Below are 42,175 nucleotides of genomic sequence, written 5' to 3'. Positions count from 1 at the left end.
GTGCCTTCTATTGGGAAATGAACGACTATGCCCCTGCTTTTGACTGGCATGAAATAACCACCACTGGTTGTTCCTGTGAAGCGGATACCTTAAACTAGAGACAACCACACATCTTTTACGATGGTAAACCTCTAAATATCCCAAAATAGTATAAGTGGAACATCGTTATAAGGATTCAAAGAGAATTTCAAATCAGTCTCTTTGGATCCTTTTCTTTTCCGCATATTTCCTCTGCAGACCTACCCCCTAGCTCACCAAGGCTAAAAAGCCTCTGCTTTTTTGTTATATTTACTAAGACCAATTTTCACGTGGGATTTTAAGCAGTACCATATCCCGTGATATTAATACTAATAAAGAATCGCCATCCTCTGACTATCTAGTTTAAACCAACCAAATAAATCTTCAATACAATGAGAAACGCAATGTTACTTTTCCTTCTGTTAATTGGACTCAGCAGTTGTAGAAACAATAAAGCCACTAAAGGGGCGCCACCAGAACTGGATTCCACAGAACTTAGCAGCAGTAATGAAGAAGGAGTTAGAATGATCCCCATAACTACCTCAGTGGGTGAATTTAAAGTCTGGACTAAAAAAATGGGCAACCACCCCACCATGAAAGTGCTGTTATTACATGGGGGACCTGGTGCCACCCATGAGTATTTTAAAATTTTTGACGAATACTTTCCAGAAGCAAACATTGAATATTACTACTACGACCAATTGGAGTCGGCCCACTCAGATCAGCCCAATAATAAGGCACTTTGGACCGTGGACAGGTATGTGGACGAAGTGGAGCAGGTACGGCAAGCCTTAGGGTTAAACAAGGACAATTTCTACCTTTTGGGTAGTTCCTGGGGAGGCCTCCTTGCAATGGAATACGCCCTAAAACATCAGGAAAACCTAAAGGGACTCATTGTTTCAAATATGATGGCTTCCATTCCTGCCTATATTACCTATGCCAATAAAGTACTTGCCCCTCAATTAGACCCAAGTATCTTGCAGGAAATAAGGGCCTTGGAGGCTGCGGAAGATTATGCCAATCCTCGGTATACAGAACTGATACATACCCATTATTATCCAAAACATGTGCTACGCCTACCTTTAGATGAATGGCCAGAGGATGTTAATAAATCCATGTCTAACATCAACCAGGATCTTTACGTCACCATGCAGGGACCTAGCGAATTTGGAGTTGTGGGCGATGCTAAGTTAAAGGATTGGGACATTACCTCGAAACTTTCCAAAATAACCGTCCCCACCCTTACAATTGGTGGTGAATACGACACTATGGATCCAACCCACATGGCCTGGATAGCTACGGAGGTTCAAAACGGACAATACCTCCATTGCCCCAATGGAAGTCATTTTGCGATGCACGACGATGCCGAAAATTATTTCAGGGGGGTCCTTGATTTTATTAAAAGGGTAGATCGGGGAAATAAAAAGGAATAGATTAGGGGCAATTTTGGGATTGATATGTAACCTTTGTAACAGAACAACTATCTAAAAAGGACCATATTTGCAGTCCTAAATAAAAGTAATATTAGTTATGGAATGGATTTTAGAACCTTGGCCGTGGTATGTAGGCGGCCCTTTGATTGCTGCTACCATGTTTACATTGTTATATGTAGGTAGAAACTTTGGTATGTCTGCTAACCTAAGAACTTTGTGTACGATTGGTGGCGCCGGGAAAACCAGCAACTTTTTTCGTTTCGACTGGAGAACTCAAAAATGGAACCTCTTGGTAATGATCGGGGCGGTTATTGGCGGATTTATAGGATCCCATTACCTATCTAACAATCAAGTACCGGACCTCAACCCAAAAACGATTGAACAACTACACAATTCAGGTTTTGAAAGTGCAGGTAGTGCCTACGTTCCTACTGAATTATTTGGTGAAGAAGCATTCTCTTCTCCAACTACCTTAGTGCTATTGCTCTTGGGCGGATTATTGGTTGGTTTTGGAGCACGTTACGCTGGAGGCTGTACTTCCGGTCATTCTATATCGGGCATTAGTAACTTACAATTACCGTCCCTTATTGCCACCGTTGGTTTCTTTATAGGCGGATTGATTATGGTACATCTTATATTCCCCATTTTATTTTAAGGGTAGTTAAACAAGACTTCAATCACCCTAGTGATCATTAAAACATGATACTATTCTAAAAAAAGCATAAGAACAATGAAAAATATAATTTATCCCATCATCGGCATATTCTTCGGAATCGTCCTTTTTAAGTCCGAAGCGGCATCTTGGTTCCGGATCTATGAAATGTTCAACTTTCAGTCGTTTCACATGTATGGTATAATGGGATCTGCCCTAGTATTGGGTATCATTATTGTACAATACATCAAGAGAAAAAATATAAAAGACGTAAATGGAAATCCTATCATTATAGCGGATAAGGATAAAAGTATCTCCCGGTATTTAATTGGAGGCATCTTATTTGGTTTAGGCTGGGCATTGGCAGGCGCTTGCCCAGGTCCCATGTATGTTTTAGCCGGAGCAGGTTACTTGCCCATCTTTATTGTTATACTAGGAGCTCTTTTAGGCACCTGGTTCTATGGCATGTTAAAGCATAAATTACCCCATTAATGGGTATTGCCGTCGCTGTTAATATGATTTAACTCAATTGAAATTGAGGATGAAAATCCGCTAAGAAGCAACACTTTCAGCTCCTTCCCCTACCCACGGGAAGGAGCTGTTTATTTTAAAGCTACTGCATTCTAAACTGGCCTGGTTAAAAAGGGGGAGGCACCCCTTTTTATATACCAATTATCTCCCCTGTTTCCATATAGAAACTTCCGATATTCCTTACAGACTCCATCCTACCACCTATAAATATCCCCCTCTGTAACCTATGTTACCCGGCAAAGAAACAAGGTGATATAACTTTGTCCTTATAAAATTAACGGATTAAGAATAATGGAAATTTCAAATTTAATTGGATATGCATTGGCTGTTTTGGTGGGCACCTCTTTAGGGCTAATAGGCAGTGGCGGATCTATACTCACCGTTCCTATTTTAGTATATATAATGGCTATAGAGCCCGTATTGGCAACAGCCTACTCTCTTTTTATTGTAGGTTCTACTTCACTTATTGGGGGCATACAGAATGCACTTCAAAAAAAGGTAGATTTTAAGACTGTGCTCATATTTGGAATACCTTCTATTATTGCAGTATACCTCACCAGAGCTTTTTTGATACCCTTTATTCCTGAGGTGTTATTTTCCATCGGAGACTTCCAGTTTACCAAATCCATTGCTTTAATGGTACTCTTCGCTATAGTGATGATTATGACCTCCATCTCCATGATTAGGCCCTGTCCAAAATGTAACGATTCGGAATCGGCGGAGATTCGGTATAACTACCCAATGATTCTCTTTGAAGGCACCGTGGTAGGCGTGCTTACTGGCCTGGTTGGGGCCGGAGGCGGATTCTTAATTATCCCCGCATTGGTATTGCTAGCCAAGATGCCCATGAAATTAGCTGTAGGCACCTCATTATTTATTATAGCAGCAAAATCTCTCATCGGATTTACAGGGGATCTGCAAGGAGGAGGAGCCATTGACTGGGGATTGCTGTCTACTTTTACCGGCCTATCTGTGGCTGGTATATTTATTGGCATCCTCATATCCAAAAAAATTGAAGGGAATAAACTCAAAACAGGCTTTGGCTGGTTTGTACTACTTATGGGTATCTATGTGCTTATTAAGGAGTTATTTCTATAGGAGGTAATTTTCACCTTTCTGCACCACTTACTATAAGCACTGTAACCTAAGTTACTTATTACCTTAAGATCTCTTCGTATTTTTACTATACAAGGGAGCGATGCTTGCAAAAGCAGAATCACATCCCCTTATGTTGCCAGCTACCACGGTATTATAAGTTTGCAAACTGAAAGTGAGCAGGCAGCAATGAGTATTAAAATTTTGATCAATCGATAAAAAATAACGAGATATGTTTTTTAAACACGTATATGATAAAAGTTTAGCGCAAGCCAGTTATGTGGTTGGATGTCAAGCAAAAGGAGTAGCCATCGTTATAGATCCGCAACGGGATGTAGATGTATACCTTCGTATAGCTGAAGAGAATAACTTAAAGATAACACATATTGCCGAAACCCATATTCATGCAGATTTCCTTAGTGGATCTAGGGAACTGGCAGCAGTGACAGGAGCCTCCTTATACCTATCCGATGAAGGTGGAGAGGATTGGCAATACGAGTTCCCCCATATAGGATTGAAGCATGGAGAGATCATTAAGCTGGGGAATTTAAGCCTAGAGGTATTGCATACCCCTGGACATACCCCAGAAAGCATCAGTTTTTTACTAACCGACCACCCAGCAACAGATGAACCGGTAATGGTTTTCACGGGCGATTTTGTTTTTGTGGGAGATATTGGCCGTCCAGATTTATTGGATAAGGCTGCTGGACTAAAAGGGACACAAGAACAGGGAGCCAAACAAATGTACGAATCTATCCAGCGATTTGCAGAACTGCCTGCCCACATTCAAGTTTGGCCAGGTCACGGAGCGGGATCAGCTTGCGGGAAAGCCTTAGGGGCCGTTCCAAGCTCTACCGTAGGATATGAAAAAATTCGCAATTGGGCCTTCCAATATGAGCGTGATGAAAAAGGTTTTACCGACTACCTCTTGGAAGGCCAACCAGAGCCTCCCAAGTATTTTGGCATGATGAAGCATCTGAACAAAGTTAATCGCCCTCTATTGGTAGCAGTCCCAAAACATCCTAAACTGAATAAAGAGGAGTTTTTAACTGCCTATAATCATGGATTAACCGTGATAGATACGCGGAATAAAACAGATTTTTCCACTGGATTTATTCCAGGCAGTATCAATATACAAGGGAACAACTCGTTTTCTACCTGGGCCGGTTGGGTATTAAACTACCAAGAACAGTTTATACTTGTTGCAGAGGACAATCAGATGGAAGACCTCACCAGAAAACTAATGCGTATCGGGTTAGATAATATCTACGGCTTTATTTCTGATGTAGATGATTTAGGATTGGAATTACAAACCGCCGATGTAATAGGCATCGAGGCCTTTAAATCTTACGTGGAAGAAGAGCAGGCACAGATTGTAGATGTGCGTGGAGTAAGCGAATACGAAACAGAGCATGTAAAAGGGGCCGATAATGTTTTTGTAGGGACTCTGCAAGACAACCTAGATAAAATAAATAAGGACAAACAAGTAGTAATTCACTGCCAAAGTGGAGATAGAGCTACCGTTGCCTACTCCTTACTGCGAAAAAATGGCTTCGACAAGGTGAAAAACTATTCGGGCGGAATGATGGAATGGAAGGAAGAAGGGAACAATGTAGTTTAATAAAAACCTGTGAAAACGGAGTTATTAGAAATGATATGCAATATACGTAATAATTGGAGTCTGTTTCGCCTCCTTAGATTGGCAATTGGCCTCTACCTCTTGGTAGACGGACTAAAGACAGGAATGTGGCTATTAATTGCAATAGGAGTTGCGTTTACTGTAATGCCCCTACTGAACATTGGCTGCAGTGCCATCGGAAACTGTGCCATTTCACCAACGAAGGAAAGTAGTTCCAATGCGGAAGAGGTTACCTATGAAGAAGTAAAAACAAAATGATGTAGATTGGATCAGTGACCTTATGGTCCTATAAATAAAATAGAGAAATGGCCTTCCTAACAAAGATACTGCTTACGACAAGCTATTAGGAAGGCCTTTTTGTATTATTTATGGATAATCCCGATTAGATGGTGCTCATTTCCGCTAGTTATTCTTTAGTGAGCATAAAAACGCCTCCAGCTTGTTTCAGGGTCATTTGATTGGTTGCAGGTTCAAATTCCATAACGATCCCTGCTTGATCGAATTTAAAGGTATCCTTATCGGTTGCGTCTAAGGGGAATGACGGCTGACCCGTAGCTTGTGCCACTAAAGTACCTTCCGATTTTGTTATCGTTACCTTCAAGGGGAAACCATCACTAGAGTACACCCCTAGATACTGGTCTAGATCTTCGGAGCTTAGTTCGTAGGTACTAAATGTGGGAACCTCAAAATTTTGATTAAAAAGAGCGCTTAATAAGGCTATAGCTATATCATTATTGTTAAAATTAGAACCATTGGAGGTTAAAGCAAAAGCACTTTTCTCTTCTGGAAAATACCCAAACATAGAACTAAACCCATCTATTCCCCCAGTATGACCAAAACTATATCGCTCATAAAAAGGCATTTTAAAAAGACCCAATCCATAGTTGTCTTTTAAGGTCTGCATTTTGGCCACATTTTTCTCAGAAATAATTTTGAAGGTAAATAGCGCTTCTGCAAAGACTAGGATATCGGTTGGGGTAGATACGATACCTCCCGCTCCCAAAGGAATGGACATATCTGTTTCCGTTTCCTTATTCCATTCCCCACTATAGGAGTTGGTTTCGTTATTACTGATATCGATCTTACCCCCGAGATAGGTGTTTTTTAGTCCCAAAGGGGCTGTTATTTTTTCGGATAAAATAGCTGCGAACGATTTATTGTACAGTTTTTCCAGAATAAAAGAGAGGAGTACATAATTTGAATTACTATACTCGGATCTGGTATTTGGCTCAAATACACTTTCATATTCTGAAATAATCGATAGCAATTCCGCTTCGCTTTTAGGCACGGTACGATAGCTTAAATAGGCTGGGTCATTGGTGAAATTATAGATTCCGCTTCTGTGGTTCAGCAGATCGGCAATCGTAATGACATTACTATTTTTTATTGTTGGAAAATAGGTTGCCAACCTTTGATCCAATGTTATCCTATCTTCTTCAATCGCTTTAAAAACAAGGGCAGCCGTAAACGTTTTTGAAATAGACCCAATTCTATACTTTGTATTATCATCTGGCTTTTTCATTGTTTCAATATCGGAGAAACCAATTTGTTTGGTGTAAATGATCTGCCCATCTTTCATAAGGGCTACGCTCCCCATAAACTTATTGTTAATCGCTAAGGCGCTGTAGTAATCATCCAACTTATCACGATCAATAGTTTGGGATATACTAGTCTCTATTGAAAACACTACTAGTAATAATAAAACGATTTTCTGATTCATAGAAAAGGGTTCTGAAATTAATAAGGTTCCATACGCCTATGGAAAACACTCTAGGTCTCTTAAAAGTATGAAAATAATCCCATATCCATCCTTCCCACGACACCACTATTGGAATCGCCCTCTAACTTTAAGGAGCACCCCTGTCTTTTAACAAAGCTTTAGCGTGCAAAACGCAGCCTTACACGCCCAAAAATAAGGCCCTTCCAATTGTTTGTGTATTTTTGCAGGCGACTTAAATGAAAGGGACAGGTTTGCATATTAAAAATCTACAACGGGTTATTTTCCTATTGGCCGTTTATGTGGCCTTAACCCCCTGTTCTATAAAAGAAACCATTTTTGGTTACTTGGATGTTGCTTTTGAGCGACCCCTTAACAAAACCAGAACAGTACAGGCTAGCAATACGGTTTGCGAGCTGAGTATCCTAAGTGCGCCTACCCTTTTGGAAAGCAATACCCCAGCAGCGGATATTCTAATTCCAAAAACCGCAATCACTTCCCCTATTATTTTAGCAGGCTGTAAAAAAGTAGCCCTAAAACAATATGCTAAAAGAACTACGGGCAACAGCCCACCCCTCTACATATTATATAAACGATTGAGATCTGACATAGCCTAAACACTTCTTTCGCTATTCAAATTTTTAATACAATCGTTTAAATAATATCTTTTTCATGAATCAGAATAAAAATGATCAGTCACAAAGTATGGCTGGTCTCTTTACATTGGCTATTCGCTTAGTTGTGGGTTGGACTTACTTTTCCGCGTTTTGGCGCAGATTGGTAATAGATAACAAACTAAACCCCGAAGAAGCAGGTTATATAGGGGAGAAATTCAACCACTTTTTGCCTAATGCACTAGGCATTGGCCCCCTAATAGAATACTTGGTGACAAATCCAGATACCCTTTGGTGGGCCATGGTGACCTTTACCATTATTGAAGGAATTGTAGGCTTATTTATTATGCTGGGCCTTTTTACTAGGTTAATGAGTATTGGCGTCTTTAAACTGGCAATGGGAATCTTATTAGGTGCTGGTTGGATTGGCACCACCTGTTTGGACGAATGGCAGATTGGAGTGCTCGGTATTGCCACCGGATTTACCCTATTCCTTAGTGGGAGTGGAGCTTACTCTCTAGACCAGTATTTTATAAACAGGAAAGCAAGGTTTACCCGACCTAAATGGTTTGCCTGGTTGGGATCTGGCAACTTACCCATTACTAATATTAAGCCTATTGTATTAACCGGGGCATTGGCCATATTTGCTTTGACCCTATTTACCAATCAATACTTCCACGGGGGCATTTTTGGGACGCTTCACAACAAATCGGTGAGGCCAAAGTTGGAAATCAGTAATTCCCACCTTTCTAAGGATTCCTTGCAATTTGAGGTATTCCGGGTAGAAGGAGCCGATGTGTACGGATCGTTCCTGATTGGCATACAACTGCTAGACCAAAATGGCAATATTCTCTTGCATAAGAACGGGTCCGATTTAGCCCTTTTCCCTACAGAGAATATCCGAAATCACTATGTGGCCAAGATAAAACCAGGTAAGCACAGCCTTGTCATCCCTCTGGGCGCAAAGGCCGACCTCTCTATGGACTTAGGAGAACCCCCCCTAAATAAAGGGGAATCCTACACCTTAAGGCTAATAGATATTAGTGGCCTGGAATGGGATCTTGAAATGGTTTATTAACGATAAACTGATTAAATGTAGCTACAAAATGGCTTCCGGGATTTCCCAGAAGCCATTTTTGTTTTTAAAGAATAAGCCCCCTAGACAGCTAGTCGCACCTTTTATAGAATCAATATAAAATGCAATGAGGACAAGATAAATGGTTGCCTTCTATTATTTTGTCCGTGCTATTTCAAAAAATATGCTAGCCCGATGATATTTATACCCTTCATATGACAGAAGACCGCAGCAAATTTAAACTAAAAGACATCCCATCCCTTATAGTAGATACATACAAGGCATGGATGGCCAATGACCCGTGGCGCTTAAGTGCAGTGGTAGCCTATTATGCCGTATTATCCCTCCCCGCACTCTTGGTAATCATTATCAATATTGTTGGATCTATTTGGGGGGTGGATATTGTTCAAGGTCGGCTAACAGATGAGTTTTCTTCTGCCCTGGGTAGGGAGGCGGCAACCGCTATTGAAGGTATCATTTCCGAAACTCAGCACGAGAAGAAAAATCTTATTTCCACCATCATAGGGATAGGAACCTTGCTTTTTGGAGCCACAGGAGTTTTCTATCAATTAAAAATATCCCTCAACCAAATTTGGCAAGTACGTCCAGACCCCAATGCCAGAGTATGGAAACTAATTACCGACCGTGCCCGAAGCTTTGCCTTTATTTTAGTTATTGGCTTTCTATTGTTGACCAGCTTTATTCTCACTGCGGCCATTAGTGCCCTTAACAGCTATATAAAAAAACTATTCCCAGATCTGGTCCTATATATAGCCTATCTGATGGACATCCTCATCTCTGTAGGTATCATTTCCGTATTGTTTGCGCTGATGTTTAAATACCTACCGGACGTAAAAATTAAATGGAAAACGGTTTGGAAGGGTGCCATTCTTACCTCCGTTCTTTTCGTGGTGGGCAAAACCTTATTAGGCCTCTATTTTGCCGAAGCAGCACCAGGATCTACCTATGGTGCGGCCGGTACCGTAGTGCTTATACTCTTATGGGTATCCTATTCTTGCCTCATCCTCTTCTTTGGGGCGCAGTTCACCTATATATACGCCAGACGTTACGGGCAAGGCATCACTCCCAGCAGTGTCGCAAAAAAAATAAAGTCCACCTCTTAAATGGCGAACCTGGCTAGCAGCATGATAGCTGCCCCTTAAAGACGGGATTATATAGAGCCTTATTTTTTTATTGGTACTGACACCCTACTAAAGACAGGAAAGCCATAGCAAATGCATTAATATATTGCTGATTTAAGACAACCCAACACTTTAATAGTTTATACTATTGCGATACCATAAGGTTGGTAGATTACAATGCACCAGTGGGAACAACTATAAAGAATAAAGCACCTTAATAACCATACCCAAAACTAGCATTCCCAATGCTCCCCACTAGGTAACTACCCAACATATTTTTCATCATGGGAACCAAAAGGTCTTCAAAAGTTTGACCTATGGGTTTTCCGTAAATCAAATAGCCTTTAATTTTATTTAAATCATAAAAAACATGACTACCACCGAGAAGATACAATTAGAGAAGATAGCAGATGTAGAACATGAGATATTTGCTTTACTTAAACAGCGTTATAGCCCAAGAATTTTTAAGGATAAAAAAATATCCAAAAACCAATTACAGCAACTTTTCGAAGCCGCACGATGGTCTGCGAGTTCTAATAACTTACAGCCATGGCGTTTTTTATACGCCGAAAAAAATACGGACACCTATAACGACATTCTGGATTGCTTAAGCGATTTTAATAAGCAATGGGCTTCCAATGCCCCCTTATTGATGTTGACCGCCTATAAGGAAAGAACAGACCAAGGGAAAGAAAATTTCCATGCCCTGCACGATTTAGGGCTTTGCTTGGGCGGAATGACAGTACAAGCCCAATACATGGGGATTGGTGTACACCATATGGCCGGAGTGGATTGGAAAAAGGCCCATAAAAAGTTCGATATCCCAGAGGGATTTCACGTGACCACCGCAGTTGCCATAGGACATTATGGGGGCGATTTGGACGATTTGCCTACCGACTTACGCGATAAGGAAGTAGCTACTAGAAAGCGCATCCCCCAAACCGAATTCGCTTTTGAAGGAAGCTGGGGCAGCACCAAATAGGCAGTTATTGGAAACGGTGAAGGGCAGATAAAGCCGCTACCATATCAACTATAAAACAACCCTACCTACCACACCCCCTTAAATTCAAGGAGCTGGTAAGGTAGGGTTGGAATATAAGGATATGGCTATAGACAGACTCGTTCCTTATACTAGAGACAGCATCATAAAGTAAACCTACTTCCCAATATACACGGTCTTTTTATTGACAAACTCCAATATACCTTCCAAGGACAATTCTCGGCCGTAACCAGAAGCTTTAGTCCCTCCAAAAGGAAGTCTTGGGTCTGATTTTACAAGTTCATTAATAAAAAAGGCCCCATCTGGAATGTCTCCAATAAGTTTACGGGCGTCATCTAAATCTTGGGTAAACAACATAGTCCCCAATCCAAATCTGGAATTAGTAGCCAGCGCGATGGAATCTGCCCTATCCTTGGCTTTGATAACTGCTGCCACAGGACCAAAAAGCTCCTCGTCAAAGGCGGGCATTCCAGGTCTCACTCCAGTAAGAACGGTTGGCTCGTAATAGGCTCCGTCCCTGGTATTTCCCAAGGCGATTTCTGCTCCCATTTCTATGGACTTTGATACTTGCCCTGCGAGCTCCTCTGCCAAATCTTCCCTGGCCAGAACGCCAATATCCGTCTTCTTATCCATGGGGTCGCCCGATTTTAAGGATTTGATTTTATCCATGAATCTGGATAAAAACTCCTCGTATATTTCTTCCACCACAATAAATCGCTTGGCCGCAATACAGCTCTGCCCGTTGTTTTGCATGCGGGCATTGACCATAGTTTCCAAATATTTATCCAGATTGGCATCCTCCCACACCACACAGGCATTGTTGCCGCCAAGTTCCATGACGGATTGTTTTAGGTTCTTTCCTGCGATTCCAGCGATAGATCTACCTGCTTTTTCGCTTCCTGTAAGACTTACCCCTTGTACAATATCGCTCTCCAACACCATCTCTAACTGTTTGTGGTTTGCCAAAACTACTTGAAAGCAGCCCGCTGGATAGCCTGCATCTTGGAACAATCCTTCTATGGCCATAGCACATCCGGGAACATTACTGGCATGCTTTAATATTAAGGTGTTCCCAGCGGTAAGGGTTGGGACCGCACAACGCAATACCTGCCAAAAGGGAAAATTCCAAGGCATTATAGCTAATACACTCCCAATGGGATCGTAACTAATAAAACTTTCCCCCGCTTCGGTCTCTATCAGATCATCCGATAGAAAGTCTTCCGCATTTTCTGCATAGAACTCGCATACCCATGCACATTTTTCAACCTCTGCTTTGGCCTGACTTACCGGTTTCCCCATCTCTTTGGCCATCAATTCACTATAACGATCCTTATTCTCTAATAACAGGTCTCCCAATTTATGAAGAAGCGCTACCCTGTTTTCCAAACTCTCCTTTTTCCACTTTTGGAAGGCAGCACTAGACTTTTTTAATACCGCCTCAATGTCGGAGTCAGAGAACTGCTTGTATTTCTCCAAAACTTGATTGTTATAAGGATTAACTGAATCTATATTCGCCATAATTTTAAATTTAAATTTGCTTTAACATGGTTTTAATATGAACATTTATCTAATGTAGGCCCTAGGTAGCGTCCATGTCTTGGAAAATCTTTAAAATTCGCTCCCGATCCAAGGCATTGTCAATAGAATCTTGCACATCCTTTTTTAAAGCTTGGATCTCCATTCTTATCCCTTCCCGGTTTTCTTGGGATATTTGTGTATCGCGCTCTAAAAGTCCCAATGCCCCAATAAGGGTAGAAACTACAGAATTATCTTTTTTGGCATACAACCGTATAGGTTGTATTAATACCTGCATCAATTCCGAGGCTGTAATATTATTTTTTATTAGGACTATTTTCCCCTCCTCCAAAGTTATGGAGGTGATCTTAGGCAGGCGTAAAGTCCGATGTAATAAAGGGGTAAGTTTTGTTATAGCATCTATGGCAGTTCCGGGATCGTTTATACCCGGAGACATAGCCTTCACCGCTATCTCCATTAATTTTACCATCCCCCCAACACCATCGTTATGGTCGTCCCTGTTCATAGACAGCAGGCAACAAAACAGCAGGTCATCCAACTCTTTACCCTCTACCTTTTCCTTAATCCTTAACATGGGCGTCCCTTCCCAGATATGGGCACCCAAATAAGGGATAACCTCTATTTGGTTTCCCTGGGATACAAAAGATGCAGGTAATAGGGAAGAGTCAAACCCCCTAAAATATCCTGTCTTAGGGGCGGGTATGGTTGTAAAATCATCTGTTTGGACCATTTGCAAGGCCACCTGAGCATCTTTGGCACGTGCTATCTCCTTATCGATTTGCCTATTGCTAGAATTATAAATATTCTCAATAATATTCTGAATTTGGATGGAAGTAGATATACTATGAATAAAGTACACAAATAATGCAACACAGGTAACACCCCAAATAGCGGCCAACATAGTGGAAAACCCCATGGAAGCGGAATCGATCCCTTGTGCCCCCAAAACAATTAAGAGAATTATACAATACAATAAGGTCCCAATATAGATCCCTAAAATAAACTGATGCTTTTTATTGGAAACCAAGCTAGGCAAAAGTCGTGGGGAAAAATTGGAGGAAGCCTGACTGAGCACTACCATCACCATAGTAAAGCTAAACACAGTAAGGGAAAGCACCCCTCCTACCAAGGTAGTTAAAATAGCACGGGCAGTCTCGTAGTCTGAAATAAAAAGATAGGGGATTTTTTCCTTTATGGAATGGGCCAGCTCCAAGTTTTCCACTTCTAAGACAGCTATGGCAAACACTAGAAATCCCAAACTGATAATCACCGGGTAAAATGCGATACTCTGCACCACCCTCCCATAGACTTCCTTGGTAAATTTTATAATAGACCGGAACATAGTATTGGCTGAATTAGATCTCTTAAAGATAGGGAATATAATAGGGTTTCGTGGCCCGTTTCAGCAAAATGCTAACACTAACAATAGGTTTCACCTATAGGTCTCTCTCCCTAATAGCGGTTACCGCCTTACTCATAAGAGGTAATATATAGTGGAATAAAGCACTTATAAAACCGATTTTACCTTTAATATTGAAATAGGAAAATTAGATTTACAACCATTAAGGTCGTATTGATTTTGCGAGTCTCTTTAAACCAAAAAGTTAAGCTACTAGGAGTAATTCACCGCACCTATTTTCATTGCGGATTAACATAAAAAATTGAATAATATTTTGGTTGGTTGTTTGAAAATGGTTCCGTTATCCAAAAATTTCGGAGCCATTTCTATTAAAAAATGCTTTACAATAATTATCTTATTCCTTCCAAACCTTAGAGAACTTATAAAACACCTATTACCGAAACCTATATTGTACATCAAATACTAATACTTTATGAAACTTAAATTGGGAGAAGCTTGGAGTGAAATGTTGAACAGACTGGAGTCTTGGGTAGATAGCCTCATCATTAATCTACCTAACTTTATTATAGCTATTGTTGTTTTTGTCATTGCTATATTCCTTTCCAAATACATTTCAAAACTCATCCTTAAACTGCTAGAAAGAAGCAGTATGCAAAAATCCATGAAGGCTGTCATCGCTAAAATAGTTTCCGTTTTAGTGATTTTAGGCGGGCTCTTCTTAATATTGGGCATCTTAGACCTCAGCAAAACCCTTAACACCATCTTAGCAGGTGCAGGGGTTGCAGGTTTGGCTGTTGGTCTTGCCTTACAAGGGGCTTTGGCCAATACGTATTCTGGAATAGTACTATCCTATATTGAGCAAATAAAATTTGGGGATTGGATAGAAACCAATGACTATGCGGGAGAGGTTACCAACATAGATTTACGAGCAGTAACCCTAAGACAGTCGGACAACAACGTTGTATTTATCCCCAATAAAATGGTCCTTGAAAACCCTATAAAGAACTATACCACCAACCCCCGATCCAAGGTAATCCTTAGCTGCGGGGTAGGTTATTCTTCGGATTTGGAATTTGTTCGCAGCCTGGTTAAAAAAACCCTTGGGGAGCATTTTAAATCCGTTGAACCGGAAGACGTTATCTTTCTCTACACGGAATTTGGGGATAGTTCCATAAACTTCGAAACCAGGTTTTGGATCGACTCTACCTCTGCCCTACAAACTAAAAAGGCAAAGACAGAGGCCATGATCGCCATTAAAAAGGCTTTTGACCAAAACGGTATCGAAATCCCATTCCCCATTAGAACCTTGGATTTCCCTAAGGACTTTAGAATGCCAAAACAGGATTCCTAGGCTTCCACAATTATTTACCCCAGCTAATTCCTTTATTGCCATGTACAATAAAATGCCAGCTGGGTTATCAGCCTAAGACACTACTTAAATAGCTTAATCCCCGGCTAACAGTCGGGGAGCTAAAGCAAATACTTTATAGGTCTAAGGTTAAAAAGATAAAGTTTCCTTTTACCATTATCCTCTACCTACCCCAATACCTTTGGAAGTATCTTTTCCGGTCTTTCAATGCATATTCAATGCTCTAGCACCACACTTACTTATAGATTGCAACTACCTTTAAATATAAAGCAACAGTACAGAAATGCAGGCGTTATACCTATTATTTTTTAAACATGGCAATGGGTCAAAAATTAATCCTATAGCGTTAAACTACTCTTGGTGAAGAACTTAACTTTAGGGTATGGATGCAAGGAAAAGAAGGGGCATCCAAGTTATTCAATACTAATTAAAATCGAAGATTATGAGTACATACACAGAGAAAGTAGGAGAAAAATTAAACGACCTATTGGAGAAAACCTATGATGCGGAAAAAGGGTATAGCAAGGCAGCCGAAAATACAGACCACGCCCTCTTAAAAGCTTTTTTTGAAAGAAAGAGCAAGGAAAGAAAGAATTTTGGCAACACCCTTAAGACTGAAATCCACGGCTTTGGACAGCAAGCTGAAAAAGGAGGAAGTATTACTGGAGCAGCACATAGAACATGGATGGATATAAAAGCATTCTTTTCTGCAGACAGTCCCGAAGCCATGATGGAAGAAGCCATTAGAGGTGAAAAAGCAGCGGTAGAGGAATATGAGGACGTACTTTCAGATACGAGTCTTCCTTCTAGCACCTCCAAAATTCTAACAGATCAAATGCACCAAATAAAAGCAGATTTAAATAGGATTAAGCGCTTGGAAGACCTGCGATAGAGTAGCTAAACCAATTCAGCATTCCTAATTCACTAACAGGGTGCTTGCCCCCTGTTAGTGAATTATTAAAAGAGCATGGAATAGGGTTATTAAACACCTTTTCTATGGTAATTAAGCAAAACCACAAGTGCTATCCCTCACCCAAAAGAACTATGTATTACAAGATATCCAATACAGCCAGCAGCACTACATTAAACGAAACCTTCCACACGCTATTTAAATACCCCCACCTCTATCAAAAACAATTAATGATAAACGGGATAGAGGAAGTAACCATTCCCATTATTGCGATGGAAGAAAGGAATTATATGGTTCCGGCAATGTGGGGCATGCTACCGGAAAATTATGAGGATGAGTGGAGTGTGTTTCAGGAAACATTTAATTCCCTCAATATTGCCGTCCCCTCCTTAGATAACCTCTCCTGGTGTACCGAGGCTTTAATTCAAAGAAGATGCCTAATCCCTGTTACCGGATTTTACACCTCCTATCTTATTGATGGGGAATTATATCCCTATTTTTTTCATAAAAAATCGAACCTCCCCTTTTGTCTCACTGGCATTTATAATAGAACCCTAGATGGTTTTTTAACCTGTACGGTACTTACAACTACCGCACGGGAAGAGTTGAAGCAAGTACACAACCTAAATGGCACGGTCCCTTTGATGCTCCCTAGGGACCAGCACCAAAGGTGGTTAGACCCCCACCTAAAGGATAATATCTTAGCCTCCTTATTAGAAGCTACGCCAGACTTTAATCTTGTGGGACACCCTATATCCAGAGAGCTGTTTAAAAACCAAATATCGTACACATCCATGCTTGCTCCAGTCTACTATAAAGCTGCTCCTACAACTATTATTCTTACGAAAAACAAGGAATTAATTCTTCCCTAGGCCCTCCCTCCATTCATTAAAAAACAGGCTACCTCCCTCTATCTGAGTTAATTATTAAAGCGATGGGATCAATAGAAATGTTAAATAATAATGAAATTTGTAAGGAAAGGGCGTGAGAATCGTGCTCGTAGTTATAAACCTAAAAACACATCATACTATGTTACGTTGGACAGTCACCTTTGTTATACTGGCAATAATTGCCGCAATTTTTGGATTTGGCGGAATAGCCGCAGGAGCGGCCAGCATCGCGAAAGTCTTATTCTTTATTTTTCTTATCCTCTTTGTGATTTCATTATTCACGGGAAGAAGAAAAGTTTAATCACATTTTAAACTTTTAGGTTGACCTAGAAATTGGAATTGGACCATTTGTAAAAATATAATTTAATTAATCTTAATTTTAATACGATGAGAAAATCAATCATTTACTTTCTGTTTGCACTATTTTTCGCTTCGTCCCTAGCTACTTTTACCGGATGCAGGGAAGAAAAGAAACCCGGAGAAAAAATTGAAGAAGGCATAGAAGAGGTTGGAGATGGCATAGAAGAAGGTGTGGATGAAATTGAAGATGAAATAGATTAATTTCTATCCACTAACGTCTAAAAAAATACCATTAACGGGCAACCTTCTATAAGAAATTTGTCCGTTTTTGTTTTAGTCCTCTACAATCACGATAAAACTAGCATTTAGTAATATTAATTATAAGAGGAGCCATTAGGACGGTTCCTCTTTCTTAAGTCCTATAAAAGTTATGAAAAACGAATTTGCCCAAAACGAAAAAGAAATAATTGACCGGTATGAAAAGAAGGGATACACTCAGAGTTACTCTTTAACAAACGGACAATTGATGGACTTGGAGTCCAAGAAAAAATATGCCCCCAAGGATGTACATATTATTGCCGAACACCGCTTTGAAGGTATGACCAATCCCTCGGACATGTCCATCCTCTACGTAGTGGAAACCAAGAATGAAGGCAAAGGAACTGTTTTGGTTAATTACAATCCCTCAAAAAGCACCGAGATGGCTTTATTTTTCAAGGAAATTCCTAAGGAAAATTATCGCGATCAAGCATAACTCCCATTCTCAATCTAACTACCTCCTACCGCTCTATTGTAATGCCAACAACCATCAACTAGGAAAAATTGCACCTTCCTACGATCAATAATTTCATTGGATGGGAAAATTTTTCCACATTCCTCCCTTCCTATTTCATCCTAAATAGCGTGCTTATTAATTTCAGCTATAAACTTTAACTGCAACTTAAATCCCCATCAATCTCAAAAAAGCGTTGTGAGCTCGCATCGCACGGATAATTACGGTAAAAAGAAGGTTACATTAAATAAAAAATAATCATCTTTGTTAGAATAGGTGTTATATTTGTTATGCATCCAACTAATCTATTATCTATTGGCCTATATGAGAGTCTATGTAAAGTTCGATTTCAACAAAATATGCAAAGTAGTTTTGCGAGAGCAACTAGATGCCATTGGAGTTGAATATGAGCTTCAAGGGGTTGGGGAAATCTCGTTTAAAAGCGCACCCACCCAAGTAGAGATGCAAAAGATTGCCGATACTTTGGATCCTTATGGTATAGAGGTCGTAAACGACCAACAAATTGCGCTAGTACAACGTATTAAAGACGCTATCACCGAATGGGTGTATGATGGGGAAAATCCGAAACGCTATAATTTCTCCACCTATCTTTCGGAGAAACTGGACTATTCCTATACCCACTTATCATCCCTATTTTCGGAAACAACCTATTCTTCTATAGAAAATTTTATTATCCTAAAGAAAATAGATTATGCCAAGAGTTTAATGATAAACTCTGAGCACACCTTAACAGAAATCGCCTATAAACTTAATTATAGCAGTGTGGCGCATCTATCCGCCCAATTTAAAAAGACTACGGGACTAACCCCTTCCTCCTTCCAAAAGATAATTCGGAAAAGGAAGGAACGGGCAATAATGCAATAAATCCAATAAACTATGCCTCTTAACACGCTAAATATTGCCCTCGCCGATGACGATCAGGACGATCGTATTTTGTTTAAGGAAGCCATCGAGGAAATAAAGATCAAAACAAAGCTTTCACTATTTAAGGATGGGAAGGAACTAATGGATTATTTAGTACTTCCCAACGTGATATTGCCCGAAATTGTTTTTTTAGATCTAAACATGCCTATAAAAAACGGGATGCAATGTCTTAGTGAGATAAGGAATCACGACAAGCTAAAAGATTTACTGGTTGCCATATACTCCACTTCCTCTTCGGAAGCGGATATTGAAGAGACTTTTGTAAAGGGAGCTAATATTTACATCAACAAACCCAATAGTTTTGCTGCCTTAAAAGATGCCATTGAAAAGGTCTTACAACTAAATTGGCAATACCACACTTCTGCTCTAAACAGGGATAATTTTTTACTGCGGATTTAATTAAAGGGGTATGGCGCTAAAAAGATTGGTCTCTTCACCCAAGTTTTATGTAATAATGCTTATCGTAGCTACCGCGCTTTTAATTTTTATAGGAGGTATTAGCTATAAGCAAATAGATAGGTTGAACAAATCTGCGGAAGCGGTCTCCCGGATTATTGAGGTAGAGATACATATTAACCAATTATTCACCGCTTACAGCCAGATGCAGGCTGCGGAATTAAAAAATCACCTTCTTCAAGATTCCACCCGCCTATCATCTTACAGAGTATATAGGGACAAGGCCATGGATGCTATTATAACCTTGGAAGAACTGACCAAGAATAGGCCTAATCAGCAAAAAATTCTTGAAAGCATCAGTGTTTGGCAAGACAGCCTCTTTCTAGCATTAAATCAATTATCAGTGCACCCTCTAAAGAATCCTGTAAACGATCCGCAAGAGAAGGAAAAGATTGGCAAGGTATCCGCTACCATGACCCAGTTAAATTTACTGAGAAATCAATTGCAAAGGGCAGAACAGTCCGAATTGGAAAAGCGAAAAGCCCAATATGCTACGCAAATAACTCTCACGCCGCTCACCACGCTATTTCTGAGCTTTTTCGCCTTATGTATTTTTGTGGTTTCCTTTATTCAAATAAATATTCTTAGAAAGAAAACCACTAGGGCAGAAGAATTCCTAAAAAGTATCCTAGCCGGATCGGATAATATCATCGGTTATTTACTGCCTATTTATAATAATACAGGGGACCGAATCACGGATTTTAAAATTGCTTTTACCAATGAAAAAATAGAGTCTGTTTTAGGAAAAAACCCAGAAGAATTAGCCAACACCAAAGTATCTGAAGTAGTGCCTGCCTATCTAAGGGATAAGGTTTTCCAAGAACTTGTGCACGTAATGAAAGAGGGTGCTCCCAGGAAATTTGAGTCTTTTCTGAAGCAAAATGGTAGTACGCGATGGTTTAAAACAACCGCCACTTTAATGGATGAGGGCGTGCTTACCACTACCACGGATAGCACCACCGAAAAAGTGTACACCAAAAACCTAAAGCATCTCAATAAAAGGCTGGAGGAACGCAACAAAGACCTGGGGCAAACCAAGGCCTTTCTTAACAATATCTTGGAGAGTGCCAGTAACACGGTAAGTCATTTAGAATCCGTAAAGGACGAATCTGGAAATATCATCGATTTTAAATATCTATTTTCCAATAAGGAGATTGAAAACCTTACCGGTATTTCCCCTAATTCGTTAATTGGAAAATCCATTTCAGAAGTTTTTCCCCTAATCCATAGCAACGGGTTATTTGATCTCATGGTAAAATGCGCTACGGAAGGCAGCGTGGAAACCTTGGAAACCCAATACCACCTCATGGGAAAGTGGAAGTGGATCCATACCACCATCAATAAATTAAATACTGGGATTACGGTCACCTCATACGATACCACAGCTATTGTTAAAGCCCAACAGGAACTTCTGGAACTCAACGAACAGTTAACCATACAAAACTCCATCCTTAAGGATGCCGAATCGGTGGCCAAAATTGGCAGCTACCGTTGGGATGTGGCAACCGGCGAAGCTAGCATGTCTGACAATTTTTACCGATTATTGGAATGTGAAATAGATGAGTTTGTACCCACATTTGATAATTATCGCCCCTATGTGCATCCCAAGGACCAACGTATGTTTGAGGAAAAACTACAATATACCTTGGACAAAAAGCACGACAATGTATTTGTCTATAGGATTGTAACCAAAACAGGGAAAATAAAGCACTTCCAACATTCCGGACATTTTGTACAAGACAAATTTGTAGGAGTGGTAAAGGATATCACCAAGGAACTCAAAGATGCTCAAAAACTACAAGAAAGAAATCTAGAACTTAAAAGGTCTAATAAGGAATTGGAATCCTTTAACCGGGTGGCAAGTCACGATTTACAAGAACCACTGAGAAAAATACAAATTTTTATATCCAGGATTACCGAGGGGAATTTAGAAAAAAACTCGGAAAGAAACTTAGAGTATTTGCACAAGATAAGCTCTTCTGCCAACCGTATGCAAAACCTTATTAAGCATCTCTTGGCTTATTCCAGACTGAAAAAAAACAAAAAGGATCGTACCCTAATAGATTTAAATGAATTGGTAGAAAAAATCCTAGAAGATTATGAAGCTCCAATCAATGAAAAGAAAATTAACATTCTTCTCCATCCCCTTCCAGATATAAATGGCATCCCATTTCAAATAGAACAATTATTTAGCAACCTCCTCTCCAATTCCATTAAATATACCAGCGTATTGGAACCGCCCAGGATAGAAATCGGCTGCCAAAAGATAAAGCGCAAAAATATTGAGGACCACTTTCAAAAAAAGGCGGCCAACTATTACTGTATTACAGTAAAGGACAATGGAATTGGTTTTGACCCTACAAACGCAGAGAAAATATTTGGGCTGTTTCAACGACTTCATCAAAAAAACGAATATTCCGGGACGGGAATAGGCCTTGCCATCTGCAAAAAAATTGTTGAGAACCACCGTGGTCATATTGTAGCGGATGGCACTTTAAACAAAGGCGCCATTTTCCGTATTTACCTCCCTGCTTAACTGAAAATCGGCTCAGCTAACAGTTTATTTACATCCCCCTAGTACTTTTCATAAAAATCGAAAAAACTACCTCATTTCATCTTTTTTATGCGCTTATAGGTGAAAAATAGGTGTTTTAGCATAATTATATAACAGAAGTCTATAATTCTATAACACCATCGCCTCCCCTTTTGTCGAACTTTGTGAATAGTTAATAGATACTAACCCTTTAAAACTATACGGACCATGAAGAAATCTAAAGAAAAGCCATCCTTAAATTCAAAAGTTGGAAAGCGTTGGACCCTCGCTTCCAGAGTAGAGAAAGATACTTTTATAACGGATAATTTTATTATGGGCATGACCAATCAAACCACAGATTATAATTCCAACTAGCATAATTGCTTTGACGAGGGCACCAAACTTGTACAAATAGAACAGCGTTCCAATTGTCCAGAATATTATTCCTAATAGCAGTTATAATGCTTGTCATTTGGGCAATAGGCTTATTTGTACTCCATATAGGCATGTTAATACATTTTTTCTTACTACTGGCCGTATTAGCGATGATAATAAAAGTGGTAAGGGATAAGTAAGATTAAGAACCTTTAAACATACAACTATGAACACTATACACATATCCACCAGCAATTTAAAAGATATTTTTGATCAGTTACAACAAACTTTAGGAGGCACCTTAAAAGTTCGCCCGCAGGAATATAATTTGGTTTTGGACAACGCCATGGCGCGGGGTGTAATAACAGGTGTCTGTTTTAAAAGTCGAATATGTTTTTTGGAGTACGATGTAACTTTCAAGGAAGACACCTTGATTAACAGCTATGCCCCAGACACCAATCCGATACACTTTATGTATTGTGCAAAAGGGAAAATAACCCTTAGGTTTGAAAATGAATCTGACAAACATAGGTTGAATCAATTTCAGACAGGAATTTTCTCCAGTGTTCCCGCTAAGAAATCCCTCCTCTTTTTTGAAAAGGATGAGCAGGTAAGAGTTGCCAATATTATGGTAGCAAGCAACCACCAAGACTCCAAGGATGAAAGCATGGATCAATTAAGGGATAATCTTTTGAAAACTTTTATGCCTAAAGATGGCAAGGAGACCTATACCTACACGGGATCCTATAATTTAAAAATTGCAGAGCAGATGCAGCAATTGGCCGCTATCACTCAAAAAGGGCTGGTACGCCATTTATTGATTCAAGGAACCATTCATTTAATATTAGCCCAAGAAATACAACAACACAAGGAAGATCAAAAAAATGCAAAAAACAACTTTGGTTCTTTAACCAAAGACGAAATGGACGATATAAGGGAGCTTTCTAAATTTATACGAAACTACCCGGAAATTCAGTATAACCTAAAATACTTAAGTTCCAAATCTGGCCTATCGCCCGCAAAGCTTCAGGAAGGGTTTAAGCTCCTCCACAATAGGACCGTTACAGATTATATTAGGAATGTACGAGTGGAAACTGCGGAGCATATGATAAAAACTACCGACTTAAATATTTCCGAAATAGTTTACAGTGTAGGACTTACCAGTAGAAGCTATTTCTCCAAAATATTTAAAGAGCGCTATAACTGTAGCCCCAAATTTTACCAGGACCATCAAAAATCCATGGCGGTAACCGCATAGGAACCACTTTGGTAATAAAAACTGAAAAAACCGATCTCAAAGAGATCGGTTTTTTTGTCCTTATATCACAGACGTTGGCACCTCCCTGCTCCAAATTCCATAGTAACACTAAGTTGATGCTTTTTAGCATTCATCATTCCTAGATTACAGAAAACCAATTTTGATGAAGCCTCACTATAATTGCAGCAATGTTTATTACCTTTTTCGCATTATGCTCCTAACTAACTTCTAGTAGGATAGGGTTAAAAAACAATTCCACAGATAGTTTTCTGTGGAATTGTAGGAAGAGGGTAATGGTATTCCCCTAATTTATTTTAAGGAAGCTCGTAACATCCAGGACATTTGTTCGTGTACCTGTAAAATTCCCGTAATAAAATCTGCAGTACCTTCATCATTATGCGCTTCCGCATTTTCCCCTATACTTTTTCTAATAAATTTTATAATAGTGGTATGATCCTCAAGGAGTGCAGCCATTAGGGTAACACTATCGGTTTTCTCGGGCCGCTCGTCCTTTAAATGCGATAGTTCTAGAAATTCTCCCAGGGTACCGGGAGAATAAAAGCCCAACATCCGTATCCTTTCGGCCACCTCATCTACAATAGTCTCTATTTTATTGTATTCTTCCTCAAAAAACACATGCTTGGTATGGAAGTCTATTCCTTCCACATTCCAATGTGCATTCCTTAATTTGGTATACAGTAAATATTCATCGGCCAGAAGTTTTCGCAACATATCTACCACCGATTTTCTATTATCCTTATTGATACCTATAGATGTTTGTGCTGAATCCATTTTTATTACTTTTTAATTTTGTTTTAGTTATAACGGCAAGGTAAATCCAAGACAAAGAGTCCTTTGATCTGGAAAAATAAAATATTGCCCCAAACCCTAGTTGATAAAAAGTACCCCTATAGCATACTTTAGTCGGACTCCTTAATACCAGCTGCCCCTTCCCCACTTTGGATTCCCGAACTATCCCCACTTAGATAATTCACAAATTCTGTAGGGGTTTTAATCATTTTATAGGAACCTCCATTAATTACAATGGGATATGCTAATACAATTGGATTTTTATCAAGGATTTTTAAGCAATCCTCCCAATCCAGATCGCGTTTATCGCGCCCATAAAGTGCAACAAAATCTGGATGATCCATATCGATAAGCTCACACACTGTTATTCCTAAGTTATCGGCCATTTCTGCCCACTGTGTACCGGTTACTTTATTCTTTGCAATGTCTATTGCCAAGAGCTTTTTCTCGGAAGAAGTCACATACGCATAGGTCTGTTTTCCCAGGGAAGTCCCAGAATGATAGTAGAGTGTTATTTGTCGGTCGTCCTTCATTAGTACCCCCATTTTTATTTTTACCGAAAAGGTAAGTTAGCCTTAGGGATCACGGGATCTTTTTCCATTTTAATATTGACGCAATTAGTAGTTGCCTTGTTAATCTTTTTCACCATTTCCCGTAAGCGTACTTATCACCCCTTCCTTAACATTTTGCCATAAATAATTAAAGAAGGATTTGGTAGGATCTCGCCGGGCATAGATGGTCCCGTACCGGTAACCTTTTGGGTCTGCATTAGAACCGTCGTTGGTAAATATATTGCCTATGGCGGTGAGCAACTTATTTACCCCCGTTCTATCTTTCTGCAAGATCACAAATTTAAAATCCCGGTACTTCATTTTCATATCCCCGCTAGCACTCACTTCATCCCCACTAAAAGTAAAGTATAGCTCTTCTACCGCCCCCTTGGCCTCTGCCCTAAGGTTGGGACTTAGAAAAGGGTTAATACTATTGGCCTTCATATTGAGCAACCTACCAGAAACCAAAAAGGCATCGCTCTCATTCTGCGGCTCAAAACTCCAATCCAACTGCAGATCGGCCTCCCTCATCAGTTTAGCGCGAACCTGAACTTTCACCTTACCAGCATTCTTTTCAATGTTGGACACCTGGCTTATATCGGCATTTAAATCAGAAAAAATTATCTCACCAACTGCCACTCCTTCTGTTACTTTTTCTGCGTAAGAAACCAACCCTTCATTAATCACCAGCTGATCTATATGAAGCTGCAGTGGCAATTCACGCAGCATTTGGCTATACAATCGCTTATGTTTTAAGTCGTCACCAATCAATTTATCACGGTATAATTCCAAATTTGGGGCCTTCATGCTTGCACTCCCAATATGTAGATATAGTTGCTTCTTATTAAATCCGAAATCCAGATCGGAAAATTGCAGCTCTGGAATTAGTAGGTTGATATAGTCCCGTTCCACGGTTAAAACACGGGACAATTCTTTTTTGCCATACTTAGATTTTATTGCAAAATCCAATACCCCCATCCCGCTACTCCCATATGCCACCTTAGCTACATGGAGTGTTTCATAAGTACTGAGATCCATAGATAGTTGTTGAGCTACAAACTTGGGTTCTTGGTAGGAGAATGGGATGCTTTGCGCTAAACTCTCCCTACTAAGCTCCAAGCTCCTTAGGGAAAGATTAAAAGCATCTATCGCTAATTTTGGCCTATCGGAATCTTGCTGCAACTGGGTATACTTCCCCGCTTTAATGCTGAGGTTTTCCAAAATAATTTTATACTCCAAATCTACTACTTCCACATTCTTGGAGGCTTTTTTGGAGGTATGGTGATGGGGTGTATATGCTATCTCTGGTTGTTGTAACTCTAACTCTCGGATCACCACTTCCTTATTTATAAGCAAGTTAAAGTACCCCAGGCCTTTTAAATGCATAGCCTCTAGGTCTATACTGGTATGCACCAACCCACTATCTGGATCCAACAACGCTATGGCAACCTTATGTAAGTCTACGGATCCAGACAACACGTTCACCTTTAATTCGTCATAACTCAAATTAATATGCGTAGGAAGTTTACTATTCAGCGCCTTGGCTATTTTCGATTTCATCAGAAAATTTGCCCCCACCAATATTCCCAACAAAATGAAAATTGAAATTAAAATTGCTATATATATTTTTCTTCTGGGCATGGCAAATTGGTTTTTAAAGCTCCGTATAAGCCGCATGCTGATAAAGAGCCTATTGCATAAAAAAACAGGAGAATTTATTTAATTGCGCTGGTTTTTGCATCAGTTTTTAATTGGATAAGGTACAATAATCATGCAGGTTTTTATTAATTTTGGCTCTTAATCAATAAGGCAATTTAACAAGCCACAATACAGTATTAAACTAAATCTATTAAAACATTTAGAGATGAAAAAATTAATTGGTTTTCTTACAATCGCACTTTTAATGACCCTAAGTGCCCAGTCTCAATCAATTTCAGAAAATGCCCTGGGATTACGCCTTGGTGACAATAACGGATTTGGGGGAGAGATTTCTTACCAACGCTATTTAAAGGAAAGTAACAGGTTAGAATTTGATCTTGGATGGAGAAGTTCGGACAACGTTGATGCCTTTAAATTGGTAGGGTTATACCAGTGGGTAATGCCATTGGATGGTGATTTCCATTGGTACGTAGGTGCTGGAGCAGGTTTAGGAAGTTTTGATTCCGATGTATCTGACGGTACCTTTGCCCTTGTTGCAGGTAATATTGGTATAGAATATGATTTTGATATTCCGCTATTACTATCCTTGGATATTAGGCCAGAATTGGGCTTCAACAGCAAGTACTCAGATGATTTGGATATGGATATCGCATTAGGTATTAGATACCAGTTCTAATTCACTGCAGACATAAACTATTTTAAAAAGGTATTGGGAAACAATTTTCCAATACCTTTTTTCATTATTAGCACTTTTTATTGCACCAGCGCTTCTAAAGTTAACCATGCCATTAGCCCACCTCCTGTTTCCAAGGCCACTTCATCTATGTTAAAAGTAGCCGTATGCAACCCTGATGTAATTCCCTTATCTGTATTCCCTACCCCAAGAAGATAAAAGCATGCGGGATTACTTTGCGTATAATAGGCAAAATCTTCTGCTGCCATCCACTGGTCTAAATCCACTACATTTTCTTCTCCTAGAAATGCGATAGCGCTTTTTTTCATGGAATTGGTCAAAGGCTCGTCATTATTAAGATGCGGATAGCCTTTGGGTATATTCACATAGCATTCCCCGCCCATTCCTTCCGCTATGGCCTTGGCCAATTTAGTAAGCTTTTCTATAGCTAGATCCCGCCAATGTTCATCATAGGTCCGAAATGTCCCTTCAATAGTCACGCGATCGGGAATTATATTATTGGCCCCATCCCCTATAATTCTACCAAAGGATAGCACGCTAGGCATTTTTGGCGATGCCATTCTACTCACCAATTGCTGGGAGGCTACAACGATATGTGAAGCAATAAGAATAGGATCTATACATTCTTCCGGCACTGCCGCATGTCCGCCCTTCCCAATCACGGTAAGATATACCTCATCCATACTAGCCATAAATTGCCCTGCCCTGAATCCTACCTTCCCTGCCGGTAATTTAGGCATAACGTGCTGCCCCAAATGAGGGATCTTTCCCAATTGCTGATAAACTTCCTCCTTCATAACCAAAGTAGCCCCTCCTGGCATCAATTCTTCGCCTGGTTGAAACAATAATTTTACAGTCCCGATAAATTCACTCCTTAACTGAAAAAGAATTTTAGCGGTAAATAATAACGAGCTCATATGTACATCATGACCACAGGCGTGCATTACACCAGTAATCCTAGAGGCATATTCTACTTGGTTTTCCTCCTGGATGGGAAGGGCATCCATATCTGCCCTTAAAAGAATAGTCCTTCCCTTTTCCCGACCGTGAAGAGTTGCCAATAGCCCCGTTTCTGCCACCGAAACAATATCGGTAATACCAATTTTCTGCAGCTCTTTCCTTAAAAAATCAGCAGTATTAAATTCCTTAAAAGAAAGCTCCGGATGTTGGTGAAGATATCTTCTTACCTCCACATATTCTGTCGTAAATTGTTTAGACAATTCTTTAATTCTCTCCTTTAAGACCATAGTATTTTTTTATTATAGATTGATGATACGGCAGCTCTAATTACACCCTTCGTTTGGCATATACCCTTCGTTCCAAGAAAATAGTTTTTTATATGGCATAAGCTCTTTCTCTTAACAAAACAAGGTAGACTTTTTTCGCCTTTCCCGGGACGAAGGACGACAGGGATTTGGACACGAATATTCCCCGGAATTCTCCTTTGATTACTTTGCTATCGTATCCTAAACCCTAGTATGTTAATCACTTATAATATAATCTAGAAAACCTTGGCTGTTCCATTGTTCATAGTCTGCCGGACTATCTGTGACCAGAAAAGCCTCCAATCCCGGAGTTTGTTTTAGGATATTTTTGCTTTTTTCTATACCAAGAACACTCAATGCCGAGGCATAGGCATCGGCCATAGCTCCAGTGGGAGCAATAGTAGTAACCTGTATGGTATTGGTGATGGCCATCCCTGTACTTGGATCTACAATATGGGAATAGCGCTTGCCATCTACGGTAAAATACTGATACAGATCCCCTGAGGTAGCCACCGACTTATTCTTTAGTTTAAGTTTGGTAAAGGCCTCCTCACCCAAAGAATTGTAATAACTGAATCCCAAAACCCAATAGGCTTTGTCTGGAGGGGCACCACTCACAGTAATGTCTCCTCCCATATCTACGAGGGCAGACGCTACCCCCATTTTTTTCAATAACTGTATAACCTCGTCTGCCGCATATCCTTTCCCTATTCCCCCTACATCCAATTGCATTCCCAGAGTAGATAAGCTTACTAGGGAATCTGGAAGTAGACGTATTTTATTATAGCCCACCTTTTTTTTGGCGGCCTCAATCTCCTCTGTAGTAGGTACTACTCCGTTCTTTCTTGCTTTTCTCCAAAGGGCCACCACTGGTCCAGCAGTTATATCGAAAGCACCCGCAGTTGCATCACTCATTGCCGAGGATTGATGTAGTAGCTGAAACAGGTCCTTGCTTACCGGCACCTTGGCATGTACCGTTTTACTCAGGTTATTTAGCTCGCTGTTGGGCAGGTAGTCGCTTAAGATTAAATTTAGATCATCTATCTTCTTAAAGGCCAATTGGGCCACCCTATCGGCATCTATACTATCTGGCGCATAAAAAACCAGTCGTATTTGGGTACCCATTTGTTGATGGGTATAGGTCACCCTAGATTGGGCGTAGGCACTACCCAAAGTAGCGAATAAGACCAGTGCTAAAAGTAAGTGCTTATATGTATTCACATCTGGTTTCACCGCAATCTGTTGGATTAGATTAATTAAGACGACATATTATCCTTGAAGTTCCATCAACCTTCGCTAAACTAGTACAACCCTACAGGGATATCTCCCAGCTAGCACGCCCTATGTTATTACAAGGAACTATTGGTCCCTAACGTCTTATGAATACGATTACTTACCTACAAAAACAAGATTGTAATCTACCGTGACCGTATCCCCAACAACAATTTGACCAAACATAGCTGTAGGCGGCTCCATCCCATAATCTTGCAGTTTTAGGGCATAGGAGCCTTTTATACGAAAACCATTGTCTATCTCGGTAATTTCCGAGGGAAGCACTACCTGTTTGTCTTTCCCTGCTATGGCTAAAACACCTTGAAGGGCATTAGGATCCGTATCGGATAGATTCTGAAATTTAAAAGTAATCTCGGGATGCTTTTCGGCTTTCAGGGCTTCGTGCATTTTTTTATCCATTGCAGCGGCACGGCCACTTTCTATGTCTGGAGCGACCACCCGGAGTTCCACATCTTCCACTTTCTCTCCATAGGTTAAATTCCCATGTAGGGTATTGGCCTTAACGGTCCAATCGTGAACGGTTGAGGTTCCATTAATATTCAGCACACTTTCTTTGGACAGCGTGTATGTATTCTGTGAAATTCCCGTAAAGGCAACCAGCCATAAGGCTATAAAAGTTATTTTAATTTTCATATCGATAATGTTTTTCATTAATGCCCTAAAAAACGACTACTCGTCCAAAACGGTCTGCCAGAACTTTTCCTGCTCCTCTTTGGAAGGCTGTACTTTTGGACTAACCACTCTAAATCCTATAAAGTTGGAATCCGTATTCCACCAAAAACTTTTAGGGATCTGAGGGTCTCTTTTTTGCAAATTAATACTTGATGCCACTCTGGACGCGGATCGGAGCACATCGGCATCGTCATCCCAAGAACCACCCCTAATCACTCTAGGATGGATAACAGTAGGCTTTACCCATGGATTCTTAGGTTCGGTGGTGGCGTATGCATCCTCCTTATACTCGTCTAGGGTCCATTCTGCTACATTCCCATGCATATCATATAAGCCCCAAGGGTTAGGCTTTTTGGTTCCCACCTTGGCGTATTGGTTATTAGAATTTTTATAATACACCGCATAATCATCGATCGCTGATGCATCATCCCCAAAGGAATAAGCGGTTTCAGTACCTGCTCTAGCGGCATATTCCCATTCTGCCTCTGTAGGCAAACGGTAAAATTTTCCCGTGACCGAGCTTAGCCATTTACAAAATACCAAGGCAGAATAAGCAGACATACTAATGGCCGGATACCCCGTTTTCCCCATTCCATAGGAAGGATCTTCATAGGGTGGGCTAGGTCTGGTAATACCGTCTATGGCCGCCAACTTACTCGCTTCCAAATCTTGGAACATTTCTTTATTTTGCTTAAAAAACAGCTCAAAAACATCCCAGGTAAGTTCGTACTTCCCCATATAAAACGCATCTAGCTCTACCGCTCTCCTCGGTCCTTCATCGGCATTCCTTTTGGTTTCGGTATCTGGACTTCCCATCATAAAATTTCCTTCGGGTATTAATACCATTTCAAAAGAAATATCGGTAGTGGGAATTTCCTCCACGTACGATTCGGCTACCGCCTCCGTTCCGGAATCCTTCAAGGCAGGAGCGGTGGATTTGCAGGACCATAAGGCGAACAATACAATAACAGATGAAAAAATTGGGTTTACAACGGTCTTAAACTTAGAGCTGGTAAAATGATACATTATGTAATAGACAATTAGATTAAGTTGCTAAAAATATTACTAATTATTGAAAAGTACGAAGCTTAACCTCAAAAATTCTATGGACACAGCGGTGAAGTCTTACAAAAAATATTGTAATATTGGGAGTAATCAAATCCACACTCACATGAAAACCAAAATATGGAACCTATTTCTAATAGGATTATTTATCTGTTCCTACCACTCGTATGGGCAACTTAAAAAAGTAGCTTCCGTAGAAGGCATAACGGAATACAAGATGGATAATGGCCTTAGGGTATTACTGTTCCCCGATAATTCTGCCCAGACCATCACTGTGAATATCACCTACTTAGTGGGCTCTAGGCACGAGGGGTACGGTGAGAAAGGCATGGCACATCTACTAGAACACATGGTTTTTAAAGGCACCCCAAACCATCCAGATATCCCAAAGGAGCTGAGTGCCCGAGGCGCAAGGCCCAATGGCACCACATGGTATGATCGTACCAATTATTTTGAAACCTTTAATGCCACCGAAGACAATTTGGATTGGGCCTTAGATCTGGAAGCAGATAGAATGGTGAATTCCTTTATTGCCAAAGAGGATTTGGAAAGCGAGTTTAGCGTGGTTAGGAACGAATTTGAAAGTGGGGAAAACAATCCCGTAGGTGTTCTTATGAGTAAAGTAATCAATGCTGCCTATCTCTGGCACAACTACGGAAACTCTACCATAGGAAACCGATCGGATATTGAACGCGTCCCCATAGAAAACCTACAGGCATTTTACAAGAAGTATTATAGACCGGACAATGCCGTTCTTATGGTTACCGGAAAATTTGATGAGGCCACCACCTTGTCGCTCATCCAAGAGAAGTTTGGCAAAATTGAGAAGCCCAGCATTCCCTTAAGGGATTACTATACGGAAGAACCCGCACAAGACGGAGAGAAAACAGTAAGCTTAAGCAGAATTGGTGATCTACAGGTGGTTTCGGCCATGTACCATACCCCTGCTGGTTCACATGAAGATTATGCGGCCATGGCCGTGGTAGAGAACATCCTTACGGATGAGCCATCGGGGCGACTCTATAAGAATTTAATTGAGACGCAAAAAGCCTCTTCACTATGGTCGTTCTCCCCCTTTACCAAGGAACCCGGCTTTCTTTATGTGAATGTTAATGTACCCTCTACAAAGAGCATGGAAGAGGTAGAACGCGAACTTAAAAGCACCATGGATGGTTTTAAAACAAACCCTATCACCCAAGAAGAGTTAGACAGGGCTAAATCTAACCTATTAAAGCAAATGGATCAGATTCTAAGAAACTCCTCTTTCTTAGGTACCTATATGAGCGAGTTTATTGGGGCTGGCGATTGGCGTTTGGCATTTATACATCGGGACAGGGTAGAAGAAATGACCTTAGAGAAAGTAAATAGGGCAGCTACCAAATATTTAATTCCCACCAATAGGACCATAGGTAGGTTTATCCCTACCAAACAACCGGAGCGAGTAGCCATAGAGCACACCCAAGATCTAGAAGCCTTGGTTGCCAACTACACAGGCAAGGAAGATATGGGCATGGGAGAAGCCTTTGATGTTTCCTATAACGCCATTGCAGAAAGACTGGAGCAAGGCCAATTATCTAACGGGATTGAATACGGCATCATAAAGAAAAACAATAGAGGAAAAACGGTGCTACTCAACTTTAGCATGAGAAACGGGAATGAAAAATCGCTTTACAACACCGGGCTAATTCCGTCCTATACGGCTAGCATGTTAGATAAAGGCACCCAATCCAAAACTAGGCAACAGATTGCAGACGAACTAAGTAAACTTCAGTCTTCTGTCTCTTTCCGCGCCAGTAACGGGAATATTTATGCCTATGTAAATTCTAAGGAAGAACACCTGATGGCTTCTTTGGCCCTTATGGCCGAAATGCTTAAAACCCCTTCTTTTGATCCGGCAGAATTGGAAAAATTAAAAACAGAACATCTAGCTATGCTAGAAAGCAATAAGACCGAACCCCAGTTCCTCGCCTCCAAAAGATTATCTCGAATAAATAATCCGTATGCAAAAGGACATCCGCTATATACCATGACGGTAGCCGAGGAGGAAGCCGCCATAAAAGCATTGACCATTGCAGACCTCAAAGCCTTTCACGAATCTTTTTATGGTTTGGGTAAATCCATTATGGTAGCCATAGGGGATATGCAGCCGTCAGAGGTAACCACTTTTATGGAAAAGGAGTTTGCCAATTTCCAGAGCAAACACCCTTATGAGCGACTTAAAAATCCTTATACCGCTTCCCAGCCCCTCAACGAGGACATCCTAACGCCAGACAAACAAAATGCGATGACCCTAGGGCGCCTAAACGTACAAATTAGTCAGGAAAACGAGGATTATGCAGCCTTAAGCATTGCTACTACTATATTGGGAGGCGGATTCTTAAACTCTAGAATCGCGGAAAGATTACGTCAAAAAGACGGTGTAAGTTATGGTGCAGGGGCTGGATTCCAAGCCGATCATAATAAGAACGACCAAAACTCCTCCTTAATACTATACGCCATCTATGCGCCTAGCAATTATGAAAAGGTGCAGCAAGGCTTTAAAGAAGAGTTAGATAGATATATCAAAGATGGGATTACAGAGGACGAATTGAAGGATGCGGTAAATGGATGGGTTCAGGAAGAAAACGTTTCTAGAGCTAAAGATGGGGAGTTAGCCGGACTCATCAATAACAACATCTTCTACAATCGCAGCATGGAATTCCAAAAGGAATTGGAAGAAAAAGTAAAGAGTTTAACTGTAGCGAAGGTGAACAAGGCCATAAAAACCTATATAAAACCCTATAAGGAGTGGACCGTTGTGAATGCTGGAGACTACAAAAAATAGTACGCAGCTAAAAAAGAGGTTTACAAAATGGATACAAGGATGGTAACTGGATAAAACCTGGAAACCGCATTCCTCCAAAATGTAAACCTCTTTTTCTTTAATTTCATGGCATGGAGACCAATCTAAGTCCAAACTTGGCCAACCAAAGAACAGCTATCCCTACTGCCCAAGATCTGCCGCCTCAAAACCTATGAGCTCTCCATCACTAAACCTAGCGGTAATACTTATGGGATTACAGCAGACTTCACAGTCTTCCACATAATTTTGGGACCCCACGGAGGTGTCCAAAAGCATAGAAATCTCTTCCCAACAATAGGGGCATTGAAAAAACTGCTCGTACATGGTACCTTTTATTTTTCCCTTATGCTGTAAGTTACTAAGAAATATAGAATTAGAAACAGACAGGAATTTAAGCAAGCGGTACCCATGACCCTAAATCAAAGGCTGTCTCCATAGTAATTTGGAACTACCGTGAGCCAGGGCTTTGCAGAATGCCCAATCACTTCTTCCCAGCGGATACACCAATTGACTAAGGTTCAATATCGTCTTCAAATTTGGTGTCTACCATGCGTGTACGGTCTACCTTCAATTCCTTAAACTTCCCTTCTTCTTTCCCTTTGTCATAATCGAACACCAGGAACTGAGCAGTATCCATTTTCCTTAGACCATCGAAGGAATAAATATTGTTATTCTGTAGCTGAAGCACCTGCAGGCTAGCCAAATTAGAGAACTCATCTGGAATGGCACCTCCCAATTCATTATTAGCAAGCACCAATTCCCTTAGCTTTAACAAGCTACCCATTTCATTGGGGATAGCTCCATTAAGTCTATTATCGAACAATCCAAGCTGTTCCAAATTGGAGAGTTGCCCCAAGGAAGCGGGAATATTTCCAGATAGGTTGTTACTGGATAAATTGAGGTTTTTAAGGGTTTTGAGGTTACCCAGACTCTGGGGAATGGAACCAGACAGCGAATTATTAAAAAGGATTAACTGTTCCAAAGCCCTCATCTCTCCTATGTTAGTTGGAAGCTGCCCTACTAGGCGGTTCATTTCCAGCTGTAGCACTTTTAGTTCAGATAATTGGGAAATGCTTTCTGGAAGCTGCCCCCCTATCTTATTAAAAGCAAGGTTTAACTCCTCTAGATGCGTCAGGTTTCCAAGGTTATTAGGCAAACTCCCTTTCAAATTATTCATAAAAAGGTTGATGGATACCACATGTCCATCTTTTACACCTACCCCATGCCATGCTTCCACTTCCTGATCTAAATCCCATTGGGTATTCCATTGGTCACCTGCCGTAAGCTTGTGCAAGGCCAAAAGCACCTCTTTTTCCTGTTCGGGAACCTGGGCCTTAAGTGTGGATATTATACCAACACAGCATCCTATAAATAACAGTATATATTTGAATTTTGAATGATAGCCCAAAAATTTCATATCGATGTTGTTTTCCTATGCTTACCAATAGCGGCAGATTATCAGGGAATTACCCCACAAACTACGGGCAATAAGGGTTGAAAAGCAAAAATAATCGATAAACTGACCGGCTGCATCTCAAAATTGTGGTGAAACCCATGCAAACTGTGGTGAAAGGCTTATTGCACAAGTGATGCTACACTGATGTAAGCTCACTAGAAATAATGAATATCATAACAAGACTACCAGTACTTTAAGAATCAAATGCCGGCCTTTATCCAATTCACAGTAGTTTCTTCCGCGTATGTGCAAAGACCCCATTTTAAAGAAGAGGGCTTAATCTTGAAACTGTTCCAAGTCCATGCTAAGCGCTTCCCAATCCTTCATTAGTTTTTCCAAATCCTTTTTCTTCTTCTCATAGGATTCAAAAAAATTAGGCTTTGCTATGGTAGCATCATAATTTAAAAGGAGCTCTTGATCTATGGAGGCAATTTTCTTCTCCAGATTGGAGATTTCGTTCTCGGTAGACTTCAATTTGTTTTTTAATGATCTCAGTTTCTTCTGATCCTCAAAACTAACCTGTTCCTCCTTTACTTTCTCTTTCTTTTTTACAGGGGCCGATTTTTTCTCTATTGCCCTAAAATCTTCCACCTTACGTTCTTCCAGATAGTAATCGATATCCCCTAGATATTCCTTGATATTACCGTCTTTAAACTCGTACACCTTATTGGTAAGTCCTTGAAGAAAGTCTCGGTCGTGACTGACTAGTATAAGGGTGCCATCAAAATTCTGAAGGGCTTGTTTTAAGACGTTCTTAGACTTTATATCCAAGTGGTTGGTAGGTTCATCCATAACTAGGACATTAAAGGGCTGCAATAGCATCTTGGCCAATGCCAAGCGGTTTCGTTCCCCTCCGGAAAGCACCTTCACATATTTCTCTACCTCATTGCCCCTAAATAGGAAGGACCCCAAAATATCCCTTACCTTACTCCTATTGCTTTCATTGGCAGCATCAATCATCGTATCCAGGATTGTTTTATCGCCATCCAAATACTCTGCCTGGTTTTGCGCAAAATAACCTATCTGCACATTGTGCCCCAATTTTAAGTGACCTGTATGGTCTAGCTCTCCCACCAGAATTTTTGCCAAGGTAGATTTTCCCTGTCCATTTTGCCCAACAAAAGCCGTTTTGGTATCCCTTTCAATTAACAGGTCTACGTCTTGCAAAACATGGTTATCCCCATAGCTCTTACTTAAGCCTTCCATTTCTACCACCACTTTTCCGGGCGTCACGGATACTTGAAATCGAAGATTCATCACACTGTTATCATCTTCATCAACCTCTATCCGCTCCATCCTATCCAGTTTTTTAATAAGGGATTGCGCCATGGAGGCCTTGGTAGCTTTTGCCCTAAACTTCTCTATGAGTCGTTCTGCCTGCTGTATCTCTCTTTCTTGATTTTTCTGGGCGTTTAACTGCTGCTCCATCATCTCACTACGCAACACCAGGTACTGGGAATAAGGTTTATTGTAGTCGTAGATTCTACCCAAAGAAATTTCAATGGTACGATTGGTAACATTATCCAAAAACATTTTATCGTGGGAAACAATCATCACCGCCCCAGGATAATTTTTCAAGAAGTTTTCTAGCCATATAATGGATTCGATATCTAAGTGGTTGGTAGGCTCATCCAGTAAAAGCACGTCATTACTTTGCAAAAGCAGTTTTGCTAATTCTATGCGCATACGCCAACCTCCAGAGAAGGTCTCTGTCTTTTTGTGGAAATCTTCCCGTTTAAACCCGAGACCCAACAATATTTTTTCCGTCTCTCCCTCATAATTATAACCACCCAAAATTTCAAAATGATGCGTAACATCGTTTAGATCCACGATTAGTTGGCTATAGCTATCCGATTCATAATCTGTGCGCTCTGCAAGTTGATGATTAATCTCATCTAACTTCAATTCCAATTCCTTGATCTCTATAAACGCCTGGTACGATTCTTCCAATACCGTTCTTCCCTGCTCAAAATCTATGTCCTGACGCAAGAAACCCATTTTAAGGTCCTTATCGGCGGCTATTGTGCCCGAGTCTACCGGCATGTCCTTGGACAATATTTTTAAGAGGGTCGATTTTCCGGCCCCGTTTTTACCTATAAGTCCAACCCTATCGCCAGCATTCAATCGGAAAGATATTTCTTCAAATAAGTATTCCCCTCCAAAAGAGACGGAGAGGTTGTGGATGTTCAACATATTTTGTGACTATTTTCAGAATAAATCATTAAACAATTCTGTAAGTTCGCATAAACTTTTGCAAATGTTACAAAAAGGAAGCAAACTCTTCAGTATTTTAACAGGAACTTGTCCCAAATGCCACCAAGAGAGCATGTATAAGGACAAGAACCCTTACAATATGTTAAACATATTTAAAATGCACGAAAAATGTTCGCATTGCGACACTAGGTATAAGATGGAGCCCTCCTTCTTCTTTGGCGCCATGTACGTGAGTTATGGGGTTGGAGTAGCGATAGGGGTAGCAACCTTCGTTATCGCTTATTTAATATTAAAGGCATCATTAACCAATACCTTTATTGCCATTACCCTGACACTGATTGTCCTTATGCCATTTATAATTAGGGTCTCTAGGAACATCTGGATCAACTTCTTTATACATTACGATCCTGACGCAACAAAGAAAAAAACATCTTAATCGGTAGGAGGAAAACGGGAAATATCTATTTCTTTATCCAAGGGAATGTGCTGTTCTATCAGATCAAAGAGTTGCTGAGCGGCCGTTGGAGCCAACATAACCCCTCTAGAACCAAATCCATTTAAGCAGTACAGATGTGGATGCCGGGGATGTTTGCCTACCAAAGGTTTTCTATCCTTAACCGTAGGTCTCACACCGGCCACATGATCTACTACCTCATAAGGACATTTAAGAAATCGATCTAATTTTTGCAGTAGGTCGGCCTTCGCAGCCTCCGTGGGCAGGTTGCTCTTATCGTCCCTATTATAGGTGGCTCCCACCCTATAAAGATGGTCTCCTTTTGGAATGATAAAAACAGAGGATTTTATCACTTTAGACTCCTTTAATAGGGGCGCTTTAATCGTCAGGAGCTCCCCTTTGGTTCCATTAAGCGGCAAATAGTTAAAGTAGGGATTCTTTTTAAGTCCGAAACCTGTGGCAAATACAAGTTGCTTAGCAGCTAGGTCTTGATATTCCACATGAGTAGCCAACACTTTCAATTCGTCAAAATTAAAGGTTTGGAATCGCATCGAATCCCCTTCCTGCAGCCAGGCCACATAAGTAGCTACCAAGGTTGCTGTATCCAACTTCCAAGTATCGAGAACTTCTCCATATCCGTGGGGTGCCTCTATTTGGTCATTAATGTCAAAATTAAGTTTTGTGGATAGAAAAGGTTTTAAGTTGGGTTTATCAGCAGCTTCAAACCACAGATTCTGCTCTTCAATAGAATTGAAACGCCTTAAAACCGGCAGCTTATGAAGCAGTTCTTTATTTAAACGCTGTTCCAAATCCTTATAAAATGGCACAGCTCTCTCCAACTGCTCTTTCGCCTTCCACGCTAGTGTAAACCGCTTTAAAATAACGGGATTGCACAATCCACCAGCCACTACAGAGGAGACCTGGGAATTGTCGCTAATCACCACAAACGACTTATTATTTTTTTGGAGGGTCTCACAAAAGGAAATTCCTGCGAGGCCCGCCCCTACCACTAAATAATCTAACATGCTGTAAAAGTAGCGTAGGGAATTTAATTCTCTGCAAAAAAAGCTAATTATTCCGCCTACAACCAAATCCTTTACTGCTTACCATTTTGAGGGGATTGCTCCAATTATAGTAGAATACCCAACAAGCATAGCTGTTTACAAAAAAAAGTGCCACAACTTTCGATGTGGCACTTTTTAAGATATCTGAATTGGATTAGTATTAGGCTAGTAAGCCCACATATCTTGTTCCCGGTCTCGTATAACCTCTTTTATACGTTGGGACTCTAATAATTGGAACAACGCATTGTCCGAGATATAGTCTTTTATTTCACGGTCTCCGTATACATTGTCTTCCTTGTAAATGGTTGCGTTAAATCTTCTTGCGTTCAGCAACATATCAAAGGAAATAGGCTGTGCAGAATTGCGTTGGTTAAACACCTTAGCATCGTGTAAAATCTGTCTTGCACTTGGATACCAAACCCAAAACAAGGCTACTTTTGCATCGGCGGGATCTACAGAGGAATCATCTATAAAGTTAACGTCTGGAGCCACAGGAGCTATTCCGAGCAATCTATACTTAAGTTCTCCTTGTCTTTTGTCGAAATACCACATTCCTTTTATAAGGTATTCCTCCAAATCTGCAGCTACGATACTTCTTTGGTTAATATACTCTGGGGATACTGGTTCTCCTGCATTCAACTGCGCATACCCTAGGTCTAAGGTATCCGTTTTCTTCAAGGTGGCCTCCAGGTCACTGAAATTTCTTTTTTCGGTAAAATAAGAATCTACATAGATATCCGTAAGATTTCCGTTCTTTATATTCTTGATTAGCACATCGTACAAAGACCTTCTATCCGGACCAATATCTACGGTATCCAAGGGATAGTAAAGCGGGAAGTTGACACGTTCGTCCAGATCAATTACCTCCCACACCGTTTTGGACCAAAGAATATCCCTTTCATCCACATAACCGTAGGGTAGCGGAGCATCGTTATATTGCGCCTTTTGTGCCGCTGTTTTTTGACCTATCTCCTGTGGCTTTTTTGCATTCAGGATATTTGCTTGGGCGCAAATGGATAGCGGCAACATGGTTACGGCCCCAATTAACAAAACATTTTTCCAATTCATCTGTTCTTAATTTATCGTATTAAATACATAGCGTTACCTCCCGGCTGCTATAGCTATTTTACCAAAGGCAGAAGCGGGGGATTAAAAACCATCTACCCTGGTACTAAGCATAAAGTCATTAATTTGTTATCTCGATCACCACTGGGGACACCCTTGGAAGCTTATAACTCCTATTATTGGTAATATACGCTTCAATATCAAATATCTGCACTAGATCTCCACGACTGGCTCTTTGCAGAGCAGACTTGGCTCTACTATCCAATTTATTTCCATTTACCACCACTGTTGGCTGTCCAGGCACCTTAAATTTAAATCCACTAACGGCAATGTTCAAGTCAAAATCAAAGTCTTCCAACAGCGCTCCTACAGTAGAAATCTCCAAGTTGTTTTTTCCCATTCTTGTACTTCCCGTCTCTCCTCTGATAGAGCCCGAAGGCCTAGGAATATCCTTAATCCTAAACTCGGAAGAGGTTGTAATTACCTGCCCATCGGGCAATTTACCTGAAGCCGTTATGGAAACGGTTCTTCCCTTGCCAGGATTCATAATGTAATTACTCCCACTTCGCTTGGAAAGACCAGGTGCAGAGGCATTAACGTTATTATCTGGAATTCCAGGAATAGAAATGGTTATTGGGTTGGGCACGCCACGGTACACCACATTCATCTTATCTGCAGAAATTACAGCTGCATTAGGCTTGGTAATGGTAGCAAAGGTGGAGGATACGGGTACTTCTGTACGCTCTCCATCCTGAATAAACACCAAATTACCTTCTATCTTATGATCTCCAGCGCTTCCGGCATTAATTGTTAACCTTACCTTCCCGTCTTCTATTACATAATCTGTTCCTTCGCTCAACTTTCTTCCGTCTAGGGTAAGGTTCACCTCATTGGGCCTAGTACTTGCATCTTTACGTCCAAGAACGATACTTCCACTAAATTTTTCACCGGAATAGAAAGCAGATTTTTCCTGTTCTAACAAGGTAGTATAGTTGGTCATAGACACCTCACTACTTAACTGGCCTTGCAACATAGCCTTTAAAGCGTCCTCTTCGGTGGACTTAACATCTGCCTGAAGCGAGGTTAATTTGGTGTAAGAGGCAATTAATGGATACCCTTCAAAGTGATAACTTAACCAATCTTGTTTAGTGCCATCCCGTTTTTCCACCAAGCCTTTTTCGTCACCGGTTTCAAACCTGGTTTGTACGGAAGATTTTACAGCCTCCAATTCCTTGGGCATTACTGCAGTGATCTGTGTACGATAGGCTATCAATTTATCCAAAAATTCCTTTCCTTCGGCACTTACCTTTCCTCCTCTAAAGAAACGCTGATCCAAATAATCCGTCATATCCATTACCTGGTAATCTTCCGGATCCTTTACACTGGCCATCATATCTTTCTTAATACCTTCTAAATAGGCATAATACTCCTCGGATAATTCCTTAATTTTC

The 42,175-nt window shown here is 40.5% G+C and carries 42 protein-coding genes; 25 read left to right on the top strand and 17 right to left on the bottom strand.

Going from position 1 to position 42,175, the window contains the following annotated elements:
* The first annotated feature begins 410 nt into the window (after nucleotides 1–410).
* The 6 genes from F1E73_RS10845 to F1E73_RS10820 all read left to right on the top strand — a co-directional run bounded on the left by F1E73_RS10845 (nucleotide 411) and on the right by F1E73_RS10820 (nucleotide 5,626).
* Nucleotides 411–1,451 (top strand): proline iminopeptidase-family hydrolase, encoded by a 1,041-nt coding sequence (locus tag F1E73_RS10845; RefSeq protein WP_150451911.1) that lies wholly within the window; start codon nucleotides 411–413, stop codon nucleotides 1,449–1,451.
* A 97-nt stretch (nucleotides 1,452–1,548) separates the two neighbouring features.
* A complete protein-coding gene (locus tag F1E73_RS10840; protein ID WP_086476681.1) occupies nucleotides 1,549–2,106 on the top strand; it encodes a YeeE/YedE family protein in 558 nt (185 codons plus the stop codon).
* A gap of 75 nt (nucleotides 2,107–2,181) precedes the next feature.
* Nucleotides 2,182–2,595, top strand: a complete 414-nt coding sequence (locus tag F1E73_RS10835) for a DUF6691 family protein (protein WP_086476682.1) — start codon at nucleotides 2,182–2,184, stop codon at nucleotides 2,593–2,595.
* Nucleotides 2,596–2,925: 330 nt separating this feature from the next.
* Complete coding sequence (locus F1E73_RS10830; protein WP_150451910.1) at nucleotides 2,926–3,732, top strand: sulfite exporter TauE/SafE family protein; 807 nt, start codon at nucleotides 2,926–2,928, stop codon at nucleotides 3,730–3,732.
* Nucleotides 3,733–3,961: 229 nt separating this feature from the next.
* Entirely contained in the window at nucleotides 3,962–5,350 is a 1,389-nt protein-coding gene (locus tag F1E73_RS10825; protein ID WP_150451909.1) for an MBL fold metallo-hydrolase, read from the top strand.
* A gap of 9 nt (nucleotides 5,351–5,359) precedes the next feature.
* Nucleotides 5,360–5,626, top strand: a complete 267-nt coding sequence (locus F1E73_RS10820) for a hypothetical protein (RefSeq protein ID WP_150451908.1) — start codon at nucleotides 5,360–5,362, stop codon at nucleotides 5,624–5,626.
* Nucleotides 5,627–5,774: 148 nt separating this feature from the next.
* Here the strand turns inward: F1E73_RS10820 and F1E73_RS10815 are convergent, their stop codons facing one another.
* Nucleotides 5,775–7,088 (bottom strand): serine hydrolase domain-containing protein, encoded by a 1,314-nt coding sequence (locus tag F1E73_RS10815; protein WP_086476684.1) that lies wholly within the window; start codon nucleotides 7,086–7,088, stop codon nucleotides 5,775–5,777.
* A 251-nt stretch (nucleotides 7,089–7,339) separates the two neighbouring features.
* Here F1E73_RS10815 and F1E73_RS10810 point away from each other — a divergent pair, with 251 nt between their 5' ends.
* From F1E73_RS10810 to F1E73_RS10800, 3 genes are all read left to right on the top strand, one after another.
* On the top strand, nucleotides 7,340–7,702 hold the full coding sequence (locus F1E73_RS10810; RefSeq protein WP_150451907.1) for a hypothetical protein: 363 nt from the start codon (nucleotides 7,340–7,342) through the stop codon (nucleotides 7,700–7,702).
* A gap of 55 nt (nucleotides 7,703–7,757) precedes the next feature.
* Nucleotides 7,758–8,777 carry a TQO small subunit DoxD gene (locus F1E73_RS10805; protein ID WP_150451906.1) on the top strand — a complete coding sequence of 340 codons (1,020 nt, stop codon included), beginning with the start codon at nucleotides 7,758–7,760 and terminating at the stop codon, nucleotides 8,775–8,777.
* Nucleotides 8,778–8,989: 212 nt separating this feature from the next.
* Entirely contained in the window at nucleotides 8,990–9,898 is a 909-nt protein-coding gene (locus F1E73_RS10800) for a YihY/virulence factor BrkB family protein (protein WP_086476687.1), read from the top strand.
* A 232-nt stretch (nucleotides 9,899–10,130) separates the two neighbouring features.
* Here the strand turns inward: F1E73_RS10800 and F1E73_RS18010 are convergent, their stop codons facing one another.
* The gene (locus F1E73_RS18010) at nucleotides 10,131–10,253 is read right to left on the bottom strand and encodes a hypothetical protein (RefSeq protein ID WP_262714303.1); all 123 of its coding nucleotides are present in this window, start codon (nucleotides 10,251–10,253) and stop codon (nucleotides 10,131–10,133) included.
* 33 nt (nucleotides 10,254–10,286) lie between these two features.
* Between F1E73_RS18010 and F1E73_RS10795 the strand changes: the two genes are divergently transcribed.
* The gene (locus F1E73_RS10795) at nucleotides 10,287–10,898 is read left to right on the top strand and encodes a nitroreductase family protein (protein WP_086476688.1); all 612 of its coding nucleotides are present in this window, start codon (nucleotides 10,287–10,289) and stop codon (nucleotides 10,896–10,898) included.
* A 174-nt stretch (nucleotides 10,899–11,072) separates the two neighbouring features.
* Here F1E73_RS10795 and F1E73_RS10790 read toward each other — a convergent pair whose 3' ends face one another.
* On the bottom strand, nucleotides 11,073–12,434 hold the full coding sequence (locus tag F1E73_RS10790) for an NAD-dependent succinate-semialdehyde dehydrogenase (RefSeq protein WP_086476689.1): 1,362 nt from the start codon (nucleotides 12,432–12,434) through the stop codon (nucleotides 11,073–11,075).
* 61 nt (nucleotides 12,435–12,495) lie between these two features.
* Complete coding sequence (locus F1E73_RS10785; protein ID WP_150451905.1) at nucleotides 12,496–13,794, bottom strand: DUF2254 domain-containing protein; 1,299 nt, start codon at nucleotides 13,792–13,794, stop codon at nucleotides 12,496–12,498.
* Between the two features lie 490 nt (nucleotides 13,795–14,284).
* Between F1E73_RS10785 and F1E73_RS10780 the strand changes: the two genes are divergently transcribed.
* The 12 genes from F1E73_RS10780 to F1E73_RS10735 all read left to right on the top strand — a co-directional run bounded on the left by F1E73_RS10780 (nucleotide 14,285) and on the right by F1E73_RS10735 (nucleotide 23,620).
* Nucleotides 14,285–15,163 (top strand): mechanosensitive ion channel family protein, encoded by an 879-nt coding sequence (locus F1E73_RS10780; protein ID WP_086476691.1) that lies wholly within the window; start codon nucleotides 14,285–14,287, stop codon nucleotides 15,161–15,163.
* 460 nt (nucleotides 15,164–15,623) lie between these two features.
* Nucleotides 15,624–16,073 carry a ferritin-like domain-containing protein gene (locus tag F1E73_RS10775; protein WP_150451904.1) on the top strand — a complete coding sequence of 150 codons (450 nt, stop codon included), beginning with the start codon at nucleotides 15,624–15,626 and terminating at the stop codon, nucleotides 16,071–16,073.
* 104 nt (nucleotides 16,074–16,177) lie between these two features.
* Entirely contained in the window at nucleotides 16,178–16,963 is a 786-nt protein-coding gene (locus tag F1E73_RS10770) for an SOS response-associated peptidase (protein ID WP_086476693.1), read from the top strand.
* A 157-nt stretch (nucleotides 16,964–17,120) separates the two neighbouring features.
* On the top strand, nucleotides 17,121–17,282 hold the full coding sequence (locus tag F1E73_RS10765) for a DUF1328 family protein (protein ID WP_086476701.1): 162 nt from the start codon (nucleotides 17,121–17,123) through the stop codon (nucleotides 17,280–17,282).
* 86 nt (nucleotides 17,283–17,368) lie between these two features.
* Nucleotides 17,369–17,542: a hypothetical protein gene (locus F1E73_RS17620; protein ID WP_176328469.1), complete on the top strand. Its 174-nt coding sequence runs from the start codon at nucleotides 17,369–17,371 to the stop codon at nucleotides 17,540–17,542.
* Nucleotides 17,543–17,711: 169 nt separating this feature from the next.
* Nucleotides 17,712–18,035 carry a hypothetical protein gene (locus tag F1E73_RS10760; protein WP_086476694.1) on the top strand — a complete coding sequence of 108 codons (324 nt, stop codon included), beginning with the start codon at nucleotides 17,712–17,714 and terminating at the stop codon, nucleotides 18,033–18,035.
* 342 nt (nucleotides 18,036–18,377) lie between these two features.
* Nucleotides 18,378–18,938: a helix-turn-helix domain-containing protein gene (locus F1E73_RS10755; RefSeq protein ID WP_150451903.1), complete on the top strand. Its 561-nt coding sequence runs from the start codon at nucleotides 18,378–18,380 to the stop codon at nucleotides 18,936–18,938.
* Between the two features lie 12 nt (nucleotides 18,939–18,950).
* The gene (locus F1E73_RS10750; protein WP_086476696.1) at nucleotides 18,951–19,397 is read left to right on the top strand and encodes a response regulator; all 447 of its coding nucleotides are present in this window, start codon (nucleotides 18,951–18,953) and stop codon (nucleotides 19,395–19,397) included.
* 10 nt (nucleotides 19,398–19,407) lie between these two features.
* Nucleotides 19,408–21,990 (top strand): PAS domain-containing protein, encoded by a 2,583-nt coding sequence (locus tag F1E73_RS10745; RefSeq protein ID WP_150451902.1) that lies wholly within the window; start codon nucleotides 19,408–19,410, stop codon nucleotides 21,988–21,990.
* Nucleotides 21,991–22,215: 225 nt separating this feature from the next.
* Complete coding sequence (locus F1E73_RS17615) at nucleotides 22,216–22,362, top strand: hypothetical protein (protein ID WP_176328470.1); 147 nt, start codon at nucleotides 22,216–22,218, stop codon at nucleotides 22,360–22,362.
* 53 nt (nucleotides 22,363–22,415) lie between these two features.
* A complete protein-coding gene (locus F1E73_RS18120) occupies nucleotides 22,416–22,562 on the top strand; it encodes a lmo0937 family membrane protein (protein ID WP_223883413.1) in 147 nt (48 codons plus the stop codon).
* 26 nt (nucleotides 22,563–22,588) lie between these two features.
* Nucleotides 22,589–23,620: a helix-turn-helix domain-containing protein gene (locus F1E73_RS10735; RefSeq protein ID WP_086476698.1), complete on the top strand. Its 1,032-nt coding sequence runs from the start codon at nucleotides 22,589–22,591 to the stop codon at nucleotides 23,618–23,620.
* Between the two features lie 309 nt (nucleotides 23,621–23,929).
* Here F1E73_RS10735 and F1E73_RS10730 read toward each other — a convergent pair whose 3' ends face one another.
* The 3 genes from F1E73_RS10730 to F1E73_RS10720 all read right to left on the bottom strand — a co-directional run bounded on the left by F1E73_RS10730 (nucleotide 23,930) and on the right by F1E73_RS10720 (nucleotide 26,541).
* A complete protein-coding gene (locus tag F1E73_RS10730; protein WP_086476699.1) occupies nucleotides 23,930–24,412 on the bottom strand; it encodes a Dps family protein in 483 nt (160 codons plus the stop codon).
* Nucleotides 24,413–24,540: 128 nt separating this feature from the next.
* On the bottom strand, nucleotides 24,541–24,963 hold the full coding sequence (locus tag F1E73_RS10725) for an arsenate reductase family protein (RefSeq protein WP_191089007.1): 423 nt from the start codon (nucleotides 24,961–24,963) through the stop codon (nucleotides 24,541–24,543).
* A gap of 99 nt (nucleotides 24,964–25,062) precedes the next feature.
* Entirely contained in the window at nucleotides 25,063–26,541 is a 1,479-nt protein-coding gene (locus F1E73_RS10720; protein WP_150451901.1) for a hypothetical protein, read from the bottom strand.
* 304 nt (nucleotides 26,542–26,845) lie between these two features.
* Between F1E73_RS10720 and F1E73_RS10715 the strand changes: the two genes are divergently transcribed.
* Nucleotides 26,846–27,316, top strand: a complete 471-nt coding sequence (locus F1E73_RS10715; RefSeq protein WP_086475990.1) for a hypothetical protein — start codon at nucleotides 26,846–26,848, stop codon at nucleotides 27,314–27,316.
* Nucleotides 27,317–27,393: 77 nt separating this feature from the next.
* On the opposite strand, the gene F1E73_RS10710 is transcribed toward F1E73_RS10715, so the two are convergent.
* The 4 genes from F1E73_RS10710 to F1E73_RS10695 form a co-directional block, all read right to left on the bottom strand.
* Nucleotides 27,394–28,581: a M20 metallopeptidase family protein gene (locus F1E73_RS10710; RefSeq protein ID WP_150451900.1), complete on the bottom strand. Its 1,188-nt coding sequence runs from the start codon at nucleotides 28,579–28,581 to the stop codon at nucleotides 27,394–27,396.
* Between the two features lie 234 nt (nucleotides 28,582–28,815).
* Nucleotides 28,816–29,820: an FAD:protein FMN transferase gene (locus tag F1E73_RS10705; protein ID WP_150451899.1), complete on the bottom strand. Its 1,005-nt coding sequence runs from the start codon at nucleotides 29,818–29,820 to the stop codon at nucleotides 28,816–28,818.
* Between the two features lie 168 nt (nucleotides 29,821–29,988).
* A complete protein-coding gene (locus F1E73_RS10700) occupies nucleotides 29,989–30,525 on the bottom strand; it encodes a YceI family protein (protein ID WP_176328441.1) in 537 nt (178 codons plus the stop codon).
* A gap of 36 nt (nucleotides 30,526–30,561) precedes the next feature.
* A complete protein-coding gene (locus F1E73_RS10695; RefSeq protein WP_086475986.1) occupies nucleotides 30,562–31,590 on the bottom strand; it encodes a formylglycine-generating enzyme family protein in 1,029 nt (342 codons plus the stop codon).
* Between the two features lie 145 nt (nucleotides 31,591–31,735).
* Here F1E73_RS10695 and F1E73_RS10690 point away from each other — a divergent pair, with 145 nt between their 5' ends.
* On the top strand, nucleotides 31,736–34,453 hold the full coding sequence (locus F1E73_RS10690) for a M16 family metallopeptidase (protein ID WP_150451898.1): 2,718 nt from the start codon (nucleotides 31,736–31,738) through the stop codon (nucleotides 34,451–34,453).
* A gap of 159 nt (nucleotides 34,454–34,612) precedes the next feature.
* Here F1E73_RS10690 and F1E73_RS10685 read toward each other — a convergent pair whose 3' ends face one another.
* The 3 genes from F1E73_RS10685 to F1E73_RS10675 form a co-directional block, all read right to left on the bottom strand.
* Nucleotides 34,613–34,795 carry a CPXCG motif-containing cysteine-rich protein gene (locus F1E73_RS10685; RefSeq protein WP_086476029.1) on the bottom strand — a complete coding sequence of 61 codons (183 nt, stop codon included), beginning with the start codon at nucleotides 34,793–34,795 and terminating at the stop codon, nucleotides 34,613–34,615.
* A gap of 187 nt (nucleotides 34,796–34,982) precedes the next feature.
* Nucleotides 34,983–35,888 (bottom strand): leucine-rich repeat domain-containing protein, encoded by a 906-nt coding sequence (locus F1E73_RS10680; RefSeq protein ID WP_150451897.1) that lies wholly within the window; start codon nucleotides 35,886–35,888, stop codon nucleotides 34,983–34,985.
* A gap of 315 nt (nucleotides 35,889–36,203) precedes the next feature.
* The gene (locus tag F1E73_RS10675) at nucleotides 36,204–38,120 is read right to left on the bottom strand and encodes an ABC-F family ATP-binding cassette domain-containing protein (protein ID WP_150451896.1); all 1,917 of its coding nucleotides are present in this window, start codon (nucleotides 38,118–38,120) and stop codon (nucleotides 36,204–36,206) included.
* Nucleotides 38,121–38,184: 64 nt separating this feature from the next.
* Between F1E73_RS10675 and F1E73_RS10670 the strand changes: the two genes are divergently transcribed.
* A complete protein-coding gene (locus F1E73_RS10670) occupies nucleotides 38,185–38,577 on the top strand; it encodes a DUF983 domain-containing protein (protein WP_086475983.1) in 393 nt (130 codons plus the stop codon).
* Here the strand turns inward: F1E73_RS10670 and F1E73_RS10665 are convergent.
* From F1E73_RS10665 to porM, 3 genes are all read right to left on the bottom strand, one after another.
* Nucleotides 38,574–39,620 carry an NAD(P)/FAD-dependent oxidoreductase gene (locus F1E73_RS10665; RefSeq protein ID WP_086475982.1) on the bottom strand — a complete coding sequence of 349 codons (1,047 nt, stop codon included), beginning with the start codon at nucleotides 39,618–39,620 and terminating at the stop codon, nucleotides 38,574–38,576. The genes F1E73_RS10670 and F1E73_RS10665 overlap by 4 nt on opposite strands.
* Nucleotides 39,621–39,824: 204 nt before the next feature.
* A complete protein-coding gene (gene porN / locus F1E73_RS10660) occupies nucleotides 39,825–40,727 on the bottom strand; it encodes a type IX secretion system ring subunit PorN/GldN (protein WP_150451895.1) in 903 nt (300 codons plus the stop codon).
* A gap of 118 nt (nucleotides 40,728–40,845) precedes the next feature.
* Nucleotides 40,846–42,175, bottom strand: a 1,330-nt coding sequence (gene porM, locus F1E73_RS10655) for a type IX secretion system motor protein PorM/GldM (RefSeq protein ID WP_150451894.1), incomplete at its 5' end; no start/stop codon positions are given.

It is taken from the genome of Arenibacter lacus, from assembly GCF_008711145.1.
Classification (GTDB): Bacteria; Bacteroidota; Bacteroidia; order Flavobacteriales; family Flavobacteriaceae; genus Arenibacter; species Arenibacter amylolyticus.
Note: the sequence above shows the minus strand (reverse complement) of the source record. Positions and strands in the feature narration are given on the sequence as shown.

What these genes read in the sequence shown, in the direction of transcription:
- F1E73_RS10670 (WP_086475983.1), top strand. Translation starts at nt 38,185, where the DNA reads ATGTTACAAAAAGGAAGCAAACTCTTCAGTATTTTAACAGGAACTTGT.
- F1E73_RS10755 (WP_150451903.1), top strand. Translation starts at nt 18,378, where the DNA reads ATGAGAGTCTATGTAAAGTTCGATTTCAACAAAATATGCAAAGTAGTT.
- F1E73_RS10835 (WP_086476682.1), top strand. Translation starts at nt 2,182, where the DNA reads ATGAAAAATATAATTTATCCCATCATCGGCATATTCTTCGGAATCGTC.
- F1E73_RS10780 (WP_086476691.1), top strand. Translation starts at nt 14,285, where the DNA reads ATGAAACTTAAATTGGGAGAAGCTTGGAGTGAAATGTTGAACAGACTG.
- F1E73_RS17615 (WP_176328470.1), top strand. Translation starts at nt 22,216, where the DNA reads ATGAAGAAATCTAAAGAAAAGCCATCCTTAAATTCAAAAGTTGGAAAG.
- F1E73_RS10840 (WP_086476681.1), top strand. Translation starts at nt 1,549, where the DNA reads ATGGAATGGATTTTAGAACCTTGGCCGTGGTATGTAGGCGGCCCTTTG.
- F1E73_RS10825 (WP_150451909.1), top strand. Translation starts at nt 3,962, where the DNA reads ATGTTTTTTAAACACGTATATGATAAAAGTTTAGCGCAAGCCAGTTAT.
- F1E73_RS17620 (WP_176328469.1), top strand. Translation starts at nt 17,369, where the DNA reads ATGAGAAAATCAATCATTTACTTTCTGTTTGCACTATTTTTCGCTTCG.
- F1E73_RS10790 (WP_086476689.1), bottom strand. Translation starts at nt 12,434, where the DNA reads ATGGCGAATATAGATTCAGTTAATCCTTATAACAATCAAGTTTTGGAG.
- F1E73_RS10830 (WP_150451910.1), top strand. Translation starts at nt 2,926, where the DNA reads ATGGAAATTTCAAATTTAATTGGATATGCATTGGCTGTTTTGGTGGGC.
- F1E73_RS10750 (WP_086476696.1), top strand. Translation starts at nt 18,951, where the DNA reads ATGCCTCTTAACACGCTAAATATTGCCCTCGCCGATGACGATCAGGAC.
- F1E73_RS10730 (WP_086476699.1), bottom strand. Translation starts at nt 24,412, where the DNA reads ATGGATTCAGCACAAACATCTATAGGTATCAATAAGGATAATAGAAAA.
- F1E73_RS10700 (WP_176328441.1), bottom strand. Translation starts at nt 30,525, where the DNA reads ATGAAAATTAAAATAACTTTTATAGCCTTATGGCTGGTTGCCTTTACG.
- F1E73_RS10760 (WP_086476694.1), top strand. Translation starts at nt 17,712, where the DNA reads ATGAAAAACGAATTTGCCCAAAACGAAAAAGAAATAATTGACCGGTAT.
- F1E73_RS10800 (WP_086476687.1), top strand. Translation starts at nt 8,990, where the DNA reads ATGACAGAAGACCGCAGCAAATTTAAACTAAAAGACATCCCATCCCTT.
- F1E73_RS10710 (WP_150451900.1), bottom strand. Translation starts at nt 28,581, where the DNA reads ATGGTCTTAAAGGAGAGAATTAAAGAATTGTCTAAACAATTTACGACA.
- F1E73_RS10695 (WP_086475986.1), bottom strand. Translation starts at nt 31,590, where the DNA reads ATGTATCATTTTACCAGCTCTAAGTTTAAGACCGTTGTAAACCCAATT.
- porN (WP_150451895.1), bottom strand. Translation starts at nt 40,727, where the DNA reads ATGAATTGGAAAAATGTTTTGTTAATTGGGGCCGTAACCATGTTGCCG.
- F1E73_RS10735 (WP_086476698.1), top strand. Translation starts at nt 22,589, where the DNA reads ATGAACACTATACACATATCCACCAGCAATTTAAAAGATATTTTTGAT.
- F1E73_RS10715 (WP_086475990.1), top strand. Translation starts at nt 26,846, where the DNA reads ATGAAAAAATTAATTGGTTTTCTTACAATCGCACTTTTAATGACCCTA.
- F1E73_RS10690 (WP_150451898.1), top strand. Translation starts at nt 31,736, where the DNA reads ATGAAAACCAAAATATGGAACCTATTTCTAATAGGATTATTTATCTGT.
- F1E73_RS10845 (WP_150451911.1), top strand. Translation starts at nt 411, where the DNA reads ATGAGAAACGCAATGTTACTTTTCCTTCTGTTAATTGGACTCAGCAGT.
- F1E73_RS10665 (WP_086475982.1), bottom strand. Translation starts at nt 39,620, where the DNA reads ATGTTAGATTATTTAGTGGTAGGGGCGGGCCTCGCAGGAATTTCCTTT.
- F1E73_RS10785 (WP_150451905.1), bottom strand. Translation starts at nt 13,794, where the DNA reads ATGTTCCGGTCTATTATAAAATTTACCAAGGAAGTCTATGGGAGGGTG.
- F1E73_RS10815 (WP_086476684.1), bottom strand. Translation starts at nt 7,088, where the DNA reads ATGAATCAGAAAATCGTTTTATTATTACTAGTAGTGTTTTCAATAGAG.
- F1E73_RS10720 (WP_150451901.1), bottom strand. Translation starts at nt 26,541, where the DNA reads ATGAAATCGAAAATAGCCAAGGCGCTGAATAGTAAACTTCCTACGCAT.
- F1E73_RS10680 (WP_150451897.1), bottom strand. Translation starts at nt 35,888, where the DNA reads ATGAAATTTTTGGGCTATCATTCAAAATTCAAATATATACTGTTATTT.
- F1E73_RS10775 (WP_150451904.1), top strand. Translation starts at nt 15,624, where the DNA reads ATGAGTACATACACAGAGAAAGTAGGAGAAAAATTAAACGACCTATTG.
- F1E73_RS10675 (WP_150451896.1), bottom strand. Translation starts at nt 38,120, where the DNA reads ATGTTGAACATCCACAACCTCTCCGTCTCTTTTGGAGGGGAATACTTA.
- F1E73_RS10745 (WP_150451902.1), top strand. Translation starts at nt 19,408, where the DNA reads ATGGCGCTAAAAAGATTGGTCTCTTCACCCAAGTTTTATGTAATAATG.
- F1E73_RS10725 (WP_191089007.1), bottom strand. Translation starts at nt 24,963, where the DNA reads ATGAAGGACGACCGACAAATAACACTCTACTATCATTCTGGGACTTCC.
- F1E73_RS10770 (WP_086476693.1), top strand. Translation starts at nt 16,178, where the DNA reads ATGGTAATTAAGCAAAACCACAAGTGCTATCCCTCACCCAAAAGAACT.
- F1E73_RS10805 (WP_150451906.1), top strand. Translation starts at nt 7,758, where the DNA reads ATGAATCAGAATAAAAATGATCAGTCACAAAGTATGGCTGGTCTCTTT.
- F1E73_RS10795 (WP_086476688.1), top strand. Translation starts at nt 10,287, where the DNA reads ATGACTACCACCGAGAAGATACAATTAGAGAAGATAGCAGATGTAGAA.
- F1E73_RS10685 (WP_086476029.1), bottom strand. Translation starts at nt 34,795, where the DNA reads ATGTACGAGCAGTTTTTTCAATGCCCCTATTGTTGGGAAGAGATTTCT.
- F1E73_RS10765 (WP_086476701.1), top strand. Translation starts at nt 17,121, where the DNA reads ATGTTACGTTGGACAGTCACCTTTGTTATACTGGCAATAATTGCCGCA.